51 protein-coding genes, 1 tRNA gene and 1 pseudogene (1 of these 53 running past the window's edge) are annotated in these 56,084 nt (G+C 64.0%); 20 read left to right on the top strand and 33 right to left on the bottom strand.

All coding sequences use genetic code 11. From position 1 onward, the window contains the following. From edd to ACSQ3E_RS28230, 4 genes are all read right to left on the bottom strand, one after another. Positions 1-358, bottom strand: the beginning of a protein-coding gene (gene edd, locus ACSQ3E_RS28245; protein ID WP_436125209.1) for a phosphogluconate dehydratase. It extends 1,466 nt beyond the left edge of the window; the window shows 358 of its 1,824 coding nt (coding positions 1-358); the start codon lies at positions 356-358; its stop codon lies off the left edge, out of view. Positions 359-506: 148 nt separating this feature from the next. Next, positions 507-1,202, bottom strand: coding sequence for a 6-phosphogluconolactonase (gene pgl, locus ACSQ3E_RS28240; protein ID WP_436125208.1), 696 nt, complete (start codon positions 1,200-1,202; stop codon positions 507-509). Between the two features lie 5 nt (positions 1,203-1,207). After that, complete coding sequence (gene zwf, locus ACSQ3E_RS28235; RefSeq protein WP_310327833.1) at positions 1,208-2,677, bottom strand: glucose-6-phosphate dehydrogenase; 1,470 nt, start codon at positions 2,675-2,677, stop codon at positions 1,208-1,210. Positions 2,678-2,921: 244 nt separating this feature from the next. Beyond that, on the bottom strand, positions 2,922-4,268 hold the full coding sequence (locus ACSQ3E_RS28230; protein ID WP_436125207.1) for a hypothetical protein: 1,347 nt from the start codon (positions 4,266-4,268) through the stop codon (positions 2,922-2,924). Positions 4,269-4,426: 158 nt separating this feature from the next. Here ACSQ3E_RS28230 and ACSQ3E_RS28225 point away from each other — a divergent pair, with 158 nt between their 5' ends. Both ACSQ3E_RS28225 and ACSQ3E_RS28220 read left to right on the top strand, forming a co-directional pair. Beyond that, positions 4,427-5,179, top strand: a complete 753-nt coding sequence (locus tag ACSQ3E_RS28225; protein WP_436125206.1) for an SDR family oxidoreductase — start codon at positions 4,427-4,429, stop codon at positions 5,177-5,179. A 109-nt stretch (positions 5,180-5,288) separates the two neighbouring features. Next, positions 5,289-6,413, top strand: coding sequence for a beta-ketoacyl-ACP synthase III (locus ACSQ3E_RS28220; RefSeq protein ID WP_436125205.1), 1,125 nt, complete (start codon positions 5,289-5,291; stop codon positions 6,411-6,413). Here ACSQ3E_RS28220 and ACSQ3E_RS28215 read toward each other — a convergent pair. The 3 genes from ACSQ3E_RS28215 to ACSQ3E_RS28205 are packed head-to-tail and all read right to left on the bottom strand — an operon-like array spanning position 6,410 to position 8,085. Continuing rightward, positions 6,410-7,111 carry an RNA polymerase sigma factor gene (locus ACSQ3E_RS28215; protein WP_436125204.1) on the bottom strand — a complete coding sequence of 234 codons (702 nt, stop codon included), beginning with the start codon at positions 7,109-7,111 and terminating at the stop codon, positions 6,410-6,412. The two genes, ACSQ3E_RS28220 and ACSQ3E_RS28215, sit on opposite strands and share 4 nt — an antisense overlap. Positions 7,112-7,138: 27 nt before the next feature. Next, entirely contained in the window at positions 7,139-7,666 is a 528-nt protein-coding gene (locus tag ACSQ3E_RS28210) for a plastocyanin/azurin family copper-binding protein (RefSeq protein ID WP_436125203.1), read from the bottom strand. Further along, positions 7,663-8,085, bottom strand: a complete 423-nt coding sequence (locus ACSQ3E_RS28205; RefSeq protein ID WP_436125202.1) for a DUF5602 domain-containing protein — start codon at positions 8,083-8,085, stop codon at positions 7,663-7,665. Before ACSQ3E_RS28205 ends, ACSQ3E_RS28210 begins: the two co-directional genes overlap by 4 nt. Positions 8,086-8,274: 189 nt before the next feature. On the opposite strand from ACSQ3E_RS28205, the gene ACSQ3E_RS28200 reads away from it, so the two are divergent. The 3 genes from ACSQ3E_RS28200 (at position 8,275) to ACSQ3E_RS28190 (ending at position 10,891) form a co-directional block, all read left to right on the top strand. Further along, a complete protein-coding gene (locus ACSQ3E_RS28200) occupies positions 8,275-8,658 on the top strand; it encodes a hypothetical protein (RefSeq protein ID WP_310327814.1) in 384 nt (127 codons plus the stop codon). An 86-nt stretch (positions 8,659-8,744) separates the two neighbouring features. Next, positions 8,745-9,419, top strand: coding sequence for a response regulator transcription factor (locus tag ACSQ3E_RS28195; protein ID WP_310327811.1), 675 nt, complete (start codon positions 8,745-8,747; stop codon positions 9,417-9,419). Next, a complete protein-coding gene (locus tag ACSQ3E_RS28190) occupies positions 9,416-10,891 on the top strand; it encodes a sensor histidine kinase (RefSeq protein WP_436125201.1) in 1,476 nt (491 codons plus the stop codon). The genes ACSQ3E_RS28195 and ACSQ3E_RS28190 overlap by 4 nt, the downstream gene beginning before the upstream one ends. 35 nt (positions 10,892-10,926) lie before the next feature. Here ACSQ3E_RS28190 and ACSQ3E_RS28185 read toward each other — a convergent pair whose 3' ends face one another. The 6 genes and pseudogenes from ACSQ3E_RS28185 to ACSQ3E_RS28160 all read right to left on the bottom strand — a co-directional run bounded on the left by ACSQ3E_RS28185 (position 10,927) and on the right by ACSQ3E_RS28160 (position 16,842). Beyond that, positions 10,927-11,469 carry a hypothetical protein gene (locus tag ACSQ3E_RS28185; RefSeq protein WP_436125200.1) on the bottom strand — a complete coding sequence of 181 codons (543 nt, stop codon included), beginning with the start codon at positions 11,467-11,469 and terminating at the stop codon, positions 10,927-10,929. A 200-nt stretch (positions 11,470-11,669) separates the two neighbouring features. Beyond that, entirely contained in the window at positions 11,670-11,870 is a 201-nt protein-coding gene (locus tag ACSQ3E_RS28180; protein ID WP_436125236.1) for a hypothetical protein, read from the bottom strand. 269 nt (positions 11,871-12,139) lie between these two features. Beyond that, positions 12,140-12,652 (bottom strand): annotated as a pseudogene (locus ACSQ3E_RS28175) (hypothetical protein); the annotation flags it as partial. 244 nt (positions 12,653-12,896) lie between these two features. Then, positions 12,897-13,985 (bottom strand): helix-turn-helix transcriptional regulator, encoded by a 1,089-nt coding sequence (locus tag ACSQ3E_RS28170; RefSeq protein WP_436125199.1) that lies wholly within the window; start codon positions 13,983-13,985, stop codon positions 12,897-12,899. Between the two features lie 4 nt (positions 13,986-13,989). After that, positions 13,990-15,276 (bottom strand): NAD(P)/FAD-dependent oxidoreductase, encoded by a 1,287-nt coding sequence (locus ACSQ3E_RS28165; protein WP_436125198.1) that lies wholly within the window; start codon positions 15,274-15,276, stop codon positions 13,990-13,992. 129 nt (positions 15,277-15,405) lie between these two features. Then, entirely contained in the window at positions 15,406-16,842 is a 1,437-nt protein-coding gene (locus tag ACSQ3E_RS28160) for a glutamine synthetase family protein (protein ID WP_436125197.1), read from the bottom strand. A gap of 137 nt (positions 16,843-16,979) precedes the next feature. Here ACSQ3E_RS28160 and ACSQ3E_RS28155 point away from each other — a divergent pair, with 137 nt between their 5' ends. Further along, positions 16,980-17,690, top strand: a complete 711-nt coding sequence (locus ACSQ3E_RS28155) for an HAD family hydrolase (RefSeq protein WP_436125196.1) — start codon at positions 16,980-16,982, stop codon at positions 17,688-17,690. A gap of 3 nt (positions 17,691-17,693) precedes the next feature. Here the strand turns inward: ACSQ3E_RS28155 and ACSQ3E_RS28150 are convergent, their stop codons facing one another. From ACSQ3E_RS28150 to aceA, 3 genes are all read right to left on the bottom strand, one after another. After that, positions 17,694-18,140, bottom strand: coding sequence for a response regulator (locus tag ACSQ3E_RS28150; protein WP_436125195.1), 447 nt, complete (start codon positions 18,138-18,140; stop codon positions 17,694-17,696). 233 nt (positions 18,141-18,373) lie between these two features. Then, positions 18,374-18,616: an SMc00767 family acetate metabolism repressor gene (locus tag ACSQ3E_RS28145; protein WP_067965227.1), complete on the bottom strand. Its 243-nt coding sequence runs from the start codon at positions 18,614-18,616 to the stop codon at positions 18,374-18,376. A gap of 92 nt (positions 18,617-18,708) precedes the next feature. Continuing rightward, positions 18,709-19,998: an isocitrate lyase gene (gene aceA, locus ACSQ3E_RS28140; RefSeq protein ID WP_067965225.1), complete on the bottom strand. Its 1,290-nt coding sequence runs from the start codon at positions 19,996-19,998 to the stop codon at positions 18,709-18,711. A gap of 244 nt (positions 19,999-20,242) precedes the next feature. Between aceA and ACSQ3E_RS28135 the strand changes: the two genes are divergently transcribed. Next, positions 20,243-21,685, top strand: coding sequence for a helix-turn-helix domain-containing protein (locus ACSQ3E_RS28135; protein ID WP_436125194.1), 1,443 nt, complete (start codon positions 20,243-20,245; stop codon positions 21,683-21,685). A gap of 8 nt (positions 21,686-21,693) precedes the next feature. Here ACSQ3E_RS28135 and ACSQ3E_RS28130 read toward each other — a convergent pair whose 3' ends face one another. Beyond that, positions 21,694-23,751 (bottom strand): putative bifunctional diguanylate cyclase/phosphodiesterase, encoded by a 2,058-nt coding sequence (locus ACSQ3E_RS28130; RefSeq protein ID WP_436125193.1) that lies wholly within the window; start codon positions 23,749-23,751, stop codon positions 21,694-21,696. A gap of 217 nt (positions 23,752-23,968) precedes the next feature. Between ACSQ3E_RS28130 and ACSQ3E_RS28125 the strand changes: the two genes are divergently transcribed. After that, entirely contained in the window at positions 23,969-25,405 is a 1,437-nt protein-coding gene (locus ACSQ3E_RS28125) for a hypothetical protein (protein WP_436125192.1), read from the top strand. 18 nt (positions 25,406-25,423) lie between these two features. Here the strand turns inward: ACSQ3E_RS28125 and ACSQ3E_RS28120 are convergent, their stop codons facing one another. Continuing rightward, positions 25,424-26,665, bottom strand: coding sequence for an MFS transporter (locus ACSQ3E_RS28120; RefSeq protein ID WP_436125191.1), 1,242 nt, complete (start codon positions 26,663-26,665; stop codon positions 25,424-25,426). Then, positions 26,662-27,210, bottom strand: coding sequence for an NADPH-dependent FMN reductase (locus tag ACSQ3E_RS28115; RefSeq protein WP_436125190.1), 549 nt, complete (start codon positions 27,208-27,210; stop codon positions 26,662-26,664). Before ACSQ3E_RS28115 ends, ACSQ3E_RS28120 begins: the two co-directional genes overlap by 4 nt. A gap of 264 nt (positions 27,211-27,474) precedes the next feature. Here ACSQ3E_RS28115 and ACSQ3E_RS28110 point away from each other — a divergent pair, with 264 nt between their 5' ends. The 6 genes from ACSQ3E_RS28110 (at position 27,475) to ACSQ3E_RS28085 (ending at position 33,197) form a co-directional block, all read left to right on the top strand. Further along, positions 27,475-28,431 carry a DMT family transporter gene (locus tag ACSQ3E_RS28110; RefSeq protein WP_436125189.1) on the top strand — a complete coding sequence of 319 codons (957 nt, stop codon included), beginning with the start codon at positions 27,475-27,477 and terminating at the stop codon, positions 28,429-28,431. Between the two features lie 241 nt (positions 28,432-28,672). Beyond that, positions 28,673-29,773: a polyamine ABC transporter substrate-binding protein gene (locus ACSQ3E_RS28105; RefSeq protein WP_436125188.1), complete on the top strand. Its 1,101-nt coding sequence runs from the start codon at positions 28,673-28,675 to the stop codon at positions 29,771-29,773. A gap of 67 nt (positions 29,774-29,840) precedes the next feature. Continuing rightward, entirely contained in the window at positions 29,841-30,980 is a 1,140-nt protein-coding gene (locus ACSQ3E_RS28100) for an ABC transporter ATP-binding protein (RefSeq protein WP_310327767.1), read from the top strand. Positions 30,981-30,988: 8 nt separating this feature from the next. Next, on the top strand, positions 30,989-31,900 hold the full coding sequence (locus ACSQ3E_RS28095; RefSeq protein ID WP_436125187.1) for an ABC transporter permease subunit: 912 nt from the start codon (positions 30,989-30,991) through the stop codon (positions 31,898-31,900). A 1-nt stretch (position 31,901) separates the two neighbouring features. Then, positions 31,902-32,720, top strand: a complete 819-nt coding sequence (locus ACSQ3E_RS28090) for an ABC transporter permease (protein WP_436125186.1) — start codon at positions 31,902-31,904, stop codon at positions 32,718-32,720. 165 nt (positions 32,721-32,885) lie between these two features. Continuing rightward, a complete protein-coding gene (locus tag ACSQ3E_RS28085; RefSeq protein WP_067965203.1) occupies positions 32,886-33,197 on the top strand; it encodes a hypothetical protein in 312 nt (103 codons plus the stop codon). A gap of 97 nt (positions 33,198-33,294) precedes the next feature. Here ACSQ3E_RS28085 and ACSQ3E_RS28080 read toward each other — a convergent pair whose 3' ends face one another. The 4 genes from ACSQ3E_RS28080 to ACSQ3E_RS28065 all read right to left on the bottom strand — a co-directional run bounded on the left by ACSQ3E_RS28080 (position 33,295) and on the right by ACSQ3E_RS28065 (position 34,829). After that, positions 33,295-33,597: a hypothetical protein gene (locus ACSQ3E_RS28080; protein WP_436125185.1), complete on the bottom strand. Its 303-nt coding sequence runs from the start codon at positions 33,595-33,597 to the stop codon at positions 33,295-33,297. A gap of 27 nt (positions 33,598-33,624) precedes the next feature. Then, positions 33,625-33,918 (bottom strand): I78 family peptidase inhibitor, encoded by a 294-nt coding sequence (locus ACSQ3E_RS28075; RefSeq protein WP_436125184.1) that lies wholly within the window; start codon positions 33,916-33,918, stop codon positions 33,625-33,627. Between the two features lie 116 nt (positions 33,919-34,034). Next, positions 34,035-34,111 (bottom strand) — tRNA-His (locus ACSQ3E_RS28070). Positions 34,112-34,370: 259 nt separating this feature from the next. Then, positions 34,371-34,829, bottom strand: a complete 459-nt coding sequence (locus ACSQ3E_RS28065; RefSeq protein ID WP_436125183.1) for a phasin — start codon at positions 34,827-34,829, stop codon at positions 34,371-34,373. Positions 34,830-35,070: 241 nt separating this feature from the next. Between ACSQ3E_RS28065 and ACSQ3E_RS28060 the strand changes: the two genes are divergently transcribed. The 3 genes from ACSQ3E_RS28060 (at position 35,071) to ACSQ3E_RS28050 (ending at position 42,111) form a co-directional block, all read left to right on the top strand. Next, positions 35,071-38,922, top strand: coding sequence for a PAS domain S-box protein (locus ACSQ3E_RS28060; RefSeq protein ID WP_436125182.1), 3,852 nt, complete (start codon positions 35,071-35,073; stop codon positions 38,920-38,922). Positions 38,923-39,170: 248 nt separating this feature from the next. After that, positions 39,171-40,217 carry a Fe(3+) ABC transporter substrate-binding protein gene (locus ACSQ3E_RS28055; RefSeq protein ID WP_436125181.1) on the top strand — a complete coding sequence of 349 codons (1,047 nt, stop codon included), beginning with the start codon at positions 39,171-39,173 and terminating at the stop codon, positions 40,215-40,217. Positions 40,218-40,491: 274 nt separating this feature from the next. Continuing rightward, complete coding sequence (locus tag ACSQ3E_RS28050; protein WP_436125231.1) at positions 40,492-42,111, top strand: ABC transporter permease; 1,620 nt, start codon at positions 40,492-40,494, stop codon at positions 42,109-42,111. 256 nt (positions 42,112-42,367) lie between these two features. Here the strand turns inward: ACSQ3E_RS28050 and ACSQ3E_RS28045 are convergent, their stop codons facing one another. Continuing rightward, positions 42,368-44,326, bottom strand: coding sequence for an acetoacetate--CoA ligase (locus tag ACSQ3E_RS28045; protein WP_436125180.1), 1,959 nt, complete (start codon positions 44,324-44,326; stop codon positions 42,368-42,370). Between the two features lie 182 nt (positions 44,327-44,508). On the opposite strand from ACSQ3E_RS28045, the gene ACSQ3E_RS28040 reads away from it, so the two are divergent. After that, positions 44,509-46,389, top strand: a complete 1,881-nt coding sequence (locus ACSQ3E_RS28040; RefSeq protein ID WP_436125179.1) for an AsmA family protein — start codon at positions 44,509-44,511, stop codon at positions 46,387-46,389. 12 nt (positions 46,390-46,401) lie between these two features. Here ACSQ3E_RS28040 and xseA read toward each other — a convergent pair whose 3' ends face one another. Together xseA and ACSQ3E_RS28030 are read right to left on the bottom strand one after the other, a co-directional pair. Beyond that, positions 46,402-47,982: an exodeoxyribonuclease VII large subunit gene (gene xseA, locus ACSQ3E_RS28035; protein WP_436125178.1), complete on the bottom strand. Its 1,581-nt coding sequence runs from the start codon at positions 47,980-47,982 to the stop codon at positions 46,402-46,404. Positions 47,983-48,038: 56 nt separating this feature from the next. Continuing rightward, a complete protein-coding gene (locus tag ACSQ3E_RS28030; protein WP_436125177.1) occupies positions 48,039-48,995 on the bottom strand; it encodes a LysR substrate-binding domain-containing protein in 957 nt (318 codons plus the stop codon). A 178-nt stretch (positions 48,996-49,173) separates the two neighbouring features. Between ACSQ3E_RS28030 and ACSQ3E_RS28025 the strand changes: the two genes are divergently transcribed. Then, the gene (locus tag ACSQ3E_RS28025; protein WP_436125176.1) at positions 49,174-49,464 is read left to right on the top strand and encodes a DUF1127 domain-containing protein; all 291 of its coding nucleotides are present in this window, start codon (positions 49,174-49,176) and stop codon (positions 49,462-49,464) included. 145 nt (positions 49,465-49,609) lie between these two features. Here ACSQ3E_RS28025 and ACSQ3E_RS28020 read toward each other — a convergent pair whose 3' ends face one another. The 6 genes from ACSQ3E_RS28020 to ACSQ3E_RS27995 form a co-directional block, all read right to left on the bottom strand. Next, positions 49,610-49,969 carry a DoxX family protein gene (locus ACSQ3E_RS28020; RefSeq protein ID WP_436125175.1) on the bottom strand — a complete coding sequence of 120 codons (360 nt, stop codon included), beginning with the start codon at positions 49,967-49,969 and terminating at the stop codon, positions 49,610-49,612. Position 49,970: 1 nt separating this feature from the next. Beyond that, positions 49,971-50,324: a VOC family protein gene (locus tag ACSQ3E_RS28015; protein WP_436125174.1), complete on the bottom strand. Its 354-nt coding sequence runs from the start codon at positions 50,322-50,324 to the stop codon at positions 49,971-49,973. A gap of 86 nt (positions 50,325-50,410) precedes the next feature. Continuing rightward, a complete protein-coding gene (locus ACSQ3E_RS28010; protein ID WP_436125173.1) occupies positions 50,411-51,232 on the bottom strand; it encodes a DUF6597 domain-containing transcriptional factor in 822 nt (273 codons plus the stop codon). Between the two features lie 23 nt (positions 51,233-51,255). After that, complete coding sequence (locus tag ACSQ3E_RS28005) at positions 51,256-52,167, bottom strand: DUF937 domain-containing protein (RefSeq protein ID WP_436125172.1); 912 nt, start codon at positions 52,165-52,167, stop codon at positions 51,256-51,258. A 75-nt stretch (positions 52,168-52,242) separates the two neighbouring features. Continuing rightward, entirely contained in the window at positions 52,243-53,616 is a 1,374-nt protein-coding gene (locus ACSQ3E_RS28000; protein WP_436125171.1) for a glutamate--cysteine ligase, read from the bottom strand. Positions 53,617-53,806: 190 nt separating this feature from the next. Further along, positions 53,807-54,382, bottom strand: coding sequence for a TetR/AcrR family transcriptional regulator (locus tag ACSQ3E_RS27995; protein WP_436125170.1), 576 nt, complete (start codon positions 54,380-54,382; stop codon positions 53,807-53,809). Positions 54,383-54,460: 78 nt separating this feature from the next. Between ACSQ3E_RS27995 and ACSQ3E_RS27990 the strand changes: the two genes are divergently transcribed. Beyond that, positions 54,461-55,369: an alpha/beta hydrolase family protein gene (locus ACSQ3E_RS27990; RefSeq protein ID WP_436125169.1), complete on the top strand. Its 909-nt coding sequence runs from the start codon at positions 54,461-54,463 to the stop codon at positions 55,367-55,369. Positions 55,370-55,372: 3 nt separating this feature from the next. Here the strand turns inward: ACSQ3E_RS27990 and ACSQ3E_RS27985 are convergent. Next, a partial coding sequence (locus ACSQ3E_RS27985; RefSeq protein ID WP_436125168.1) for a 16S rRNA (uracil(1498)-N(3))-methyltransferase occupies positions 55,373-56,084 on the bottom strand: 712 nt, incomplete at its 5' end.

Genomic DNA, 56,084 nt, shown 5'->3' with positions numbered 1-56,084 from the left:
CTTGCGTGACGCCGTCGCACATTGCTGGCACGCCACCTGCCACCTGGGCGATGCCGCCGGCTTCGCGCGCCGCGTCCTTGATAAGCTGCGGATAGGTCTCGAACGGCTGATGCGCCGACAGCATGTCGTTGTAGGAGGTGATGATGCCGAGATTGGCGACCTTGTCGCCGCCCAGTGCGACCTTCTCCGAAGGGCTACAGACGGCAAAGCCATGGGCGAGGTTGCCGCAGGACAGCACGCCCCGGTTCGCGGTCTTGCCGGCGGCAGCATTGACGCGATCGAGATAGATTTCGCGGCTGACCTTCGAGCGTTCGCGGATGCGCTCGGTGATGGCTTGGATGTCGTTCCTGGCTGTCATGGCCTCAGTCCTTTCAACGCGGTGCCCGAACCGGGAGGAACTTCGGGCTGGCATGGACCGGCAGACGGCGCAGCCGATTGCACCGGACCATGCTCGATTTCGGCATTCGCGGCGTCGCGGCCTCTCGGCGCGGCGCGGCCGGGCCCGATCAGGGGGCCCAGTAGATCTCGGCGGCGCGCGGCGCCCGGTCGATCACGGTGCGGATCGGCAAAGCCTTGTCGGCTGCCAGTGCTGCCTCGATGACGTTGCGCTTCTCAGCGCCTTCGATATGGACAACGACCAGACCCGCGCCCACCAATGCAGGCAGCGTCAAAGTTAGCCTTGGCTCGCCGGCGCTGTCGGCGTGAACCGGCATCACCAGCCGGGACGAATCCGGGTCGAGCAGCGCGTCCAGTCCAGCTGCGTCCGGAAAGAACGAGGCCGTGTGGCCGTCGCCGCCCATGCCGAGAATGGACACGTCAAGCGGCCAGGGAAGGGCGCGCAGCTCGGAGTCGGCAAGATCAGCGCCATTCTCGACCGTCGCTGCCTCATGGAACAGCGGTGCGAAGCTGGCGGCCGACGCTTCGTTCTGCAGCAGGTTGGCCTTGGCGAGCGCCGCATTGGAGCGCGGCGAGCTTTCCGGCACGAAACGCTCGTCGACAAGCGTCACCGTGACCTTGCTCCAGTCGAGCTCTTGCTTAGACAACGCAGCGAAGAAGCGGCCGGGCGTGGTGCCGCCCGAGACGGCGAGGAAAGCCACGCCACGGCGGGCGATGGCCGCCTTCAGCGTGTCCACCACCCTGGCGGCAAGGGCTGCCGCCAGTTCGTCCCGTGTCTCGAATGCGTTCCAGCTGGGTGCTGCCATGGCGCTCAATTGCTCTCGTGCCAGGTGCGGCCGTCGCGCTCTATCAGCGCGATCGAGGCCGACGGACCCCAGGTGCCAGCGGTGTAGCCCTGGGCTTCCTGGCGGCTGCCTTCCCAGGCGTGCTGGATCGGGTCGATCCACTTCCATGCCGCCTCGACCTCGTCGCGGCGCATGAACAGCGTCTGATTGCCGCGCACCACGTCCATGATCAGCCGCTCATAGGCATCGGGCGCGCGTCCGTCGAAGGACTGGGCGAAGCTCATGTCGAGCGGGATCTGGCGCAGGCGCATGCCGCCCGGGCCCGGGTCCTTGATCATGATGAACTGCTTGACGCCCTCATCAGGCTGCAGACGGATGACCAGCTGGTTGTTGAAGATCGGCCCGGCGCTCTCGCCGAAGATCGAGTGCGGGATCGGCTTGAACTCGATAACGATCTCGGAAACGCGCGACGCCAGCCGCTTGCCGGTGCGCAGGTAGAACGGCACGCCGGCCCAGCGCCAGTTGGCGATTTCGGCCTTGATGGCGACGAAGGTCTCGGTGTTGCTCTCAGCACCCAGCTCCTCGATGTAGCCCTTGACCGGGCCACCGGCCGATGCGCCGGCGCGATACTGGCCGCGCACGGTCTGCTTCGGCGCCTCGTTGCCGTTGACGCGCTTCAGCGCATTGAGAACCTTGAGCTTTTCGTCACGCACCGCATTGGCCTCCATCGAGGCCGGCGCCTCCATGGCAACAAGGCAGAGCAGCTGCAGCATGTGGTTCTGCACCATGTCGCGCAGCGCGCCCGCCTTGTCGTAATAGGTGACGCGGTCTTCCAGGCCGACTGTCTCGGCCACCGTGATCTGCACGTGGTCGATATGGGCCGAGTTCCACAGCGGCTCGTAGAGCGCGTTGGCGAAGCGCAGCGCCATCAGGTTCTGCACCGTCTCCTTGCCGAGATAGTGGTCGATGCGGAAAATCTGGTGCTCGCCGAAGTCGTCGCCGATGATGTCGTTCAGCGCCTTGGCCGACTCGAGGTCGCGGCCGATCGGCTTTTCCACGACAATGCGAGAATCCGGGGTGACCAGCTTGTTTGCCTTGAGGTGGTCGGAGATGTCGCCGAACAGGCTGGGCGCCACCGCGAGATAGAAGACGCGGATGCGCTTGCTGTCGGCGAGCGACTTCTTGAGTTCGGCAAAACCATCGCCCGACTTGGCGTCGATGGTGACGTAGCTCAGCCGGTCGAGGAAGGTCGCGAGCTCCTTTTCCTCGATGTACTCGGGCTTCACATGATCCGAAATAGCCTTCTTGGCGAAGGCCCGGAATTCCTTGTCATCCATCTTGGTGCGCGACGCGCCGATGATGCGGGTCGGCTCGGAAAACTGGTGGTCGCGCTGGCGGTGATAGAGCGCCGGCAGCAACTTGCGTTCCGACAGATCGCCGGTGCCCCCGAAAATGATGAAGTCGAAGGGATCGACGGGGATGATCTGGCTGGTCATGTTCTATCCGTTTTCATGACGGTCGCGATGTCGACGACCGATATATGCTAATCGATTTAAAAGCACTAGCCCTAAAGCCAGCGCCACGGTGTCACACGCGAAGATTTGATAGTGGTCCAGACGAAGCCGTGGCGCCAGCCGGATATCGGTTGTTTCGTGGCGGCAAGGCGCGTGCCAGTACACGGTGGTGCTGACAGGCATCTCGGCCAAAGGCCTTGGCTTCAAGTCAGAAGCGTTTCCAAGCCTATCTGATTGGCTCCAGCAGCGCGTCGATCGTGTCTTCGCGATCGGCAAGTGCCGGCCCGGCCGAGAGGCTTTCCGGTCCGCCAGCCACGACAGCAGGAGGTGCGGGACAAACCGGCGGGACGGGAACCGTGCCGTCGTTGAATGGCGCTTCGCGCGCGGTGACCGTCGCGCACATGCGCTCGATGCCGGCCTGAAGTTGCAGCGAGTAATCGAGCGGTCGCGCAAGCACCGCCGTCTGCGTGCCGAAGTAACGCGACTCGCCGTCGAACACACCGCCGGCGAAGATGTCGCGGAAATATTCCAAAAGCCGACGCTGGTAATCGACCGGGGTCGCCGGCTGCCGCGGCAGATTACCGAAATCGTCGCTGCGCGGATATTGCGCCGAACCGTGGCAAGACACGCACGAGCTGATCTGGTTGTCGGCCGGGCCGTTGACGCGCCCGCCCCAGCCGAGCTCCTTGCGCGCGGGCCAGCCGTAGATCTTGCCCTCGAGCGTGTCGTTGAGCACGTTCTGGCGCAGTTGTCCCGGCGGCGGCACGAAGCGGTCGTTGCCCCAACTCAGCCCGACCGGCACCAGCTTTTTCCATGGATCGGTGCCCGGTTCGTCGCCCTGGTAGACGAAGGTGCCGAACACCCATCCGGTTTGCAGCGAGCGCGGATCGCGCACGGCCATGTCGATCTGGTAGAGACGCAGCTTGCCGATGCGGTTGGGCGCGCGGCCGATGTCGCCGTCCCATTCCGGCGCGCCGGCGAGATAAGGGATGTCGGTTGCGGTGGCGGTGGTGAACAGCAGCTTGAACGACGTGGTGCCGACAGGAAAATAGATGTCGTCGATCTTGGGGCTGCACGGATCGCTCCACACCTTGGCGAAGGTAGTGGCACCGAGCGCGTTGTAGAAGCCGACCGCCCAGGTGTCGAAGGACTTGGTCACGCCTTCGGCAAGCTGTTCCGGATCAGTGGCGCGTTCCTTGGTCAGGCCGTGCAGGAACTCACGCCCCGAATTGCCCGGATGCATCCACAGCGCATGATACCAGTTGCGGGTGTTGTTGTTTGCGACCTTGAAGTCGACGGCGATGTTGCCCTCGAACGAATACTCGAGCACCGCCTGGATATAGGCGCGCCAATCCTGGGTGAAGTCGATCGACAGGAAGGCCGGAAGCGGCTCGCTGGTGCTTGCAGGAAAGTCGAAGCGGCCCTTGAAGCCTTGTGGCTCGGTGAAGCCAGGCGGTATGCCGCGTTTCTGGTTGTAGCTCGGCACGACGCATGCGGCAGTTGCTGCTTGCTGGAAGCCGATGAACAGACCTGTGCTTATTGAAAACAATGCAAATAAGAAACGAAGTTTCATGTTTGCGTCCCCCACCCAGAGGCAGGCATTTACTTTAGAATTATTTGAACAGTGCCGCAAGCCGAGCGTCGGCCGGCAGTCGCTTGTCTGTTGCTGACTGATGCGTTTTCCGTTTCGATAAGGGGCTGGTGACAAGGTTCGATTCGAAGGGACGTAACGTGGCGGACAGGCTGAAGGACAAGGTCGCGATCATCACGGGCGGTGCCGCCGGTTTTGGCGAGGGCATGGCCAGGCGTTTTGCCGAGGAGGGCGCCAAGGTCGTCGTCGCCGATCTGAACTCCAGGGAGGCCGAGCGGGTCGCGGCCGAGATCGGCAACGGCGCGATCGCGGTTACCACCGACGTGTCGCAACGCTCCGAATTCGATGAACTGGTCTACGCTACCAAGAGCGCCTTCGGCCGCATCGACATCATGGTCAACAACGCCGGCTACACCCACCGCAACGGCGACCTCGTGGATGTCGAGGAAGACGTCTTCGACCTGATCACCGCCGTCAACATGAAAGCGATCTACCATGCAGCGCGCGCGGTGGTGCCGATAATGGAGCGCCAGGGGGGCGGTTCGATCCTGACTACAGCCTCGACTGCCGGCCTCAGGCCGCGTCCGGGGCTGACCTGGTACAACGCCTCCAAGGGCTGGGCGATCACCGCCACCAAGTCGATGGCCGTCGAGCTGGCGCCCAAGAACATCCGCGTCAATTGCCTCTGCCCGGTCGCCGGCGAGACCGGCATGCTGGAGAAATTCATGGGCAAGGACACGCCCGAGATCCGCGAGAAGTTCAAGGCGTCGATCCCGCTCGGCCGCTTCTCGACGCCGCTCGACATCGCCAATGCGGCGCTGTTCCTGGTCTCGGACGAGGCTTCGCTGATCACCGGCGTTGCCATGGAAGTGGATGGTGGGCGCTGCATTTGAGCATTTCTGCCGCCAGGTAACCGCGCTTTCGACCTGAAATTGTGGTCGCAAAGCTTGACCGCTGCTGCCTGAACCCTATTCCAATGGCTCAAAACCAATGGGAAACGCCATGCACAGGGTTGCGATCAGCGGTACCGGCATCTTCACGCCGGAGGAAGTCATCACCAACGCCGAGTTGGTGGCCTCCTACAACGAATATGCCCACCGCCAGAACAAGCTGCACGCCGACGCCATCGAGGCCGGCGAGCGCGAGCCGATGGCCATGTCGTCGGAAGAGTTCATCGTCAAGGCGTCCGGCATCGAGCGCCGCCACGTCGTCTCCAAGTTCGGCATCCTCGATCCCGGCATCATGCACCCGGTGCTGCCCGAGCGCGCCGAGGACGAGCTGTCGCTGATGGCCGAGATTTCGGTCAAGGCAGCCGACAAGGCGATGAAGACGGCGGGCCTGACCGCAGCCGACATCGACGCGGTCATCTGTGCCGCCTCCAATCACGAGCGCGCCTATCCGGCTGTCGCCATCGAGGTGCAGCAGGCGCTCGGCATCAAGGGCTTTGCCTTCGACATGAACGTCGCCTGTTCCTCGGCGACCTTCGGCATCCAACTGGCAGCCGACATGATCCGCACCGGTTCGGCCCGCGCGATCCTGATGGTCAATCCCGAGATCACCTCCGGCCACCAGGAATGGCGCGACCGCGACTGCCACTTCATTTTCGGCGACGTCTGCACTGCGGTCGTTTTGCAGCGCGCTGACGAGGTGAAGGCGGACAATGCCTATGAGGTGCTGGCGACGCGGTGCCTGACCGAGTTCTCCAACAACATCCGCAACAACAATGGCTTCCTGCGCCGCACCCGCGAAGGCCATATGGCCGACCGCCGCGACATGCAGTTCCACCAGGAAGGCCGCAAGGTCTTCAAGCAGGTGGTGCCGATGGTGGCGGAACTGATGCTGAGCCATCTCGCCGAACAGGGCATCGAGCCGCAGAGCCTGTCGCGGCTGTGGCTGCACCAGGCCAACAAGGGCATGAACGACCTGATCGGCTCGAAGGTGCTGGGCCGCGAGCCGAGCCGCGAGGAGCAGCCCAACGTGCTGCAGGACTACGCCAACACCTCGTCGGCCGGTTCGATCATCGCGTTTTCGAAATTCTCCGACGACCTGCCTGCGGGCAGCCTCGGCGTGATCTGCTCCTTCGGTGCTGGCTATTCCGCCGGCAGTGTCATCGTCAGGAAGATCTAGGTATCTGCGCGCAGCCGCTCGACCACCCGGTCGGCCATGCGCTCGCAGCGCCAGCCGTTGAACGGGAACAGTTCGGCAAAGCCGCTCGATAGGCGTTTTTCGATGGCCGCCCGCATCAGCTTGCGGGCGCGGAACAGCCGCGTCTTGACCGTCTCGGGCTTGATCGCGAGCTGGACCGCAGTCTCGTCGATGCTCATTTCCTCGACGTCGCGCAGAATGAAGACGATGCGAAAGGCCGCCGGCAATTCGTCGATTGCCTGTTCGAGCAAGGCGCGTACCTGCCAGCGGCCAAGCTCGGCATCCGCGCCAGGTGGTGTCAGCGATGTCGGGAACATGATCACCTGGCCTCCATTGGCAGCAGCCGCGATATCCAGTTCTTCCAGCTCGGCGACGGGCCGGCGCTTGCGGATGCGCGTGATCGCCTCGTTGAGCGCGATCTTCGTGAGCCATGTCGAAAACAGCGCATCGCCCTTGAAGCTGTCGAGCCGGGTGAAGGCCCTGACATAGGCTTCCTGAACCACGTCTTCGGCCTCGGCGTCGTCGCGGGTGACGGCACGGGCGACGCGGAAAAGCCGCTGGTTGTTGCGTTTGATGAGCGCGCGGATAGCGTTCTCGCCGCCCTGGCGCGCGAGTGCCACCAGCTCCTCGTCGCGGTGCCCGTCGAGATCGACCTGTTGCCGCAAGATTGCCAGTTGCATGCTGTCGCCTCCATTTCGGTCCACTGCTCACGCCTTGCGGACGATGCCCTTGGCGATGATCTCGTCCACCGGCGGAAACCCGTTCAGCGCGATATCAGGCAGCTGCGTCAGCGTCTGGTCTGCCACTGCCGTTTCGACCGGCGCAGGCGGCAAGCCGACCACGATCCGCCCGACCATGCCGGCGTGTTCGTGCGGCACGCAGTAATAGTCATACACCCCGGGCACCGTTAGCGTCACCGAGAAGGTTTCGCCCGGCATCAGATAGTCGGAATCCCAAGGCTTGGCGCTCGCGGGAATGCGCAGCGGCCGCTCGAACATATCGGGGTGATATGCCGTCACCGTATGCGAATTGCCCGCGTCGCGGTTGGTCCAGCGGATGGTCTGGCCAGGCTCGATGTGAATGCCGATCGGGTCGAACCAGACATGCGCTCCGTCGTCCTTGCCATGCATCTCGACGTCGATGATCGCGCCGGCCGAGAGTGCCGGTCTCGCCAGGAGCGCGGCGAGGAAAAGTCCCCCGCCGGCTTCGATCATGCGCCTGCGCGTGACGATCATTTCGCCACCCGTGCCTCGTCGGCCTTGGCTACATGCCACAGCACGACATGGGCATGCGGCTCTTCCACCCCGGGGTGGCCGGCATTGTAGTAGACGCTGACGTGGTCGACATTGCCGCCCGGTGCCGCGAGATCGTCGAAGCGCTTGTCGGGGTTGAGGTCCTTGATCGGCAGCATATAGATCGTGCTGACCAGCTTGCCGTCATGGTCATAGGCAAGGAACGGCCCGGCCGGCAGCGTCGCCGGATCGACGAACAGCTGGCCCATGCCGGGCAGGAAGTCGGGCAGCTTGACCAGGCTGCTCACCGCCTTGAAGGCGCCGGCTGGCGGCGACTTGGCGACATCGGCGGGGATGTTGTGGGCAAGGGCGGGCAGGGCGCTCGCGAGCACGAGGGCAAGTGCGGCGGAAACCAGTTTCATCGGAACATCTCCTGCTGGGCCAACGCACGCTGCGGTGGCTTCAGTCATTGGATGCCGGATCTCGCAAAAGGTTCCCGGAAATCGTCGTGATGCTGCAGCGTGTCGAGGCCTTGCCTTGAGCCCTGCAATGTAGATGCAATCTTTGCGGCGTAGCTGCCCGGGAACATCATCCACAACCTGGGATCAGACATGTCTCTCAGCACTGCCCGCCGCGCTGTCGGCACACTTGCTGTCGCCGCCGCCATCTTCTTGGCCGGCTGCCAGTCGGACGTCATGAAGGGCTATATCGGCCAGCCGCTCGAGTCAGTGATCATCGACTACGGCCCGCCCACGTCGGTGATCGAACTCGGCCGCGGCCAGCGCGCCTATCAGTGGAGCAAGATTACGACAAACGCCGTAGCCGGCTCGACCAGCGGCGAGTACCGCGACACCAGGCGCGGCACGCGCTATGAGGAAATGACGACCCCGGGCTATGTCGAGGAGCAGGAGTGCTTCTACACATTCTACGCCACCAGGTCCGAGGGGCGCTGGTACATCACCAACTTCCGCAAGCCGAAGCTGGAATGCGAGTAACCGCGTGATGCCGTGCCGGTGGAGGCCCTAATGCCGCCACCGGTTTCGGCCACGACGGCCTGAGGACTGACTGAGGGAATACGTGCATGCGCATTTTGCTGCTCGAGGACGAGCCGGAGATGGCCTCGGTGCTGAAGTCGGCGCTGGCACGTCGCAATGTCATCGTCGATCACGTCGCCACGCTCGCAGATGCTGAAGCCGCGGCCGAGTTCGGCCCGTACGATGCCATCGTGCTCGACCGCCGCGTGCCGGATGGCGAAGGCCTCGACCTCATTCCCAAGCTGCGCGCCCTGCGTGTCGATGCGCCGGTCCTGATGCTGACCGCGCTCAGCGGCCTCAATGATCGTGTCGCCGGCCTCGATGCCGGCGCCGACGACTATCTGGTCAAGCCGTTTGCCATCGAGGAACTGATGGCGCGGCTGCGCGCGCTGCATCGCCGCCCTGTCGCGCTCAGATCCGAGCAGACGATAGTCGGCAGGCTCACCTATGATTTTCACCATCGCGAGGCGAGCGTCGGCGACAAGCCGCTGGAGCTGTTGCGGCGCGAACAGCTGGCGCTGGAAGCACTGCTGCGCCGGCCCGGCCGCACCGTCCTGCGCGCCACGCTCGAAGAGTCGGTCTACGCCATGGACGACGAGATCGGCTCCAACGCGCTCGATTCCCACGTATCGCGCCTGCGCCGCAAGCTCGACGACGTCTCGGCCGGGGTCGAGATCAGGGCGATCCGCAACCTCGGCTACCTCCTGCGCGCCGTGGCATGAAGAAGCTGCGCCCCACCTCGCTGCAATGGCAGCTCGTGCGCAAGCTGATCCTGCTGCAGGCCGCGACGCTGTTCGCCTTCGTCGGCCTCATCTGGTTTGTGCTGTTCCTGCTTGAGCCCCGGCTGCTCAGCGACAATGAAACCGCCGTGGAGGCAGTTGCCGGTGCGGTGAGCAGGGATGTCAGCGGAAACCTCATCCTGCGCGACACCGACGACATGCGCGCGGCACGCCAGAACTATCCCAACCTGTGGCTGGTCGTGCGAGACCAGGCAGGCAAGACGCTCCAACAGGGGAACGTACCGGACGCTTACAACGACGGGCATGTCGGGTTGCCCTGGGCACTCGACTACGCGTTCCTGCGCTTTCCGATGCACGATCTGCGCCCTGACGCAATCCTCGCCAATCGCCCGACCGACGCCGGCCGGGTCCAGATACTCACCTCGACCATTCTCTCGCGCATGGAAACGAACGGCGTCGATGTGACATTCCAGCTGAGCCTCGACGGTACGCGCGACGCCAGTGGTCAAATCGACTGGATGAAGATCGGACCGACGGTGGCACTGATCATCGTGGCGTTTCTGGCGCCCTTCTTCATCGTCATGGGCGGCACGACCCTCGTCGTCACGCCGACGGTGGTCCGCCGGGCGCTCGCCGGCCTTGTCGCGACCGCCAGGCAGGCCGGCCGCATCGACATCGACAATCGCGGCGTGCAACTGCCGACCGCCAACGTGCCGACCGAGATCGAGCCGATGGTGCAGGCCTTCAACAACGCACTGTCGCGCCTCGGCCAAGGGTACGACCAGCGCAACCGGTTCCTGACCGACGCGGCGCACGAACTGCGCACGCCGATCGCCATCCTGCGCACCCGCGCCGAACTGTTGCGCGAGGACCCCGAAAGCGGGCGCCTGCTGAAGGACATCGAGCGCCTGTCGCATCTGGCGCAGCAACTGCTCGACCGCCAGGTACTCGACCAGTCGGCAGGCGCCCGCGAGGTCGTCGACCTCGTCGAGTTCGCCCGCCATCTCGCCGCCGATTTCGCGCCGCTGGCGCTTGCCGCCGGCTACGACTTTTCCTTCGAGCCGGCGGCGTCGAGCGTGCTGGTCAACATCCAGCCGTCGCAAATCCAGCAGGCCGTCACCAATCTCTTGCGCAACGCCATCGATCATGGCGGCGGCGAGGGCATCGTTTCGGTGGTGGTGGACGCCAAAGGCGGGCTGGAAATCCATGATGAAGGCCCGGGCATTCCCGACGACGAACATGAGCGCGTCTTCCAGCCGTTCTATCGCCTGCGCCCGCGCAACAGCGGCGCTGGCCTCGGGCTCAACCTTGCCCGCGAGATCGCCCGGCTGCATGGCGGGGGCGTCGAAATCCTGGTTGGCCCATGGCGCGGTGCCCGCATCAGGCTGCAGCTGCCGCTGTGGCAGTCGACGACACCTGGCGCGAAGCCGGATGCTGCAAGGCAGGTCGGCTAAAGCTGCCCCGGAGCCGCCGGTGACAGCGGCGAGGCTCACGGCTTGGGCTTCGCCTTGACCTCGGCGGTAGGCGCGTCGGGCGTGACGGCGGGTGCCGTTGCTGACGGCTTGTCTTGCCCCTCCGGTGCCTGCAGGCCGCCCTTGCTGAGATTGACCGAAATGCCAAACAGCCGCCATTGCCGCTCGACCGGTGCAAACAGCAATTCGAAATCGACCTGCAGCGGCAGAGACGGGAAGTAGCCGGCCATGTGCAGCATGCCGTTGGGTTCGATCTGCGGCATTAGTGTCAGTTGCGGTTCGAGAACGGCGACCGCGCCGAGGTCGAATTCCTGCTGGCGATGGGTGGCGAAGATTTCACTCAGCCTGGCAGCGTTGTTGGCCTGGAAGCCGGGCGCGCCGAGGTCGCGGAGCACTGTGTAGTTGCCGGTCTTGTTGGCCTGGTCGAGCGCGAGGATTGCGCCGCGCGTCAGGATCAGCACGCCGTTCCTGTCGATGTCGGCGGGTTTCGCCGCTTGCGGCTTGTCGGCTTTCGACTTGGCGGTTTGCGCAAGAGCTGTGGTCGAAACGAGCCCCGGCACTCCGTCCGCCAGCAGCGTCAGGAGGATGACAACAATACTTGAAACTCTGGCTTTGGATATCAGCTGATCGCGCATGTCAGGTCATGTCTGCCGGGAAAGGCGGGTGCCCCGCCGCAATCGCCTTGGGGCACCCTGAGATGGGCGCCCATCGCAAGGGCACGCCTGGCCTTGCTTTGGGCACCGGGCCTAAACTGAATGCTCTAGAACTCCCCCATCATGCCGAACCGCGCCGCATGGCTGTCACCGCCGCCATAGGAATAGCCGAGGCTGATGGCGACCGGATTGTCGAAGTCGAGCCGGTGGCTGAGCGAGCCGCCGAAGGCCGTTTCGCCCTTGAAGTGGCCGACATTCGCCGCCCAGCTGGTGCGTCCCGCCGCGGACGGCATCGCCGCACTCGACATGGCGATCGCCGCCGCGATGCCTTGGCGTGCCTCGGTGCGCGTTTCGCCGACCCACTGCGCAGGCCCTCGACACTGGCCGTCGTTGCCAGTGTCGAGACGTCGAAGGCCGACACGGCAAGGTTGCCGCTGGCATCCGAGGTGACAAACTGGATCGGGCCGGTCTGGGCGGCGAGGCTGGCGGAGGATGCGAGGCCGGTGAGTGTGTAGGTGTTGTCGCTATGACCAAGCTTCATCTGGTTGGCACGCGTGGTGACAACACCTTGCCCGATTGCCGTCGAGCCGTCGAAGTTGGCCTGTGAGCCTTGACCGACTGCAGTGGCTTCGCTGGCGTTGGCCGTGGCGGCGGTGCCGATGGCTGTTGAGTTGCTGCCGAATAAATCTAAGGCACGGCCAGCTTCCGCTTGTGCTCCTATGGCCGTGTTACCAGTGCCAAACGCTCGCCCGGCTTTGGCGAGTGAGCCTACGGCTACGGAGTTCATGCTGTTGGCGAGAGAATCTTTCCCCGCGGCCACCGAATCGCGACCAGATGCATTGCTTCTAACGCCGATTGCGACGCCGCCGGCCAAGGCACTTGCCCGGTATCCCAATGCACTGGCATCGTCGCCAAGGGCAACGCTGTCAGACCCAATTGCTGTGGTCTGGAGTCCTCCAGCTTCCGCACGTTTGCCCACCGCTGTTGCTGACATACCATGTGCTTGGCTCAAAGATCCGAAGGCCGTGGCTGCATCCCCTGATGCAGAGGCACCAGGACCACATCCGAAGGTGCTCGTACCCACCGCCATCGCCGTCCCACTGCTCATGGTGCACGTTGCCTGCGCGGCGGCTTCTCCCGCCAGCGCAAGCAACGTGGCAACGATGGCTCCCCCCGCCAATCCCTTGTCGGTCCGCATGCCGCATCCTCTCCCCGCGGACGCCGGTTTCCTTGAGCGGCGTCCGTCATGCCCAGAGGATTCCGGTCGTGGCGATGCAAAGTCCATCCGGCAGATGCCGGATGCCGGCGCATTTTTTCTGGGTGGATCAGCGGGGTTAGTGGTCGCGCTTCAGCGAGGCTGCGCTCTGCAGCAGGGCGATGAGCTGGCTCTGCTTGTGCGTGCCGGTCTTGCGGAAGATCGCTTCGAGCTGCGAGCGCGCCGTGCTGAACTGGTTGCCGTGGCTGATGGCTGCTTCGCGCAGCGAATGACCGGCGGCAAGTGCCGCCGCAAGCCGCGATTCGGCCGGTGTCAGGTCGAACAGGCCGTGCAGGATCTGCGGCGCCGGCACCATTGTACTTGCGCTTGGCATTGTCGCAGTAGTCAGCACCTCAGCCTGGGAAAAGATGTCCAGCGCGGCTCGGCGCAGCGGCAGCACATGGACGATGCAGGCGGGATGCCGCTCGCTGGCTGCGACAGGCAGCGACATCACGGCCGGCGCGTCGGTCATGGACAGTTTGAGCGCGTCCGCGAAAAGGGGCTGGGCGGCGGCATCCGCCAGCGCCAGCCCGCCATGCGCCAGCGGCACGAAGAGATCCGGCATGGCTTCAAGCAGGGTGTTCACGGCCAATGCCCGGCCGCCATGGCTCAACACCGCCGCCGGCAGACCCATCGCCTGGAGTGTCGCCGCCGTACCGTGAGCGCGCTCCAGCCGTAGCCTGGCTGCGATCAATCCGGATCGCGCGAGATGTGGGCGCAGGGCCTGCCACCGCGACATCGTCTCCTTGCTGTGGCGCCCGTCCTCGATATGCCGTTCGAAGGTGAAGACAACGAGTTCGCCGGTCGGCAGCGGAATGATGGTGCCTGCCTGCCAGCCTACTCCTCGCGCCCGCATGAGCTGAGTCGGTTCGTCGGTCAGCTGCATCCACTGCGGAAAATAGTCGTCGGCATGGACGAAGCCGGAGATCGGATTGGCGTGGAAATGGCGCAGGCGTTCGCTTTGCCGCCACATGTCGGTCGTGGCGAATTCCTCGAACACTTCGCGGGTCAGGTCGGTTGCAAGCACGCCGACCGGCCGCTCGCCATCGAACACCAGCATTCCACTGGATGCTGATCCGGAGCCTGCGGCCATGCCTTGCAGGGTCGCGATCCATTGTTCGGGGACGAAGGCCGCTTCGTAGATGCGATCGACCAGTTCGTCCGCCATGGCGCTATATCCTGTCCCTCAGCGCAAACCAGTTGAGGGCGAGGAACAGAAGCGGCGTACGGAAACGCCGGCCGCCGGGGAAGGGCGGTATCTTCAGCTCCTCGATCAGCTTGAGGCGGTCGCGGTTGCCGGCCACCGTCTCGGCGTAAAGCTTGCCGAAGAAGTTCGACAGCATGACGCCGTGGCCGGAATAGCCGCCCATCGAGATGACGTTCGGCATCACCTCGCGCACGAACGGCTTGCGCGGCACGGTGATGCCGACATAGCCGCCCCAGCCATGGGTGATCTCGACATCCTTCAGCGCAGGGTAGATCTCGGTGATCTGCTTGCGGATGTGGATGTGGATGTCCTTGGGGTCGTTGACGCCGTAGATCTCGCGCCCGCCGAACAAAAGCCGCCCGTCTCGCGACTTGCGGAAGTAGCGCACGACGAAGCGGGAATCGTCGACCGACTCGCCGCCGGGGATGACCTTTGAATCCGCGCCCAGCGGCACCGTGGCGCCGATGAACGAACCGATCGGCATGATATGCGAGGCACTCACCGGCTCCAGCTTGCCGCCATAGGCATTGACGGCGATCAGGCATTTCTGGGCGGTGATGGTGCCGCGCGGCGTCGTCACCCGCACCTTGCCGCCGTGGGACGTGATGCCGGTCGATTGCGTGTTCTCGAAGATATGGGCGCTGGCAGCAGCCGCCACGCGCGCGGTGCCGATCACCAGCTTGAGCGGATGGATATGGCCGGTGCCGGTGTCGCGCGTGCCGCCATAATAGTGCGTCGAGCCAAGCCGCTCGGCGGTTTCGCTCGCGTCCATGAAGCTGACATGCGGATAGTTGAAGCGGCTGGCCATGATCTCGGCATGGGCCTTGTAGTCGTCGACATAGCGCGGCTTGTGCGCCACCGACATCTGGCCCGGCATATAGTCGATGTCGATGCTGTTGGCGGCGGTGAAGTCGAGCAGGTGCGCCTTGGCTTCCTCGGCCAGGTCGAACAACGCCTTGGCGCGGGTGAAGCCAAGCTCGCCTTCGAGCTCCTCGGCCCAGGCGCGCTGGCCGGTGCCGAGCTGGCCGCCATTGCGCCCCGAAGCGCCGTCGCCGAAGCGATGCGCCTCGATCAAAACGACATTGGTGCCGGCCTTGGCCAGATGCGTCGCTGCCGACAGTCCGGTGAAGCCGCCGCCGATGATGACGACATCGGCCTGCCTGTCGCCGTCGAGCGTTGGGTACTCAGGTCGCGGACCGGCGGTGTCCTCATACCAGGAAAGGCCAGGCGAGATCGGGGATTGATGGGGCATGATGCGGAGAGGGCTCCGGTAATTTTCGAGCGGATGCAGGCGAATGGCGAGTAGCGAATGGTGAGTAGTGAGTAGTGAAAAGCACGAGGCCCTTCTCTATTCGCTACTCACTATTCCCTATTCGTCCATTCAAACGTTCAGCAGCAGATACTCCCGTTCCCACGGGCTGATCACTTCCATGAAGGTCTCGAACTCGGCGCGCTTGATCGCCGCATAGGTGGTCGCAAACGACTGCCCCAGCAGCGACGTCAGCTCTTCGTCGCCCTCAAACAGGTCGACCGCTTCGAGCAGGCCGCGCGGCAGGTCGATCTCGTCCTCGTTGGCAGTGGTCAGAACAGGCGCTTCCGCCGGCAGCTTGTTCTTGAGGCCGATCAGGCCGCAGGCAAGCGATGCCGCCAGCGCCAGGTAGGGGTTGGCATCCGACGAGGGGATGCGGTTTTCGACGCGGCGGCCGCCCGGATCGGAACGCGGCACGCGGAAGGCGGTGGTGCGGTTGTCGTAGCCCCACTTGTTGTTGACGGGCGCCGAGGCCGCCTGCGTCAGCCGGCGATACGAGTTCACATAAGGCGCAAACATCACCAGCGCGTTCGGCACATGCTTTTGCATGCCGCCAATGAAGTGGAAGAAGGCGTCGGTCTCCGAGCCGTTTTCGGCCGCAAAAATGTTGCTGCCGGTCTTCTTGTCGACGATCGACTGGTGGATGTGCATCGCCGAGCCCGGCTGGCCCTGGATCGGTTTGGCCATGAAGGTGGCATAGATGTCGTGCTTAAGCGCTGCCTCGCGGATGGTGCGCTTGAACAGGAACACCTGGTCAGCGAGCTCGATCGGGTCGCCGTGGCGCAGGTTGATCTCGAGCTGGCCGGCACCCTCTTCGTGGATCAGCGTATCGATCTCCAGGCCTTGCGCCTCGGAGAAATGGTAGATGTCGTCGATGAGTTCGTCGAACTCGTTGACGCCGGCGATCGAATAGCCAGCACCACCGCCGATGGGGCGGCCCGAACGTCCGACGGGCGGGGTCAGTGGATAATCCGGATCGGGGTTCTTGCGGACGAGGTAGAATTCGATCTCCGGCGCGACAACGGGCCTGAGGCCGAGCTTGTCATAGGCCGCCACCACGCGCTTCAGCACGTTGCGCGGCGTGAACTCGACGTTGCGCCCGTCCTGGTGGACGAGGTCGCAGATCACCTGAGCGGTCGGATCGTCCTCCCAGGGCACCACCGACAGCGTCGACAGATCAGGCACCAGCTTCAGGTCGCCGTCGTCCTCGGGATATTCGAAGCCATTGCCGTCTTCGGGGTAGCCGCCGGAGATCGTCATCATGAATGGTGCGGACGGCAGTGCCAGCGCGGTGTTGGAGGTGAACTTGCTCGACGGCATCATCTTGCCGCGGGCAACGCCGGCCTGGTCAGGCGTGATGCACTCTATGTCCTCGATACCGCGCCATTCGAGCCATTCGGAGGCTTCCTTCCAATTCTTCACACCACGCTTGTTTTTCACAAATGCGGGCGTGCGGGCGCGAGCCCCCCGAGTGGTCGGACGGACTTCCTTCTTTGCAGGCGGCATCATTCACCAGGTTGTCGTTGCAGATTGCCGAGTATAGCCGGGCGCCATGAAATAAGAAAAGGGGGGCAAACAGGCGATTCTGCTTGGGTTCGAGCGCAAATCAGCTGGTTTCAGTCCGATTTTCGGCCTAGAGAGCCGCCATGACATCTGCTTTGCCCTCCCTCACCGCCATCGGATTCGATGCCGACGACACGCTTTGGCAGAACGAACAGTTCTTCCGCCTGACCGAAAAGCATTTCGCCGAATTGCTTGCCGATCATGGCGAGGAACAGCAGCTGATGTCGCGCCTGCTCGAGGCGGAAAAGCGCAACCTCGGCACCTATGGCTTCGGCATCAAAGGCTTCACCCTGTCGATGATCGAGACCGCGATCGAGGTGACGGAAGGCCGGGTTCCGGCGTCGGTGATCGAGAAGATCCTGGCTGCCGGCCGCGAGATGCTGAGCCATCCGATCGAGACGCTGCCGCATGTCCACGACACGCTCGAGGCGTTGGCCGGCCGCTATCGCCTGGTGCTGATCACCAAGGGCGACCTGTTCGACCAGGAGCGCAAGCTGGCGCAATCGGGCCTCGGCGATTTCTTCAATGCCGTCGAGATCGTCAGCGACAAGTCGCGCCCGACCTATGAGCGCATCTTCGCCCGCCATGGCGATGGGCCGGCGCGCAGCATGATGATCGGCAACTCGCTCAAGTCAGACGTGGTGCCGGCGATCGAAGCCGGAAGCTGGGGCGTCTACATTCCCCACGATCTGACCTGGGCCTACGAGCATGTCGACGAACCGACGGCGGCCGAGCGTTTCCGCAAGCTCCAGCATCTCGGCGAGCTGTCGGAGCTGCTGAAAAGTCTCGGCTGACGTTCAGCAGCGGCCCAGCAGCTTCTCGACGACCGGTTGCAGCCGCTCCGGCGTGATCGGCTTGGCGACAACGATGTCGACGGCGCTCGACAGTGACAGGCTTTCGGGCGTGCCGGCGCGATTGGACAAAAGGATCACCGACGGCAGGTTGCTGCCTGACGCAAGCCTCAGCGACAGGATCGACTGCATCAGTCCGTCGCAATCCTTGTTGTCACTGCCGCCGTCGAGGATGATCGTGCCTGGCGCCATGGTGCGCAGCATCGCCGCAGCCGTATCAGGCGCTTCCGAGATCGTTTTCAGCCCGGAGCGTTCGACGATCTTGGCAACGACGACGCGGTTGATCGGAGAACGGCCAACGACAAGCACTTTGGTAAGGTCTGCTGCGCCGCCATCAAGGGTGCGCGCACTCTCATCCGGGCTGCCGCCCGAATCTGGGTCATTCCATTTCATTGGCTTAGCCGACAGCTGAGGGCGTCTGTTCACTACGGGTTGCGTTCGGTGCCTTACGTTCGCGTCAACTGCGGGAAGTGTCAAGTAATACGCTGGAAACGGCATTCGACTTTAGTCGTAGGCAATAGAAATTCGACAGATGGGCCGTAGTCCATCGAGCAATAGCTCAAAAGACAAATCCCGCCCGCAGCAGGGGCTGCGGACGGGATCCGTGGGGGCAGAGGGAATGCTTGTCAGCCGTGCGGCTGCTGGGTGACGATGACGGGTATCAGCAGGTCACCCCAGTTTCCGTCGCCGCCATGGTGACGGGCCGAGCGGACCAGTTCCACCGACACGCCGGCCTCGACTGCCTTCATGACCGACTGGTTCAGGCGGTGCAGGTCGTTGGCGACGATGCGGATCACGGCCTGCTGGTCGGCGCTCATGGTGGTCGCCTGTTCTTCGGCACGTTCCTTGACACGGGTACGCGGTGCCATTGTGGTTCTCCTCGGTGGTTGCCTTGCCCTTTCGGGCGTTGCCTCGGGCGGTGCCCGGAGGCCTTGTGCCTCCGGGGTAGCTGGAGCCAGGCCTATTCGGCGGCCGGGCGGAACTGTTCGTGTTCGGTCGATTCGTGCATCGCGGTCGTCGACGACTTGCCGCCGGTGATCGCCATCGACACGGCGTCGAAGTAGCCGGTGCCGACTTCGCGCTGGTGCTTGGTCGCGGTGTAGCCGTTCACTTCGGCCGCGAATTCCGCTTCCTGCAGCTCCGAGTAGGCCGCCATCTGGCGATCCTTGTAGCCGCGGGCCAGTTCGAACATGCCGAAGTTGAGCTGGTGGAAGCCAGCCAGCGTGATGAACTGGAACTTGTAGCCCATCGCACCCAGCTCGCGCTGGAACTTGGCAATCGTCGCGTCGTCGAGGTTCTTCTTCCAGTTGAACGACGGCGAGCAGTTGTAGGCCAGCTTCTTGCCCGGATGCGCCTTGTGCACGGCTTCCGCGAACTTCCTGGCCTGCTCGAGGTCCGGCTTGCCGGTTTCCATCCAGATCAGGTCGCAGAACGGAGCGTAGGCGATGGCGCGGGCGATGCAGGGCTCGATGCCGTTGCGCACCTGGTAGAAGCCTTCCACGGTCCGGCCGGCGTCATAGTCGACGAAGGGCTGGTCGCGCTCGTCGATGTCGGACGTCAGCAGCTTGGCGGCTTCGGCGTCGGTACGGGCGACGATCAGCGTAGAGGTGCCCATCACGTCGGCAGCGAGACGAGCCGCGTTCAGGTTGCGGATGTGTGCTGCGGTCGGGATCAGCACCTTGCCGCCGAGATGGCCACACTTCTTTTCCGAAGCCAGCTGGTCTTCGAAGTGGACGCCGGCAGCACCTGCCTCGATGAAGGCCTTCATGATCTCGAAGGCGTTGAGCGGGCCGCCGAAGCCGGCTTCCGCGTCAGCCACGATCGGGGCGAACCAGGTGTCGACGGACAGGCCCTTGCCTTCCGAGGTCTCGATCTGGTCGGCGCGCTGCAGCGTGCGGTTAATGCGCTTGACCAGCTCAGGCGCAGCGTTGGCTGGGTAGAGCGACTGGTCGGGATACATCGCCGAAGCGGTGTTGGCGTCGGCGGCAACCTGCCAGCCCGAGAGGTAGATTGCCTTGAGGCCAGCGCGGACCTGCTGCATCGCCTGGTTACCGGACATGGCACCGAGCGCGTTGACGAAGTTCTCCTCGTGGATGAGCTTCCACAGGCGGTTGGCGCCCATCTCGGCCAGGGTCTGCTTGATCTGGACGGAGCCGCGCAGCCGCTTCACGTCCTCCGGCGAGTAGGGGCGCTCGATGCCGTCGAAACGGCCTTCCGGGGCTGAAGGGACGAGGTTGTAAAAATCAGTCATTGTCGACTCCGTCTGGTCACTTTGGTCTTGGGGGCGGCCACCGCGTCTAGGGTTTGTGCGGCGATTTCTATGTGACTTGTTTGACATTGCAGCGCCGAAGCAGCCAGAAAATTCAACGAAATGTGGCGGATAATAGGGAAAACCTGTGTTGCGTTTGACAGGATGGCGCTGTAAATTTGTAAAGAATGTAAAAGAGTGGGTAGGGTAATTCCCCTCCTTTCGTTGTAAATTCGGTGTAAAAGCCATGGCTGAGCAGAAAATCTTCGCCGGACCGCGCATCCGGCGCATCCGCAACCAGAAGGGCCTTACCCAGACGGCGATGGCCGAGGGGTTGGGCATCTCGCCGTCCTATCTCAACCTCATCGAGCGCAACCAGCGGCCGCTGACGGTGCAGCTCATCCTCAAGCTGGCCTCGGTCTACAAGGTCGATCCCGACGAGTTGCAGGGCGAGGCGAGGGGCTCGATCGCGGCCCTGCGCGAGGTCTTTGCCGACCCGCTTCTGTCAGGCGAGTTGCCCGGCGACCAGGAGCTGGTCGAGATCGCCGAGGCCGCACCCAATGCTGCGGCGGCGGTGATCAAGCTGTTCCGCGCCTATCGCGAGCAGGCCGAACGCCTGTCTGACCTGACTGAGTTGCTGGCGCGCGAGGGGCACACCACGGCGCTGTCGGGCGCTCGGTTGCCGATCGACGAAGTCCACGAGGTGTTCGAGCGCCGGCCCAACCATTTCACCTCGCTGGAGGAGGAGGCCGAGGCCTTCACCTCTCTGCTCGATCCTGGCGACGACCTGTTCGGCGCGCTGAAGGGCTGGCTCAGGCGCGAGCATGGCATCGTCGTCAAGGTGTTGCCGGTCGCCACCATGCCCAACTGGCGCCGCCGCTACGACCGGCATTCGCAGCGCCTGTTTCTGTCCGAACGCCTGTCGCCCTTCGACCAGCTGCGCGAGGTGGCCATGGAGGCGAGCCTGATCCGCATGCAGGTGGCGGTCGCCGCTGAAATCCAGGCGCTGAAACTCTCCTCCGACGAAGCCAAGCGCCTCGCCCGCTTCGAGCTCGGCCGCTATGCCGCGCATGCGCTGATGATGCCTTACCAGGCGTTCCACTCGGCTGCCCAGCGCGCCCGCTACGATGTCGACGTGTTGCGCTCGCGCTTCGGCGTGTCGTTCGAGCAGGCGGCCAACCGGCTGACCATGCTGCAGCGTTCAGGCAGTGCGGCGGTGCCGTTCTTCATGCTTGAGGTCGACAACGCCGGCAACCGCTTCCGCAAGGCCGGCGCGCAAGGTTTTCCGCAGAGCCGTTTCGGTGGTGGTTGCCCGAAGCTGCCGGTGCATGCTGCCTTCACCCAACCGGGCCAGATCTTCGTCGAGGCGGTGGAAATGCCCGATGGCGCCGAGTTCCTGTGCGTCGCACGCACGCTCGAAGGGCCGCAGGGCGCTTTCAGCGAGAGGCCGAGGCGTACGGCGATCCTGCTCGGCTGCGACATCGCCTTCCGTGACGAGATCGTCTATGGCGCCGCCCTTCCGGCACTTTCTATCGGCGCCAAGCCAGGCACCGTGACGGCGACGCCGGTTGGCCCGGCCTGCCGCTTGTGCGAGCGTTCCGGCTGCCTGTCGCGCGCCGAACCGCCTATCACCAGGCCGCTCGGCCTCGACGAGATGGTAACGGGGCTCTCGGCCTTCGATTTCCAGTAAGCGCCAGATCAGGCGCTCAGCTTGCCAAGTGCTGCGCTGTCGTCCTGCCAGGTGCCCGACTGTGCCAGCGCATGCGCCGTGGTGGAATCCACCGGCCGGCCGTAGAGAAAACCTTGCGCCTCGTCGCAGCGCCGGTCCTTCAGGAACGCGGCCTGGAAATCCGTCTCGACGCCCTCGGCCAGGACCGGGATCGACAGCTTGTGGCCGAGTTCGATGACCGTTTCGATGACGCTGGTCGCCTGCGCCTGGCGGCCAAGCGCGTTGAGGAAGCTGCGATCGACCTTGATCTTGTCGAAGGGGAAGGAAAACAGCGTCGACAGCGACGAGTAGCCGGTACCGAAATCGTCCATGGCAACGCGCACGCCCAGCGCCTTGATCTTACGCAGCACGAGCAACGCCTGGCCCGGATTGTCGATCAGCATGGTTTCGGTGATCTCGATCTCGAGCCGCGTCGGCTCCAGGCCCGTCTCGGTAAGGATTTCGGTCAGCCGCTCGGCGAAGTTGGGGCGCATCAGCTGCACCGGCGAAACGTTGACCGCAACGCCTGTGGGCGCCGGCCACTGCGTCGCTTCGTGGCACGCCTGCATCAACACCCAGTCGCCGATCTCGACGATGATGCCGGTCTGCTCGGCAACCGGAATGAAGTCGGCCGGCGATACCTCGCCGAGCTGTGGGCTGGTCCAGCGCAGCAGCGCCTCGAAGCCGAGCAACTGGCGCTTCTTCATCGAGATCTGCGGCTGGTAGACCAGGCGGAGTGCGCCCTCGGCGATGGCGCTGCGCAGGCCGATGGCGATCTGGCCGCGGCGGCGGCCGTCCTCGTCGGCATCGGCGTCGTACCAGCACCATGTGCCGTCCTGCAGCTTCTTGGACCGGTACATTGCGAGGTCGGCGCGCGTCGTCAGCTCGTCGACGCTGTCGCCGTCCTTGGGATAGACCGAAATGCCGATGCTGGCGCTGGTCGAGAAGCGGCCCTTGCCCAGTTCGTTGGGACGCGAGAAGGCGTCGCTGATGCGGGCCGCAAACTCCTCGACCTCGTTTTCGCGGGTGAACGGCTTCACCGCAATGAACTCGTCGCCGCCGATGCGGGCAAAGAACTCGCCGTCGATCAGTGACGCGCGCATGCGCGCGGTGGTCTGGATCAGCACCGCGTCGCCGGCGGCATGGCCGTAGACGTCGTTGATTTCCTTGAAGCGGTTGAGGTCGATCGCAATGAGCGCCAGCGAGGTGCCTGCCGCCTGCTTCAGCCGCATCGGCAGTTCATCGCGAACGGCGGCGCGGTTGGGCAGGCCGGTCAGCGGATCGTGCATCGCAAGGTGCCTGAAATGCGCGACGGCGTCCTGCTGGCCCTGCTCTTCGGCAAGGTGAGTAACCGCGCCAAGCATCACCACGAGCACGGTCACCAAGACAACCAGGATCGCCAGCACGCTGTCGGACATCAGCTGGCTGGGAACCACCACGCGCGGGTCGGGCGTGATCTGCACCGCGCCCATGGCGGTGAAGTGCATGATGCCGATACCCAGGATCAGCGCGGCCATGCCGGCATACTGGCTGTCGCGACTGGTGCCGCGCGCCACGCGGTTGGTTGCCAACATGCCGAGTGCCGCGCCGGCCATGATTGAAAAAGCGACGAAGGACGGATCGTAGCTGATGGTGCCGGCGACGACGAAACCGCGCATGCCGGTGAAATGCATCAGTGCGATGCCGGCGCCGATGACGGCGCCGCCGGCCTCGATCATCCAGTCGCGTTCGCGGCTGGCGGCGATGAGGAAGCCGGCCATCGAGGTGGCGATGGCAAAGGCCAGGGACAGCACTGTGAAATTGGGCTCGAAGCCGTGCTCGACATTGGGGATGAAGCCAAGCATCGCCAGGAAATGCGTCGTCCAGATGGTCATGCCGCCGGCGAGGCCAGCCATGACCACAAAGGCCGCGTGCTTGGCGCGCCGGACATTGCGGGCACGGGCGAACAGGCGCATCGACACCACGCAGCCCAGCGCGCAGATGGCCAGGGCGGCGGCGACAAAACGGTAGTCGTGTGCGGTGACGAGGCAGTTGAGTACGGTCAGCATGAACGGTTCCTTGCGCGTCGGCCGAAACTCCGTTTTCGGAGGGCGCGATGCGCAGTTCCAGAGTTTGCCCGGCTTTATCCGGGACAAACCTTGCCGATCCGTTTCTCCCCATTGGGCCACGGCGCGTGGTTGACTTGGCAGGTAATTGAAGGTCGCGTGCGCCGCACCCATGTGCTCACCGAAACTGGGCGATGACCCAGTATTTGGAGAGGATCACATGAGTAGTTCCGATGTCCGCCCCAAGTCGAGGCGGTGGCTGAAGCGTGTGGCGCTTGCTGTTCTGGCGCTGCTGATTATCGTTGTGCTGCCACTCGGCTTCATCTTGTATCCGGTGTTCAAATCTTACCCGGCCGCGGCTTCTTCCACCGGCAGTTCGGCGGCCGACCAGAACGCGCAGGATTTGGCTCATCTTCGCAACATGCAGCTGGTCGAACGCAGCTTTACGGCTGAAACCAGTGCCGCCTTTGTCCAGGCAGTCGACGAACTAACTGCTCAAGCCTCGGAGCTTGACCGGCCTGCACTGGCGATGGGAGCGGCCAAGGCGGTTGCTATTGCCCGGAACGGCCACACCAACGTTCTCGGCCTTGCCGGCGGGCAGGGCTTCAATGCCGTCCCGCTGCGTCTCGGCTGGTTTGCCGACGGCCTTTTCGTTGTCCGCGCCACAGCTGAGCATCGCGATCTTCTCGGCGCGCAAGTGCTTGCGGCGAACGGCAAGACCCCGGACGAACTGGTCGCGGCGTTGCGGCCATATGTCGGCGGCACCGAAAAATACGCGCGCGAGCTTTCGCCGAATTTCATGATCTCGCCCGAGCTGCTCCACGCAGCCAAGCTGGCCGCCAAGGTGGACGAGAGCGCCTTTCGCTTCCGCAAGGCCGACGGCACCGAAATCGAGCGCACGCTTGCCGTCGTGCCGGACAAGGGCGAGCCGTCGACGAGAACCGTGTGGCCGAAGCGCGACCTCAGTCCGGTTGCCCCTGAAAAGGGTGGCGCCGGCTGGGTCCATGTGCTGGATGGCGTCACGCCGCCTTACCTGTCGCGTCCCGACCAGAACGCGTGGCACAGCTACCTCGAAGGCGACAACATCCTCTACGTGCAGGTCAACAGGTTCCGCGATGCGGACGGGGCGCCGATGACCGACTATCTGGCGAAACTGCTTGCCGAGGCCGGCACACGCAAGGTCAGCCATGCCGTCGTCGATCTCAGGTTCAGCCCGGGCGGCAACTACATGCTCGGCACCGATTTTTCGCGTCTGCTGCCGGAGGCCGTGCCCAATGGCCGCATCTTCATCCTGACCAGCGGCAACACCTTCTCGGCGGCGATCAGCATCGCGTCGCGGCTGAAATATTACGCTGGTGAGCGTGCCGTGCTGGTCGGCGAGGAAATGGGTGACGCCGGCCAGATGTGGGGCGAGGGCGGCACGACGGTCATGCCCAACTCCAAGATCGCGTTCCGCTACACCACCGCCTATCACGATTGGGAAAACGGCTGCCGGCTGTCGCAGCTGACCACCTGCTTCCTGCCGAACTATGTCTACGGCACTGCCCCGGGTTCCCTGTTGCCCACCGTTCCCGTCAGACAGACCTTCGCCAGCTACGTTTCGGGCGAAGATGCCGTCCTGTCGGAAGCACTGAAGCAGGCCAAGCAGGCCAAGTAGAGACAGGGCGGGTCTCCTCTAGCCCCGGAGGTCCGCCTTGTTTGTCCTGCCGGCGCTTGCGCGGAGGACAGCCACCACTCCACCAAGCGCGGCGACGCTGCCGACAGCGAGTCCGGCGTAGAGATAAGTGTTGGCAAAACCGAATGCCGCGATCATCGGCTGGCTGGCGAAGGGCGAGATGAAGTGTCCGGCGAAGATGCTGGCGGTCATGCCGCCGGCAACGCGTCCGCGCATCTCGGGCGCCGCGGCCGCCATCGCCGCTGCTGCGATGTTGGGCATCATCATGCCGAGACCCAGGCCAACCACGGCGGCGGCCAGCAGGACCATGACCAGCGCGTTCGCCAGTCCCACCAGGATGTAGCCTGTCGCCATCAGGCCAAAGGCGAGGCTGAACACGCCGATAACCCCAAACCTGGCGCGCAACCGCGCATAGCCCAGCGCGGCAATCGCGCCGATCAGGCTGCTGAGCCCGATAGCGAGGCCGGCCAGTGTCGGCGAACCGATGCCCATGGCGTTCAGGTGGAACGGCAGTTGGACGGGCAGCAGGTAGAAGGCGACGCTGTTGAGCACGGCCGCGATGTAGACGGCGAAGACGGCGAGCCATGCCGTGCCGGCTGAGGCTTGTATGGCAACGGTCGCCGACGGCATGCGGTTGCGCATCGGCTCGTCGATGAATGCGACTATAGCCGGTATCAGCACCAGCGACAGGCCGTAGACGGCGAAGGGCGCACGCCAGTGCAATTCGGCCAACATGCCGCCGCCGGTCAGGAAGATCAGTCCTCCGAAGCCGACGAATGCCGATTGATAACCCATAAAGCGGTCACGCGCCGGGCCGCTGAAATAGTCGCCGACAAGCGCTGTCGCCGTCGTCATCACGCCGGCAACGGCAACGCCAAGCAGCGCGCGTCCGACGAGAAGGGCGGGCAGGCTCTCCGCCAGCAGCCCCGACATGCCGCCCAGCCCATAGAGCAGAGCTGCAACGATCAACAGCGGCCGGCGGCCGACGCGGTCGGCCAACCCGCCGGCGAACGGGGCGCAGATGACGATGGACAGCGCCGGCAGCGTCAGCACCAGCCGCGTCAGAATCTCGACGTTGGGGCTGCCGGCGAAATGGCTTTCGATCGCCGGCAGTGAAGGCGAAATGGTCGCGCCCGACATGATCGTCAACGTGCTGATCAAAAGCAGCGTGATGTTGCGGCCGGCATGCCCGTCGGGCACGGCCGCCGCTTCCGTAACCCGAACCTGTTGCAGCGCGTTCATGCGGCCACCTCCAGATAGGGCGTGTTGGCGCGTGCCTCGCGCAGGTTGATCGCCCACCATTGCAAGCGAGCGAGCAGCGCAGACATCGCCTTGCGCGAGTCACGCGGGTCCATCAGCGTGCCGTCGCGGTCGAACTTGCTCCAGGCGCTGGCGAAACTCACCGTGTCTCGGATCGCCACGACATGCAGCTCGGCAAAGACCAGGCGCAACTGTTCGATCGCCCGCAGCCCGCCTGATATGCCGCCGTAGGAGACGAAGGCCAGCGGCTTTGCCTGCCACTGGATGCTGTGGGCGTCGATCAGCGCCTTGAGATCGGCGGTGTAGCCGTGGTTGTACTCGGGCGTCACCACCAGGAAGGCATCGGCATCGCCGAGGCGGCGGGCGACATCGGCGCGATTTCTGCCAAGGTCGCGCGGGTCGACATAGTCGATAGCGAACTGCTGGTGGCCCGCAACTTCGGCAGCGACCCAGTTGACGACGGTATCGCAGAAACGGCCCTCGCGGGCGCTGCCATAGATGATGGCGAGCTTGATCTTCTGGGGCATTTTGAGGGGTGGCTCCATTTCGTTTTTCGTGTCGGAGCCGCTTCTGTAAAACCTCAACTAATATTGAGGTCAAGCAGAAAATCGCGCGCTGTAAAATTGTCGATGGCGACCTCCGATCGGTGGTCGTGCTCTGTAGGGCGGTTTGCCACAAACCATCGCCATGGGCTGGACCTCGCCCGACCTGACCTGATGCGGTAGCGAATTGGACCGCTTCAAGTCGTTTTGAGCATATCCAGCCGCCAAAAGGTCATCGATACTGAGGCTATGACAGACCCGGCAATCCCGCTTTCCAACGTCGTCAGTCCGCAGGTTTCGCGGCGGGACGAGCGTTTGGGCATCGTCCTGGTGTTCTTGTCGGCGCTGATGTGGAGCCTCGGTGGCGCCATCGGGCGCTTTATCGAGATCGAAGACATCTGGACCGTGGTGTTCTGGCGCTCGTTCTGGGCTGCCGCTTTCCTTCTGGCCTTCATGGGCTGGCGTGACGGCCTGCGCGGAACGTTGCAATTGTTCCGTGGCATGGGGCTTCCCGGGCTGCTGGTGGCGATCTGCTTCGCCACCGCCTCGACGTCGTTCGTCATTGCCCTTGCCTACACCACCGTCGCCAACGTGCTGCTGATGCAGGCCGGCGTGCCATTGCTTGCGGCGCTGTTTGCCTGGGTGCTGTTTCGCGAGCGGGTGGCGCTGGCGACATGGGCGGCGATCCTGGCGGTGATCGTCGGCGTGGCGATCATGGTTTCGGAGTCGCTCACCGGCAAGGTTTCGCCGATCGGCGACGGCCTTGCCTTGCTGATTGCGGTGGTGTTTTCGATCGCCACCGTCATCACCCGCCGCTTCTCGCATGTGCGCATGACGCCGGCCACCTGCCTCGGCACCATGATCGCGGCGGCCTTTGCCGCCTCACAGGCTTCGGCCTTTGCCGTTTCGCCACGCGAAATGGGATTTCTCTTTGCATTCGGCGTCGTCAATCTCGGGCTGGGCCTCGCCTTCTTTGCCACCGGGGCAAGATTGATCCCTGCCGCCGTCGCCGCCCTGATCGGCACCTTCGAGCCGATGCTGGGGCCGATCTGGGTCTGGCTCGTCCATTCCGAAGTGCCGTCGCTCCGTACCATCATCGGTGGTGCGGTCATTTTCGTCGCCTTGCTCGTGCATCTCGGGCTCGAGTTCAGGCGACAGGCGCAACCGCAAAGACCGGGCGTCACCGGCATGCCGATGCCCGATTGATCAATTGGTCGTTTACCATTGACAATACTACCGTCGGGCGGGCAGGCTGAGCGTTGAGGGTAACAACAACACAGGCGTATCTTGCCAGGTTCCACTGCCGGGGCTTCGGTGTCCGCAGATGTAAATCGCCGTAACGTTTGCGCCGTGCCGCGAGCCGGCGGGAGCGCGCTACCTTCATCACTCGATTTTTGTACAGGACCAGGATGCGCCGGGACGGGTGCGTCCGCAAAAGGAGACTGCCATGAACCGTAGAGCGCTTTGGCTGACCGCCGCGTCAGCCGTTATCGCCGTGTTTACGATCCCCGCCAGCGCCCAGGAGCGGGTCGTCAACGTTTACAACTGGTCCGATTACATCGATTCCACGATCATCGAAGACTTCACCAAGGAAACCGGCATCAAGGTCGTCTATGACGTCTACGATTCGAACGAGATCCTCGAAACCAAGCTGCTCGCCGGCGGCAGCGGCTATGACGTCGTCGTGCCGACGGCCAGCCCCTTCCTGGCGCGCCAGATCCAGGCCGGCGTTTATCAGAAGCTGGACAAGTCCAAGCTGCCCAATCTGACGAACGTCTGGGATGTGGTTAGCTCGCGCACCGCCGCCTACGATCCGGGTAACGAATACTCGGTCAATTACATGTGGGGCACGGTCGGCATCGGCTATAACCAGAAGAAGATCAAGGAAGCGCTCGGCATCGACAAGATTGACAGCTGGGACGTCGTCTTCAAGCCGGAGCAGCTGGCCAAGCTCGCCGACTGCGGCGTCTACGTGCTGGATTCGCCAACCGACATCTTCCCGACCACGATGAACTATCTCGGGCTCAAGCCGCAGTCGACCGAACTGGGCGACCTGTCCAAGGCGGAAGAGGCCCTGCTTGCGGTGCGTCCGTCGATCCGCAAGTTCCATTCCTCGGAATACATCAACGCGCTTGCCAATGGCGACATCTGCCTGGCCGTCGGCTGGTCTGGCGACGTGTTCCAGGCACGCGACCGTGCTTCCGAAGCGGATCAGGGCGTCGTCGTCGACTACGTCATCCCCAAGGAAGGTGCCGAGATGTGGTTCGACCAGATGGCGATCCCGGCCGATGCCCAGCACGTTGCCGAGGCGCATGAGTTCATCAATTACATGCTGAGGCCGGAAGTCGCGGCCAAGGCTTCGAACTACATCTTCTATGCCAATGGCAACAAGGCATCGCAGCAGTTCATCGACAAGGAGATCACCAGCGATCCGGCGATCTATCCTGATGAAGCGACGCTCGCCAAGCTCTTCACCGTGCCGCCCTACGATCCCAAGACCCAGCGCGCGGTGACCCGCAGCTGGACCAAGATCGTCACTGGACAATAATTTCGGGCATACGAGCCCGGCGCCATCGGCGCCGGGCTTCGCAATCAGGGGCAGGTGGGAGAGGCAAATGAAATCGCTCGGCAATATCCGCAGGGAGTTTGCTCCCTGGAACAAGCCAGACGCCAAGCCCTACATTCAGTTCAAGAACGTCACCAAGCGCTTCGGTGACTTCACCGCCGTCAACAACCTGTCGCTGTCGATCTACGAGCGCGAGTTCTTCGCGCTGCTCGGCGCTTCGGGCTGCGGAAAGTCGACGCTGCTGCGCATGCTCGCCGGCTTCGAGGAGCCGACCTCCGGCCAGATCCTGCTCGACGGCCAGGACCTGCGCGGCATCCCGCCCTACCGGCGGCCTGTCAACATGATGTTCCAGTCCTACGCGCTGTTCCCGCACATGACGGTCGAGCAGAACATCGCCTTCGGCCTCAAGCAGGATGGCATGCCCAAGGCTGAAATCGACACCCGCGTCGCCGAGATGCTCAAGCTGGTCAAGCTCAGCCAGTTCGCCAAGCGCAAGCCGCACCAGCTTTCGGGCGGCCAGCGCCAGCGCGTTGCACTTGCCCGCGCGGTGGCCAAGCGACCCAAGGTGCTTTTGCTGGACGAACCGCTCGGCGCGCTCGACAAGAAGCTGCGCGAGGAAACCCAGTTCGAGCTGATGGACCTGCAGCAGACGCTGGGCCTGACCTTCGTCGTCGTCACCCACGACCAGGAAGAGGCCATGACCATGGCCGATCGCATCGCCATTCTCGACAAGGGCGAGGTGATGCAGGTGGCGACGCCGGCCGAGGTCTATGAAGCGCCGGGCTCGCGCTTCGTCGCCGACTTCGTTGGCAACATCAACATGTTCGAAGGCAAGGTCGCCGACCGTGACGGCGCGGGCGCGACAATCGCCAGCGCCAATGGCGTTACCATCCGCACGGCCAACGCCGGCGAGGCTGCCGCCGGCAGCGAGGTCGCCTTCGCCATCCGGCCGGAGAAGATCAAAGTCTCGTCGAAGAAGCCGGAAACTGGCGACAATGTCATGGAAGGCGAGATCTACGACATCGCCTATCTCGGCGACATGACCATCTTCCACGTCCAGCTCGGCAACGGCCAGGTGGTCAAGGCAAGCTCGCTCAACGCGACGCGCGCCACCGAGGACCCGCTGAGCTGGGACGACAAGGCCTGGATCTCCTTCCGCAACGACGCCGGCGTCGTTCTGACGCGATAGGTGGGGAGATGAAACACCCGCTCTCCGCCATCACCGACCGCCTCGTCATCCTGATCCCCTATTTCTGGCTGCTGTTCTTCTTCCTCATTCCGTTCTTCATCGTCTTCAAGATCTCGCTGTCGACGACGGCGATTGCCATGCCGCCCTACACGCCGACGCTTGGCCTTGCCGACGGATTTTCCGGGCTGTTGTCGCAGATCGGCGAGTTCAGCTTCGACAACTACCTCTGGCTGACGCAGGACGCGCTCTACTTCAACGCTTATGTATCGAGCGTGATCATCGCCGGGATTTCGACCCTTCTGGCGCTGATCGTCGGCTACCCGATCGCCTACGGCATGGCGCGCGCGCCGGCAACGATCCGGCCGACGCTGCTGATGCTGGTGATCCTGCCATTCTGGACCAGCTTCCTGATCCGCGTCTACGCCTGGATCGGCATCCTCAAGCCGGAGGGCCTACTCAACCAGTTGCTGCTTGCCACCGGCGTCATCGACCAGCCGCTGGTGATCCTCAACACGCACACCGCGATCTTCATCGGCATCGTTTATTCCTACCTGCCATTCATGATCCTGCCGCTCTATTCGGCGCTGGAGAAGATGGACTATTCGCTGATCGAGGCGGCGCAGGACCTCGGCTGCCCGCCAGCCTCCGCATTCTGGAAGATCACCTTCCCGCTGTCGCTGCCCGGCGTGATCGCCGGCTGCCTGCTGGTGTTCATCCCGGCTGTCGGCGAGTTCGTCATCCCCGACCTGCTCGGCGGCTCGCAAACGCTGATGATCGGCAAGACGCTGTGGAACGAGTTCTTCGCCAACCGCGACTGGCCGGTCTCCTCAGCGGTGGCGGTGATCCTGCTTCTGCTGCTGGTCGTGCCGATCATGTTCTTCCAGCAGGCGCAGGCACGCGCCCAGGAACAGGGGCGCTGAGATGAACTCGAGCTGGAGCCGCTTCAACATCACGGCCATCGTGCTGGGCTTTGCCTTCCTCTATCTGCCCATCGTGCTTCTGGTCGTATTCTCCTTCAACGAGTCGAAGCTCGTCACAGTCTGGGGCGGCTTCTCGACCAAGTGGTACGTCTCGCTGTTCCACAACCAGGGCCTGATGGACGCGGCGTGGGTGACCATCCGCGTCGGCCTGATCTCGGCGACGATGGCGACCGTGCTCGGCACGCTCGCCGCACTGGCGCTGACCCGCTACACCCGTTTCCGCGGCAGGGTGCTGTTTTCGGGCATGGTGTTTGCGCCGCTGGTCATGCCCGAGGTCATCACCGGCCTCTCGTTGCTTTTGCTGTTCGTCGCCGTAGGCCTTGATCGCGGCTTCTTCACGCTGACACTTGCCCACATCACCTTCTCGATGTGCTTCGTCGCCGTCGTCGTGCAGTCGCGGCTGGTCACCTTCGACCGCTCGCTCGAGGAAGCGGCGATGGATCTCGGCGCACCACCGGTCAAAACCTTCTTCCAGATCACCTTGCCGGTCATCCTGCCGGCGATCATTTCCGGCTGGATGCTGGCCTTCACGCTGTCCATCGATGACCTGGTGATTTCGAGCTTCACCTCGGGGCCGGGCGCGACAACCCTGCCGATGAAGATCTACAGCCAGGTGCGCCTCGGCGTGACGCCCGAGATCAACGCTGCCTGCACCATCCTGATCGGCATCGTTGCCTGCGGTGTCATCGCTGCCTCGCTGGTCAACAAGCGGCGCGAGGTCCAGCGCCTGCGTGACGAACAGGCAGCGCAGCGCGGGTGAACCGGCGTCCTGGTCTGTCGCCAGCAACGGCGGCGACCAGTCTTGCCGGGCATAAGGAAAGAACCCTGGAGCGGCCGAAAAGGCCAGAGTTTCCAAGGATATGCCTCTGGATAAGCAAAAGTCGCCATGATAGCGTCGTGGCGATTGTTTCAAGGAGTAGGGTTGATGACGCGTTTTCTAGCCACAGCTGCAGCTTTGTCTTTCGTCGCATTGGCCGCTACGGCCTGTAACACCCCGCAGGAACGTGCCGTCGGCGGCGGTGCCGTTGGCGCCGTGGGTGGTGCACTCGTTGGCCAGGCCATCGGCGGCAACACCGGTGCCACGGTCGCGGGCGCTGTCATCGGCGGCCTTGCCGGCGCGATGATCGGCGCGGGCACGGCACCCGGCGAATGCCGCTACCACCAGTACGACAACCGCGGCCGGCCGATGTACGACCGTTACGGCAAGCCGGTGACCTACCTGGCCCCCTGCCAGTAAGCACCTCCGCCATCGCGGTGCATTTTCGTCCCTTTGGGACAGCAAAACGGCGCGCTTCAGATGAAGCGCGCCGTTTTCGTTTTCGAATTAGCGCCGCTTAACCGTGGTCCAATTCGCGCAGGTAGTTCGCAATGGCCTTGGCAGTTGCTTCTGCCGCCGACGCGGAAACCTCCGATTGCCCCATGTGGTCGCTGGCAAGCGACAGCAGGTAGTCCGTAACCTTCTCCACCGGCCAGCCATTCCGGCGCCCGGACGCGGCCTCGATCAGGTAGCTGTCATATTCGTCGGCGAAGGGTTCGTTGCGCCAGTCTGCACCTGGCGCGAGCAGGCCGATGGGGTCCCAGGTCGACCAGGCGATCTCACGCAACCTCGAAAGATCCAGGGACTTCGCATCGGGCATGACTGGCCGCCTGCGTTCGGGTCGATGTCAGCCGCAGAACGCGCGGACGATCTTGCCGTTCGTGGGGTCGGTTTCGACGGTGACGCGCTCCTGGCGAAAATCCATCGTCGCCGGATCACCCGGCTTGTGCTGGCGAACGATGGTCGCACCGGTGAGGCGCTTCACCTCGTCGTCGGCGAGCCGGTCCTTGCCGGCAAGTGATTCTGCAGCAGTGCGATCGCAGATTCCTGATGTCGGCTGTCCTGTCGCAGGCTCTTTCTGGCATCCGGCGAGAACGATCATCGCCGTGGCAATGCCGGCTGCAACGCGCAGGTCGATCATGGGCAAGGTCCTTTGATTCGCGATTTCAGCAGACGATCAGGCCGGAATGCGGCTGCACTATGCGCAAGGCGACGCTGCCTGTCATCGATGCTTGAAACTGTCTTTGGGGGAGAAAATGGTACGGTTGGGTGGGCTCGAACCACCGACCTCCGGATCCACAATCCGGCGCTCTAACCAACTGAGCTACAACCGCGTACCTGTTGGTGCGGCGTCAATACGGACTCTTCGGACGCATTTCAAGAGCTTTGCGCATATTCCACTGCGGCGATTTGCACTGCCTGTGGGAAGTCCTTGATTTCAGGCGTTCCGGGGCCGCCTAAAATAAGAAAAAGGCCGGCGGGAGGAGGTGCCGGCCTTTTCCTTTATGTGACCAGCGGGAGGAGGTGCTGGCCGCTTCGCCCGGCAGGCAGAGGGAGGAGGAACCACCCGCCGGGTATCTGGTTCAGGCGCGATCAAGCGGCCTTGAGGTCTTTCAGCGCCTTTTCGAAAGCGGTCTTGACCGGCTTCGAAACGTCTTCGGCGGCCTTCGAGGCAACGGCCTGGAATTCCTTGGCCTGCTCGACGGTCTGCTCGACGCGGCTGCGCAGATAAGAGGTCTGCAGCTCGACGATTTCCGACAGCGTCTTGGCGCCAGCGAGAGCTTCGAGGTGCGAGAAACCGGCCTCGGCATTGGTGCGGAGCGCGGCAATCGCCTTGAGCGACAGCTCGTTGGTCACGCTGCGGGCGGTCTCGTAGCTGGTCTCGATGGTCTTCTGGGCTTCTTCAGCGCCGGTCTTGAGCTTGGTGTAGGCTTCCTTGGACTGCTCGACGCCCTTTTCGGCGAAGGCGCGGAACTGGTCGGAGGCCTTGGAAACGTCGAAGCTCGGCAGTTCAACGGTATCTGCGAATTCTGCGGTCTTGGTCTTGGACATTGTCTCACCCTGTGGACTGGACGGGGTGGTTCACCCGTCTCGTTTATTCGCAACTCTCATATAGGGCATCTTATTGTGCATTGCAATATCCATGTTGCAGTGCACCATTTCAGGCCGGCGCGGGTTAACCACGTGACGAGAATAATCTCGCTCTATGACAGCTGTTTGCTAGACCTGAGCGATGACGGCTTTTATTAACAAAGCGTTAATTGTGAGAATGCGCGCCTTGCGGGACATGTGAATGCCGTCAGCAGCTTATTCCTTTATCGACGTCGCGGTCGTTGATCGTGTCAGGCAGCGTTTCGCTGCCGGTGACGCTATCGTCGTGCTGTCGGTCGATCTCGAGGACGTGCTCTGGGCCAATGGCCCGGGCGCTGCCGTGCTCGGCTATGACGACATCGATGCGGTGATTGGCGCGCCGTCGCGGCTGGGGCCGATCGCCCGTCGCCAGATATCAGCGACCTCAGGCTTTCCCGAAATCGGCCGCGACCGCTCCATCATGGTGCGCGTCGCATCGGGCCTGACGAGCACCGCCGTCGCGTTCGTCGCCAGTTCGGTCCGGCTGCCGGATGGCGCGACCGCCATCATGCTCGCCGTTCCCGCCAGCGCGCGCGGGGCCAGAGACATCGCCGCCAACGCCATCAGCGGCTTCACCGAGCAGGGGCATTTCCTGGCTTTCCTCGACGCCCATGGCGAGGTCGAGGCCGCAACCGACGGCTTTGCCAGGCTTGGCATCGCGCCTTCGACATTGGCCGGGCTGGTTTCGGCAGTCGGCCGCGAGCGCGACCGCATCATCAAGCGGGCCATCCCCGCGACCGGCGGCTATCTACCCGCCGGCCTAGCCCGGCTGACCGACGAGCCGGCACGACACCTACTGGTGGTGGTCGACGAACGCCTGGAGGTTATGGAAGACGCCGCCGAGGAGTTGGACGTGCGTGCCGCCAGCGCTGATGCATTGCAAGTCGAGCCGAAAGGCAGCCTCATTCCTGCACCTGCACCTGCACCTGCACCTGCACCTGCACCAGCGCACGACCACGCCGACCATGACCATTGGTATTTCAGCCCTGAGGAACGTGAAAGCCGGGCCGGCGCCACCGTCCGGGCGGCGATGGCCAACAGACCCGTTGCACCGCCGGTCGATGCTGACGTTATCGAAGCGGCAGCCGTGGAGCCTGCCGTAGGCGACGTGCCTATTGAGGGGGCGACCTCCGCACCTGAGCCGGTTGTCCAGCCAGCGACGCCGTCAGAGCAGGTCGCCCAGCCGGTGTCGCCGGAGCCGGTCGCCGAATCGGCGGACGTTCCGCAGACTTCGGAAAACCCGGCTGCGGTGATCGAAACGCCTGTGGCCGCACAGCCCGCGCCATCGCAGCCGGCACCACCCAGGCCAGCACCAGAACGTTCGACGGCCCCTGTCCGATTTGTCTGGCGCACTGACGCCGAAGGCCGCTTCAGCGCCATCTCGCCGGAGTTCGCGGCCGTTGTCGGCGATCATGCTGCCGATGTCGTCGGCCGCCGTTTTCAGGATGTCTCGACCACCTTCGAGCTCGACCCATCAGGCGAGATCGCAGGTCTCTTGCAGCGCCGCGACACCTGGTCCGGCCGTTCCGTGCTCTGGCCTGTCGCCGGCACCGACAGGCGTATCCCTGTCGACCTCGCCGCATTGCCGGTCTATGGCCGCGACCGCAGTTTCGAAGGTTTTCGCGGCTTTGGCGTCGCACGCCCCGGTGAGGCGGTCATCGACCACGAGCGCATCGGGCTGGCGCTGGTTCCCAACGGCAAGCATCCGGAAGATGCCGCGTCGCAAGCTGTCGTAGAGGAAGCGCCGGCTGCAGCCGAACCTGCCGCCGTCGAATCGACAGCTGCTGAAGCCGCAACCGTCGAACCGGCCGTTGCGGGGCTCACTGCAGCCGAGCCCGCCGCGACGGCGCCCGAAGCTGCGGCCGAAGTTTCGGAATCTCGTCCCGTCGAGCCGCCTGTGCGGGCTTCCGGCCCGAACAATGCCGACGATCCCTTTGCCGGCGAAGTGCCTGCCCTCGAGATCGATCGCAGGCATGATCGGCGCTATTCCGACAAGGTGATCCGCCTGGCCGAGCATCGGCCGACAACGGCGGAGGAGCCTGCCAACGGCAAGGGCCTGTCCAGCACCGAGCGCAGCGCTTTCCGCGAGATCGGCGAAAAGCTCAAGCGGGCGCATGAGATCGTCGCGGCAAGGCAGCAAGCCGCCGCCGGCGAGACCCTTGACTCGGAGAAGCCGGCAGCGGCGAAGGTCGCAGCGGAAACGCCTGTTCCGGAAAAGAATGGCGAGGCCGCCTCGGCCGAGATCGCCGCCTATACTGAAGCGGCGGCTGCGGAAACTGCCGAGAATGAGCTGGTGACCGCCGAAGCCCCTGAGCACGAGCTTTTGGCGGAAAAGCCGGAGCCGAATGGAGCGGTGGATGCCGCGGCGCCGGAGACGGTTGATGCGGCTCTGCCCGCGCCCGTAGAGCAGCCTCCGCTTGAGAGCGCGGAAATCGTATCGCTGTCGTCAGTGCGGCCGGTCGAGCCCATCGTCGACATCGATCGTGACCAGCCGGAAAAGCCGCCGCTACGCGCCGAGGACGTCATCCCGTCCTTCGCCGCCGGCCGCGACACGCCCGTCGATGCACCCATTCTCGAGCAGCTGCCGGTGCCGGTGCTGATCCATGCCGGTGACGTGCTGCATTACGCCAATGCGGAGTTCCTTGACCTAACCGGTTACGGCTCGGTCGACGAACTGGCGCGGGCCGGCGGCCTCGATGCCTTGTTCGCCGAGAGCTATGGCGACGAGCCCGGTTCCGACCATGATCTCAAATTGAAGACCCGCGACGGCGAGGAGTTCCCCATCGAGGCGGTGCTGCGTTCGGTGCCATGGCAGGACGGCAAGGCGCTGATGCTCGTCGTCCGCCGCATCAGCGCCGACGACGATGTCGAAGGTGCGGTCGAGCAGGTCGCCGAACTCGAAGAGCGTCTCGCCGAGATGCGCACGATCATCGACACCGCCACCGATGGTGTGGTGCTGATCGACCGCGACGGCGCCATCCGTTCGATCAGCCGTCCGGCCGAGGCTCTGTTCGGCTTTGACAGCGACGAGGTCACCGGCAAGCCGTTCTATTCGCTGTTCGCCATCGAGAGCCAGCGCGCCGCGCGCGACTATCTCGTCGGGCTGTCCGAACATGGGGTGGCGAGCGTGCTCAACGATGGCCGCGAGGTCATCGGCCGTGAGGCGCAAGGCCGTTTCATTCCGCTGTTCATGACCATCGGCCGCCTGCCCAACGACAGCGGTTTCTGCGCCGTCGTCCGCGACATCACCCAGTGGAAGCGTGCCGAGGAAGAGCTGACCCAGGCCCGTGCCGTGGCCGAGCGCTCGTCGTCGCAGAAGACCGATTTCCTCGCCCGCATCAGCCACGAGATCCGCACGCCGCTCAACGCCATCATCGGTTTTTCCGAGCTGATGGTCGACGAGAAGTTCGGCCCGGTCGCCAACGACCGCTACCGCGACTATCTCCGCGACATCAACCGCTCCGGCAACCATGTGCTGTCGCTGGTCAACGATCTGCTCGACATCTCTAAGATCGAGGCCGGGCAGCAGGAGATGGACTATGAGGCGGTGTCGCTCAACGACACGCTGGCCGAGACTGTCGCGATGATGCAGCCGCAGGCCAACCGTGAACGTGTCATCATCCGCTCCAGCTTTGCCTCGCGCCTGCCCGAGATCGTCGCCGACCGGCGTAGCATCCGCCAGATCGCGCTCAACGTCTTGTCCAATGCGGTGCGTTACACCCAGGCCGGCGGTCAGGTCATTGTCTCGACCTCCTACGAAACCTCGGGCGACATCGTCATGCGGGTGCGCGACACCGGCATCGGCATGAGCCAGGCCGAGATCGAGCAGGCGCTGAAGCCGTTCAAGCAGATCAACTCGCTGAAGCGCTCGCGCGGCGACGGCACCGGTCTCGGACTGCCGCTGACCAAGGCCATGGTCGAGGCCAATCGCGCCCGTTTTGCCATCGCATCGACGCCCGGCGAGGGCACACTAGTCGAGGTGACTTTCCCCTCGACTAGGGTCCTTGCCGAGTAGTGGCTTGTTAGTGAGGTGCGACATTTTCGCACATTTTCGTGAACAAGCCATGCGATTGTTAGAAATTGTCGAACAAGCCATTGAATCCGGTACGAAATGCTCCAGTTTAGAATTCTTCTAAACTATTGATATGGCTGGCCTTTAAACTTGACCGCAAGAGTCACGATGACCATAGGGGAGGCAGTCTCGAAATCGAGGCTGCCATGAGTTCCTCGAGGGAATTTGCCCCCTTTGGCCAGGAGAGAAAAATGAAGATTGGAAACGCCAGGTCGGCCATTGCAGGCGGCGCGCTTGCCATTGCCGCACTCTTCACCACGTCGGCGCTCGCCGATGGCGTCGTGAACATCTACACCTATCGCCAGCCTGATCTGATCAAGCCGGTTCTTGAGGCCTTCACCGCCGAGACCGGCATCAAGACCGAAGTGCTGTTCCTCGACAAGGGTCTTGAGGAGCGCATTCTGGCCGAGGGCGCCAATTCGCCCGCCGACGTCATCATGACCGTCGACATCGCCCGCCTGACCTCCGCCAAGGAGAAGGGCGTCACCCAGCCGCTGGTCGACGAGGAAGTCAACAAGCTGCTGCCGGCCGAGTATCGCGATCCTGATGGTAACTGGTTCGGCGTCACCAAGCGCGCCCGCGTGATCTATGCCTCGAAGGATCGCGTCAAGGACACGGCGATCACCTATGCCGAGCTCGCCGATCCCAAGTGGAAGGGCAAGATCTGCATGCGTTCGGGCCAGCACGACTACAACCTCGCCCTGTTCTCGTCCGCCATCGCTCATTGGGGTCCGGAAAAGACCGAAGAGTGGATGAAGGGGCTCAAGGCCAACCTCGCCAAGAAGCCTGACGGCGGCGACCGTCCGCAGGCTGGCGCGATTGCTGCCGGCGAGTGCGACATCGCCATCGGCAACACCTACTATGTCGGCCTGATGCGTAACAACGAGAAGGACCCGAAGGAAAAGGAATGGGGCAACGCCATCAACGTGCTGTTCCCGACCTTCGAAAACGGCCTGACCCACGTCAACATTTCGGGTGCCGCACTCGCCAAGAACGCGCCGAACCGTGACAACGCCGTCAAGCTGATCCGCTTCCTCGCCAGCCATAAGGCCCAGCAGGTCTACGCCGAGAAGAACTACGAGTATCCGGTCGAGCCGGGTCTCGAGCCGTCCGAGACGGTCAAGGCGTTCGGCACGCTCAACGCCGACACCCTGCCGCTGGTCGACATCGCCAAGGGCCGCAAGGCTGCTTCGGAAATGGTTGACCGCGTCGGTCTCGACGACGGCCCGAGCAGCTGATAGGCAGCGACATGAACTGAGGAAAAGCCGGGCCGGGCGATCGGTCCGGCTTTTCTGCATTGGCGCCTCGGCCCGAAAATCGGCATCGATTGAGGGGCGATGCGCAGATTCGACGGACTTGGAGCGTCGGTCGTGCATCCAGCGGACACGGCGCTCCAGAGGGGATTGATCTTTGCCGACGACAGGCGGAGCAGATGCGGAAGTATCAGGCGTGGCGTCAGCCGCGAACGCCCGGCCTTTGCCCGTCAAGCGCCTGCGCCATCCGCTGATCGGCATGCTGGCGCTCGCCGTCGGCGTCGTCGTCATCCTGCCGGTGTTGTCGCTGGCCTTCGTAGCGCTCTCCGGTAGCGGCGAGGACTGGCCGCATCTGATCGCCAACGTGCTGCCCGGCGCCACGCGCACGACGCTGGCGCTGCTGGCCATGGTCGCGGCACTGACCTCGATTGCCGGCGTCGCCTGCGCCTGGGCGGTCGTCGCTTATGACTTCCCCTTCCGCCGCATCCTGTCCTGGGCGCTGGTGCTGCCGCTGGCGGTGCCGCCCTATCTCGCGGCTTATGCCTTTGGCGAATTCTTCCACTATCAGGGACCGGTGCAGAGCCTGGTCCGCGACATCTTCGGCTTCCAGACGATCCGTGACTACTGGTTTCCCGACATCCGCTCGACCTGGGGCACGGCCTTCGTGCTCGCCTCGGTGCTCTACCCCTACGTCTATCTCACCACCCGCATCGTCTTCCTGATGCAGGGCCGCAACATCGCCGACGTCGCCCGCACGCTCGGCGCGTCGCCGGCGCGCGTGTTCTGGCGCGTGCTTCTGCCCGTGGCGCGCCCGGCCATCGTTGCCGGTGTCGCCCTAGTGCTGATGGAGACGATTAACGACATCGGTGCTGCCGAATATTTCGGCGTCCGCACGCTGACGGTCGCCGTCTACACTACCTGGCTCAACCGCGGCAGCCTCGAGGGCGGCGCCCAGATCGCCATCCTGATGCTGGTACTTGTCCTGCTTCTGCTCGTCGCCGAGCAATGGGCACGCCGGCGTCAGCGCTTCCATTCCGGGCGCGGCACACATCTCAAGGTCCATCCGCCACGCACAGCACTCAAAGGCTGGCGGCGCTTTGCCCTGCCTGCCGCCGTGTCGCTGCCGATCCTCAGCGGCTTCGGCGTGCCGATCACCATCTTCGGCCAATATGCCTCGCGCCGGCTCGAGCAGTTCGTTTCGCCCGACGTGGCCAGCGCATTCCTCAACAGCCTGATGACCGCGTCGCTGACGGCCACCTTCACCGTTGTCATCGCGCTGTTCCTGCTTAATGCCCAGCGCCTGTCGAAAGGTCGCGCCATGGCCGCCACCGTGCGGCTTGCCTCGGTCGGTTACGCGCTTCCCGGCGGTATCCTCGGGCTCGGCCTGCTGTTCGTTTTGGCGCGCTTCGACAATTCGCTCGATGCCTTCGCGCGCACATGGCTCGGCTTTTCGACCGGGCTCCTGCTCACCGGCTCGGCCGCGGCGGTGATCATCGCCTGCACCATCCGCTTCGTCGCCCTTGCCGAGGGTGCCGTTCGCTCCGGCATGGAGAAGTTGCCGGGCAGCCTCGACGAAGCCGCGCGCAGCCTCGGCAAGACTCCGGCGCAAAGCGCCACCAGCGTGCTGCTGCCATTGCTCAAGCCGGCGATCCTGACAGCCGCGGTTCTGGTCTTCGTCGATACAGTCAAGGAACTGTCGGCGACCATCCTGCTCAGGCCCTTCGGCTTCAGCACACTTGCGACGCATGTCTATGAAAACGCCTCGCGCGGCGTGCCGGAGGAGGGGGCGGTGGCGGCAATCGCCATCATCATCACCGCCATGGTGCCGGTGGTGCTGCTTTCGGGCGCACTGGTGCGCGACGCCGAAGCGTCGCTCTAAGTTCTTCTTTAGGTCAAGCTAAAGAAAAAGGCGCCGCTGGGGCGCCTTGAAGGTAGATGCTGTTTCAACGGGGACTTGAGCTGAACTGGCAATCCTCAAAGATGAGGAGCGGGATTTCTCCCTCAAGTTGACATCGACTATCGCGGTCGAACCTTAACAGCTCCTTACCTCAGTGATGAAAAATTTACGAAAGTGTACCACTCCTGAAGTCTAGGTAAATTTGGTGGTTACCTCTTGTTAAGCATGCCGCTTCGGCTCAGCTCCTGAGTTGCTCGATGTCGCTGTAGAGATCGAGCGCTTCGGGGTTGGCGAGCGCCTCCTTGTTCTTGACGGCGCGGCCATGGACGATGTCGCGCACCGCGAGTTCGGTGATCTTGCCCGACTTGGTGCGCGGGATGTCGGTCACGGCGACGATCTTCGCCGGCACGTGGCGCGGGCTGGCGCCGGTGCGGATCTTTGTCCGGATGCGCTTTTCCAGGTTTTCGTCGAGAGTGACGCCGGACGCGAGGCGGACGAACAGCACCACGCGCACATCATCGTCCCAGTCCTGCCCGATGCAGATCGCTTCGGCGATCTCCGGCATCTGCTCGACCTGGTTGTAGATCTCGGCGGTGCCTATGCGCACCCCGCCAGGGTTCAGCGTCGCGTCCGAGCGGCCATGGATGATCATGCCACCATGGACGGTCCATTCGGCGAAATCGCCATGGCACCAGACATTGTCGAAGCGCTCGAAATAGGCGGCATGATACTTCTTGCCGTCGGGATCGTTCCAGAAGCCGATCGGCATCGCCGGAAACGCCCTGGCGCAAACCAGCTCGCCCTTCTCCTGGCGCACCGGCTTGCCGTCATCGTTCCAGACATCGACGGCAAGTCCGAGGCCGGCGCCCTGGATCTCGCCGGTCCAGACCGGTTCGGTCGGCACGCCGAGCACGAAGCACGACACGATGTCGGTGCCGCCCGAGATCGAGGCGAGGTGGATGTCCTTCTTGATCCCGTCATAGACGAAATCAAAGCCTTCCGGCGACAGCGGCGAGCCGGTCGACGATATGGTGCGCACACTGCCGAGGTCATGGCTGTCGATGGGCCTGAGACCTGCCTTACGCACGGAATCGATGAATTTCGCCGAGGTGCCGAAATAGGTCATCTTCTCGGCATCGGCGAAGTCGAACAGCACGTTGCCGTCGGGATGGAATGGCGAGCCGTCATAGAGCAACAGCGTCGCCTCAGCGGCCAGGCCCGAGACCAGCCAGTTCCACATCATCCAGCCGCAGGTGGTGAAGTAGAAGAAGCGGTCGCCTGGCTTGAGCCCGGCATGAAGGCGCAGTTCCTTGACGTGCTGGATCAGCGTGCCGCCGGCCGAATGTACGATGCATTTGGGAATGCCGGTCGTGCCCGACGAAAACAGGATGTAGAGCGGATGCGAAAAGGGCAGGGGCTCGAACGTCACGGCCTTTGCCGCGAACGGTGCCAGCGCGTCGTCGAGCGCCTCGGCCCTGCCTATGGTGGCGGCGACATCACCGGCGGTGCCGAGATAGTCGACGACCAGCACCTTGGCGACGCTGCCGAGCTTGTCGGCAACGGCCGCGATCTTCGATCCCACCTCGATATGCTTGCCGGCATACCAGTAGCCATCGGGTGCGATGAACAGTTTTGGCTCGATCTGGCCGAAGCGGTCGAGCACGCCCTGTTCGCCGAAATCGGGCGAGCATGACGACCACACGGCGCCAAGCGAGGCGGTTGCGAGCATTGCGGCCACCGTCTCTGGCATGTTCGGCATCATCGCAGCGATCCGGTCGCCCTTGGTCACGCCGAGCGAGACGAACAGCTGCTGCAGCCGCGACACAAGTGCCGCGAGTTCGTCCCAGCTGAGCCGGCGCTCGACCTTGTCCTCGCCGCGGAAGACGATGGCCTCGCCATTGCCAGAGCCGCGCAACAGGTTCTGCGCGAAGTTCAGCTTGGCATCGGGGAAAAACTGCGCCCCAGGCATCTTGTCGCCGTCGACGAGCACGCGACTGCCCTTGTCGCCGATGACGCCGCAAAAGTCCCAGACCAGGTCCCAGAACGCCTCGCGATCATCGATCGACCAGGCATGCAGCTCGGCATAATTCGCGAATGACTGGCCGGCGCGCTCGCCCGCCGCAGCCATGAACGCCGTTAGGGGCGCTTGCGCCACCTGCGTTGACGAGGGCGTCCAAAGTGGCTTTTCGACAGTCATTAGCATCTCTCCCAGAACGCGCATGGTTATGCATGTCGCACTGCAGCAGATCAAGGAAATGTCGATTAGCGCCATTGCGCTGTGCGCAAACGTCATCGCATGGCCACAAAGACTTGAAATGCCGCGTTACTCGGTTACACCCGTTAGCCACAACGGCGCAGCACGGGCGGCACAAGGGCAACATGCCATCACCACTGTTCAGGCGCAGCATCTGGGCGATCACAGGACTCATCGTCCTGATCGCCGCTACGATTGCCGCAGTGCCGTTTATCGCTTCCACCCAGATCGTCAAGGACCGCATCGCCTTCGAGATGAGCGCGTGGAGCGGCTTCCGCGTTTCGATCGAGGGCACGCCCGACATCGAGATCTGGCCGGTGTTCCGGGCTACCCTGACCGACGTGACCCTGACCGACTGGGATGACGAGCAGGGCTCGCCGGTCATCGAGGCCGAACGCGTTGAGATCGAGCTGTCGGCGCTTTCAGCACTCAGCGGCAATGTCGATTTCTCCGACGCGCATTTCATCCGCCCGACTTTGCGCCTGAAGCGCCTTGCCGATGGCGGCGTGGAGATGCCGCATTCGACCGGCGGGCGCCTCAGCCGCGCTATCGAGCGCGCGCGTGCCACCGTCACGTCGAACCCTGTCGAACCTGACCTCAGCGCGCTGCCTGATGACGAGTTCGGCGCCGTCGAGTTCATCGACGGTCGTGTCGTCGCCGTTTCCGACGAGGGCGAGGACGAGATCCTGACAGACCTCACCGGCAAGGCCAGCCTGCCGGCGCTGAACAAGGCCGGCAAGCTGGCCGCAACCGGCGTGTGGCATGGCGAGCAGGTGGCGCTCGAATTGTCGTCGCCGCGCCCGCTGATGCTGTTTGCCGGTGGTGAGGCGCCGATCGTCGCTTCGTTGAAATCGGCACCGGTCGAAGCCTCGTTCGACGGTACCATCGACATGGGTCCCGACGCGCATGTCGACGGCCAGGCCAAGATCGTGTCGCCATCCTTCCGGCGCATGCTGGAATGGTCCAGGCCGGGCATCCTGCCGGGCAGCCCGGTCGGCTCGATCTCGCTCGCTTCCAAGATCACAGGCGATCTTTCCCGCCTCAAGATCGAGAACGCACAGGTCACGCTCGACGGCAATCCCGGCATGGGCATCCTCGACATGTCGTTCGACGGGCCGGTGCCGTCAGTTTCGGGAACGCTGGCTTTCGACACGCTCGACCTGATGACCTTTGCCTCGTCCTTCGCGCCGATGGCACCGGCAAACGGTGCAGCCAGCAAGGTCGAGATCGACACCAGCTTCTCCGACCGCATCAATCTCGACCTCAGGCTGTCGGCGACAAAGGCCACGGCCGGTTCCATAGCACTCGCCGAGGTCGCGGCCACGGCGCAGGTCAAGGGCGGGTTGGCGGCGTTCGATATTTCCGACGCTGAAGCCTTTGGCGGCAATGTCCAGGCCAGCATTCGTTTCGACCGCAAGCCGGGCGGCACGCAGGCCGAGATGCGGCTGCTCGCGTCTGATATCGATGGCGGCGCTTTTGGAACGGCGGCCGGCATGAGCCACATCGTGCCGATCGGCCGTGGCACGGTGTCGGTGATCCTCCAGGGCCCGGGCCTGAACTGGAACACGCTGCTGGAAAATGCCAACGGCTCGGTCGCCGCCACCTTCGGCGTCGGTGCCATTGTCGGGCTCGACCTGCCGGCCTTCCTCAAGCGTACGGCCGACCGAGGCTTCTTCTCGCTCGACGAGGTCTCGGGCGGCACGCTGCCGGTCGACGGCGTCGAGCTCAAGGCGACGATCTCCAACGGCGTTGCCAAGATCGACAAGGCCGAGGCGCGCACGCCGACGAGCCGCATCTGGCTGACCGGCATCGTGCCTTATGTCGGGCGTGGGCTCGCGCTCTCGGGCGCGGTCGAAGCCAAGGAAATCACCGCCTCCACCTCGACGACGACAACCCCGGTCGCACCGGCAGTGCCGCCTACGGCGTTCTTCGTCGGCGGCTCGTGGAGCGCACCGTTCATTTCGCCGCTGGTGGCACCGGTGATCTCGTCGCCGACGGGCGACTGACCCTCTATCGCTTTAGAACAGGCTGCCCTGATTGCCAGGTTCCCTAGCCTTCGCAGCGGGCCTCGCCGCCGGCTTCGGCTTGGCCTCGCCGACGATCGCATCGCCGCTGGTGGCTATCGCATTTGTGGTACCGTCGGCAAATTCGATCGACAGCGCAGCATCCGTGGCCACCTCGGCGGCACGTTTCAGCACCGTTCCGTCAGCATCGCGGATCAGCGCGAAACCGCGCGCCAGCACCGCTTTGTGCGACAGCGTCGCCATCAGCCGGTCGGCCTGCGACAGGCTCGTCCGCGCTCGTTCCAGCCTGCGTCCGACCGCCAGCGTAGCGCGGCGTTCGAGCGCCGTGAGCTGCTGGCCAAAGGTCTCCTGTCGCCGAACCAGCGGTTCCGGCGACAACCGTCCCTTGGTGCGGTCGAAGCGTATGCGCTTTTCGCGCACCATCGCCCGAAGCGCTGCGTCGGCGCGCAGCATGTCGCGGTCGAGATGACGGCGCGTCTCGCCGATGCGCCGGGCCAGCGTCGCCGGCGACAGCCGCACGGCGGACAGCCGGGCGCGCTTGCGCTCGGTGGTGACGGTTAGCGCGCGGCCAAGCCGGCTGGTTGCCTCGTCGAAGCGGCGGCGCGGCAACGCCAGCAACTGGTCGGGGGTGGGCAGGGCGCGTGCGGCCGCGCGAACTGCCTGTCTGCGCCGGTCGATCATGCGGGAAACAGCGCCGCGCAGCCGTGCGCCAAGATTGGCGAGCACGGCCTCGAGTTCGGCTTTGACCGGCACTGCAAGCTCGGCGGCACCCGTCGGTGTCGGCGCACGCCTGTCGGCGGCAAGGTCGATCAGCGTCCAGTCGGTTTCGTGGCCGACGGCCGAGATGACCGGGATGTGCGATGCCGCAACGGCGCGGATCAGCGCTTCGTCGTTGAAGCCCCAGAGGTCTTCGAGGCTGCCGCCGCCACGCGCCACGATCAGAAGGTCGGGGCGGCGAATAGTGCCGAGCTCGGGCAGCTCATTGAAACCGTTGACCGCAGCGGCCACTTCCGCGCCCGACGTCTCGCCCTGCACCCGCACCGGCCAGACCAGCACATGCAGCGGGAAGCGATCCTTGATGCGGTGGATGATGTCGCGGATGACGGCACCGGTCGGCGACGTCACCACGCCGATCACCAGCGGCATGAACGGCAGAAGCTGCTTGCGGCGGTCGTCGAACAGGCCTTCGGCGGCCAGTCGCCGCTTGCGCTCTTCCAGCAGCGCCATCAGCGCGCCGGCGCCGGCGGGCTCGAGATTGTCGATGACGATCTGGTATTTCGACGAACCGGGATAGGTGGTCAGCTTGCCGGTGGCGATCACCTCCATCCCTTCTTCGGGACGGAATTTCAGCCGGCTCATCGTGCCTTTCCACACCACCGCCTCGATGCGCGAACGATCGTCCTTCAGCGAGAAGTAGGCATGGCCCGACGAATGCGGTCCGCGATAGCCCGAGATTTCGCCGCGCACGCGCACATTGCCGAAGGCGTCCTCGACGGTGCGCTTCAGCGCGCCGGAAATCTCGCTGACGGTGTATTCGGCAGCGTTGGTGCGTGATTCGGTGGCAAGTTCGTTCATGGCGCGATTGAGGGCCGCGTGGCCCTGCTCGTCAAGCTTTGCGGCTCAGTTGCCGACTACCATCCCGGCATGATGTGGCTCGGCTTGAGCCGCCGGCCGCGCGCGGCGGCAAGGGCTGCGAAATCGAACGTCCCGCTCTCCTCTGTCAGCGGCACCGAGATGTTGTCGAGGCTCTCCGAGATATGCCGGGCCAGCGCGTCGACAATCTCCGGCCGGCTGGAATGGCCGCGCAAGATGCCGATCTGGCAATCGGGCAAGGCACCGAAGCCGTCGGCTTCGCCAAGCACGCGCATGCCCGGCCGAAGCGCGCATTCGGGCAGTACTGATACGGCGAGGCCAGCCAGCACGGCGGCGGTGATGACATTGGCCGACCAGCTGGTGAACAGCACGCGGTGCTCGCGGCCGCTGGCCTGGAGCCGTTCCGTCGCCATCTGCCGCCACTGGCAAGTCGGGCGGCCGAAAGCCATCGGCAGGATCGGTTCCTCATGCACCATGTGGCTGGCCGACGACACCCACAGAAGCGGCTCGTTGCGCACGATCTCGCTCGGCCGCGTGTCCTCACACTGGGTCACCAGCGCGATGTCGAGATTGCCGCGACGGATCTGGTCGGCAAGATTGACGGTCGGCTCGCATAGCACCGATAGCTCGACGCGCGGATTGGAGCGCGAGAAGCGCGCCATGATCTCGGGCAGGAAGCGGTCGGCATAGTCGTCCGGCACGCCGATGCGGACCGTGCCCTCCAGCGCCTTGTCGTCGAAGGCGGCCAGCGTCTCGCGGTTCAGGTGCAGCAGCCGCCTTGCATAGGTGAGCAGGCGTTCGCCTTCTTCAGTCAGCTTGTTCATGCGCCCTTCCTTTTCGAAGAGCGCCTTGCCGATGCGGTCCTCGAGACGGCGCATCTGCATCGACACCGCCGACTGCGTGCGGTGCACCTCGTCGGCGGCGCGCGTGAAGCTGCCGGTGTCGACGATGGAGATGAAGGTATGGAGCTGGTCAAGATCGAGCGGAGCGGCCATCGACGTTTCCATCATGAACATTGATGGTAAAGATTAGAAACATTCGTTGGATTAATCAATACGCTGATGGCAATCTCGCATTGTCCACATGAGGCATGTGAATCGGAACCGATGCGGCGGCTGAAGGAGCGTCGATCGGAACGGGACCCGTTTGTCCCCGATCTGAGAGGAGATCGTCATGACCACGCTCGACCATTGCACTGAGACGACGCATTCCGCGGCTCGGCCGGTGAATGCGATGCGTATCGTCAATTATACCGCCGATCTCTTCCGTGCCTGGAAAAATCGCCGCGCCTTCTATCGCCTTGGCGAGTTGAGCGACACCGAGCTCGCCGATGTCGGCCTGACCCGCAGCGATCTGTGCGTGGCTGTCGACCTGCCGTTCGCCACCGACCCGACCGTGCGTCTTCGCTCGATCAGGCAGGCGCGCAGCGAAAACATCGAAGTCATGGCGCGCCGCGTCGCATAGCCGAAATCTGCTTTTGCAGGCTCCCCACTCCCAGCCGGTCCCCGCCGGCCTCGCCTGCATGCTGCCCGGTCCTCCCAAGGACCGGGCTTTTTCGTATCTGGGAGGCGTTCCTCTGGCATTCAGATCAGATTTGCGACGTTCTTCCTTAAGCAGCAGCCGCGAGGATGAGCCCGCCGACGACGGCGAAGTTGATGATGAATGACGAGCGCAGCCCTTGTCTCTCCGCACCCGTATAGCGCCAGAAATTGAGCGCCATCAGTGACGCGGCGATGGTGAACAGGATCAGCGCCACCGCCGCGTAAGGACGCATCACGCCGATCGCCAGGCACAGGCCGGCGACGATCTCGACGATCGAGCCCAGGGCAAGCAGAAGTGCCGCCGCCGGAAACCCTTTGTCGGTCAGGTAGCCGGTAACAGTGCGAAAATTCCAGAAATGTTCGACACCAGCCCAGACGAACACGCCGCCGAGCAAGATGAAGCCGAGGTTCTCGGCCATCGTTGCCATCTCAATTCGCCGACCACACCGCCAGTTCGTAGCCGTCGGGATCTGCGAAGTGGAAACGCCTGCCGCCGGGAAATTCGAACACAGGCTTGACGATCCTGGCGCCAGCAGCCTCAAGGCGGCTCTGTGTTGCGGCGAGATCATTGGCATAGAGGATCACCAGCGGTCCACCTGATCTCACCGGGCCGCCTGTGGTAAGTCCCCCGGTCAGTCGGCCGTCGGTGAATTCGCAATAGGTCGGGCCGTAGTCGGTGAAGCTCCAGCCGAAGGCCTTGCCATAGAATTCACGCGACCGCGCGATGTCGCTGACGTTGAATTCGATGTTGTCGATCCGTCGATCGTTTCCGCTCGTACCCATGGCAAATCTCCTGCGTTTCTTGGGGATAGCCGCCGATACCGAATGGGGTGCCGGAAATCTTGAACGAAACGGCCAGTCAGCCCCAGTCAGCTATGGAACTGGCGCACGAAGCTTCCGGCGGTCATGCCGCACAAAGTCTGGATCTCGCGGCCGAGATGCGCCTGGTCTGCATAACCGGCCTCGTAGGCAAGGCCTGCCATGCGCTGCTTGCCCTGCGAGCGCGCGAGGGAAAGGAAGTTCTGGAAACGCAGGATACGGTCCAGCGTCTTTGGTCCATAGCCGAAATAGTCGTGGCTGCGCCGCCTCAGCGTGCGCTCGCTGATCTCAAGGCGATCCACCAGCGACGAAATCCTGCCGCCGACGTCATCCGACCCCGATGCCATTGCCGCAAAGATTGCACCTGCGTCGCGCGCCGGGCGCTCCAGCTCGGGAAGCTGCTTGAGCAGCTGTTGCTGCAGCACGGCGGCCTGCCGTTCGATGGTCGGCGCATCGCCGATCCGCTCGCACAGGTCGCGGGCAACGGCTGGATCCCAGAGGTCGGCGAGGTCAACCGCCTGGCCGACGATCGCGCTCATAGGTGTACGGAGCCAGCGGAGTGCCGCTCCCGGGCGGAAGCGAATGCCCAGCACCGTCGTTCCGCCACGCAACTCGGGATTGGCGGCGACCACATCCGGTCCGACGACCTCTAGCCGTCCGTCCTTCCACAACAGGTCGACGCAGCCGTCCGGCACGACGGCCACAGGCCCGAAATGATCCCTGGGGATGGCGTTGGTCCACACGCATTGGAAATGCGCGTCGAGGCCTGGCATCGGTGCCTGCTCGTCGTAGTGCCCGAGGCAATTGGCGAGCACCGGCACCGTAGACTTGTTCGCGCCGCCACCGGTTGACATCTCAGGCGAGGTTCGCATCGAGCATCAAGCCTTGCAGGTGATCAGCGATACCTGTCCATGCCCTTGCTGAACTGGTCGAAGATCGACTCGACACCCTTCTGGTAGTCGTCGCGCTGCTGGCGCCCGGTCTCGAACATCTTGCCGAACAGGTCGTCATAGGGGTTCTTCGCCCGCCCGCTCGGATTGGCCTGCTCCTGCGGCCGCTGCCTTGGCTGTGGCTCGGGTTCCGCAGACTGGCCGCCACCGAGCATCTCTTCAAAAATCTTGCCGAGCGGGTTGTCGCCATAGGGGCTCTGCTGCGGCGCCTGCTGGCGCGGCGAGGGTTGCGGCTGACCCTGGCCGCCACCGAACATGTCCTTGAGCACCTTGCCGAACGGGTTGTCGAAGGGATCGGGCGCCTGGGTCTGCTGCGGCGCCCGCTGCTGTGGTTGCTGGCCGCCGCCCATCATGCCGCCACCTTGGCGCATCATCTGCTCGATGATCTCGCCGAGCGGGTTGTTGCCGCCGCCCATGCCGCTCGCCGCCTGCATCTGCCCCGTCGACTGCTTGAACAGCCCGCCCATGATCATCGAGGCGATGACGGGCAGCATCTGCTTGAGCACGTCCTGGCCGATACCGGTCGCCTGCGCCGCCTGGCCGGCAACCGCGCGCGACAGATCCTTCGAGCCGAACAGGTGGCCGAGAATGCCGTTGCCCTCGTCGACGCCCTGAGGCGAGAAGGCGCGGGACGCGTCCTCGAAATATTTGGCATGCTGGCCGCTCGCCATCGCCTGCAGGAAGGAACCCACGCCATAGGGATCAGACGCATTGCGCTTCAGCCCCTGGCTGAATGCCGGCATCAGCGCCTCGATCGCCGATTGCGTCTGCTGCTGGCTCAGCCCGAATTGGCGCGACAGCGCCTCCATGCCGTTGCCGTTCTGGGCATTGGCCAGCATCTCGAACAATGGCAGCATTTTTTCCTCCTCAGGAGCTTGAGCCGAGGAGAAACGTAGAGCGTTTCCAGCGTCGATTGAAGGGGCTATCGGAGCCTAGTAGGCATACTCCAGGAACGCCGGTTCGATCGAACCGCCCCAGCGCGTGTTGTAGGCGTTGAGCATTTCCTCGGCACTCGTCGTACCACGCGCGATCACCTCGTCGAGCGTGTTGAGGAAGCCGGCCTCGTCGAAGCCTTCGCGATTCTTGCGGCCGCGATTGACGAGCCCCTGGCGCGACAGTGCCAGTACTTCGCGTCCGATCTCTCGCAGCGTGGTGTTGCGGAACGGGGCCGCGATGCCTTGCTCGGGCACGGCGTCGCGCATCGCCAGCGTTTCGGCATAGGTCCAGTTGCGGGTGAGTTCTTCGGCGGCATCGAGCGTTGCCGGGTCATAGAGCAGGCCGACCCAGAAGGCGGGAAGGGCGCAGATGCGACGCCACGGGCCGCCATCTGCGCCGCGCATCTCGAGGAAACGCTTGAGGCGCACGTCGGGGAACAGCGTCGACAGGTGGTTGGCCCAGTCGCCCATCGTCGGCATGCCGTCGGGGATTTCGTTGCGTGCCGCACCTGCCATGAACTGGCGGAAGGTGATGTGCGTCATGTCGCGGTACTGCTCGTCGCGGATGACGAAATACATCGGAACGTCGAGCGCCCATTCGACATAGTCGGCAAAGCCGAATTCCGGCGAGAAGCAGAATTCGAGCAGGCCCGAGCGCTGGTTGTCGGTGTCGCGCCAGATGTCGCCACGCCAGCTCTGCATGCCGTTGGGGCGGCCGTCGGTGAAGGGCGAGTTGGCGAACAGCGCCGTCGACAGCGGCTGCAGCTTGAGCGACACCTGCATCTTGCGGCGCATGTCGGCTTCGCTTTCGAAGTCGAGATTCACCTGGATGGTGCAGGTCCGGTACATCATGTCGAGGCCCTTGGTGCCGACCTTCGGCATGTAGGCGGTCATGATGTCGTAACGCGACTTGGGCATGCGCGGCGTCTCGGCCAGCGTCCATTTCGGGCTGCCGCCGAGGCCGAGGAAGCGGATGCCGAGCGGTTCTGCGATCTCGCGCAGCTGTGCCAGATGCGCATTGCCCTCGCGACAGGTCTGGTGGATCGTTTCGAGCGGCGCGCCGGACAGCTCGAACTGCCCACCCGGCTCGAGCGAGATGGCGCCCTGGCCGGTCGGCTCGACGAGGCCGATGATGCGCCCGGCGTCGATGATCGGGTCCCAGCCGAGCGTCTTCTGCATGCCTTCGAGCAGCGCGCGGATGCCGCGGTCGCCGCCATAAGGAACAGGCGCGTTACCGTCGACATAGAACGGGAATTTCTCGTGCTCGGTGCCGATCCGCCATTTGTCGCGCGGCTTGTTGCCGGCTGCGAGATAGCCGACGAGTTCGTCCATCCCCTCGATAGGCCGGAAATCGGTGGTGTCGCGCGCCATGTATGCTTCTCCTGAAGGCGGAAGGACCGCGGGCGCTTGATGGACGATCGAGCGCTCGCCGATCAAGCGAAAAATCCTGAGCCTTCGTCAACAGGAATTGATCGTTTCGGGTGCCGATAGTGAAATCTTGATGCTTGGATTTGTCCTGTTGCGGACTGCACGTCCCAAATCCGCGGTTTTTGCGACTGGTTTACGCTAGCGCCGCCTTCACCAGCGTCGCCGCAGCCTCGCCGGCGGTTTCCATATAGGAGGCGTCCCGGTTGAGCAGGACGATGGCGAAGCAGCCGTCGAGCAACAGGATGATCTGCCGCGCCAGAAGCTCGGGCGACCTGACGCCCTCGGCGGCGAAGGCGCTGGCCAACCAGGCCTCGACGCGCTTCTTGTGCGCGATGCCGGTCTTGATCGCGGGGTGCCCGGGCATATCCGCCAGTTCGGCTGCTGTGCGCAGATAGCCGCAGCCCTTCCATCTGGGGTGCCGCGCGGATTTGGCGAGATTCTCGAAGATCGCCCGAATTTTCTGGTCGATCCCGCCCTCCGCTTCTTCGAACCAGCGCTGGAACAGCGCCAGATTGGGCTGGTCGCGGCCGTCGAGATAGGCAGCGATCAGCTCGTCCTTGCTCTGGAAGTGATAATAGAGCGTGCGCTTGGTAAGCCCCGCCTTTTCGGCCACGGCATCGACACTGACGGCACGGATGCCCTCGCCATAAAACAGCTTCGATGCCGCATCGACGATGCGCTGGCGCGTCGGTTTCCCGGCTGTCTTCATCCGAAAAGTATACCGACTAGTGAGTGTAGCTGGGAAGGGGATTTCGCTAGCGCTTGAGGGCGAAAAGCGAGGTGAACCATGTCGATTGCCGTTTTTGTGAGCGAGCCCAGATCAATCGAGGTCGTATGCGCCGACGGTGTCGTGCTGCGTGGTCATATCTGGCCGCACGCGCGTGGCGAAAAGGTAGGCACCGTCATCGTCAACCCGGCCACCGGCGTGCTTGCCAGCTACTATCATCGCTATGCGATGTTTCTCGCCGGTCGCGGCTTCGACGTCGTCACCTATGACTATCGCGGCATCGGTGCTTCGCGCACGGTGCGACTGCGCGGTTGCGGCCATCGCTGGCGCGACTGGGGCGAACGCGATTTCGAGGCGGTGCTGCGGCTGGCCAGGCGCCTCGATCCCGGCGCGCCCCTGATGGTGGTGGGACACAGCATCGGCGGCGTCTTGCCCGGCCTGGCTGAATCCGCGCCTGGCATCACCCGCATGCTCACGGTTGGCGCTCAATACGCCTATTGGCGCGACTATGCCGCCGCCCACCGCCCGCGGCTGTTTCTCAAATGGCATGTGGCCATGCCCGTCATCACCGCCCTCTGCGGTTACTTCCCTGGAAAGCGGGTCGGCTGGCTCGAGGATCTGCCCAAGGGGGTCGCTAACGAGTGGAGCTTTCGTAGCGCGCGTATCGAGCTGAGCCACCCCGAGGCGGAGCGCGGCGACGTCCTTCGCCGCTTTGCCGCGGTGACCGCGCCCATCCTCGCCGTCTGCCTCACCGATGACGAGATCGGCACGCCGCAAGCCATCAGCCGTGCGCTTGGCTACTACACCGGTTCGAACACGACGCAGGTGCTGCTGTCGCCCGGCGACTTCGACAAACGTGAGATCGGCCATTTCGGCCTGTTCCACAGCCGCCATGCGCCCGATTTCTGGCTCGACACGCTGTTGTGGCTGCGCGACGGCATCAATCCGTGGCCGGGCAAGGTGCTCTGACGACTACCAGTCGCCGATCGTTGCCTGGATGACGGCAAGGGCTGCCACGGCCGCAGTGTCGGCGCGCAGGATGCGCGACCCCAGAGGAATGGCCGTGACAAAGGGCAGGGCGCGCAACATGCGGCGTTCCTCGTCGGAAAAGCCGCCCTCCGGCCCGACCAGCAGCGCCAGCTTGCGCTCCTTGATCCCCTGCAGCGCAGCCATCGGATTGTTGGTCGAGGCGTCCTCGTCGCAGAAGATCAGCCGCCGCTCCTTGTCCCATCCGGCGAGCAGCTGCTCCAGCTTCACTGCGTCTCGCACGTCTGGAATGGCCAGGATGCCGCATTGCTCGGCGGCTTCCACGGCGTTGGCCCGCAGCCGGTCGATGCTTGGTTTCGCCAACTGCGTGTGCTGGGTGATGACGGGCACCATTGTGCCAGCGCCCATCTCGACGGCCTTCTGCACGAGATAGTCGAGCCGACCGACCTTGAGCGGCGCAAAGCAATAGACGAGGTCGGGATGCGCGGGTTGCGGTCGCTGCAGTTCGAGAACCTCGAGCCGCACCGCCTTCTTGGTCCTGCCTGTGATCCTTGCCGACCATTCGCCATCGCGGCCGTTGAACAGCAGCACCTCAGCGCCTTCGCCGAGGCGAAGCACATGGGCGAGATAGTGGCTCTGCTGCGGGTCGGCGTCGAAGGCCGAGCCAGCAGAGAGGTCATCAGGCACGAATAGCCGT

The sequence above is a fragment of the Aminobacter sp. LjRoot7 genome (genome assembly GCF_964252895.1).
In the GTDB taxonomy this organism is placed as follows: Bacteria; Pseudomonadota; Alphaproteobacteria; order Rhizobiales; family Rhizobiaceae; genus Aminobacter; species Aminobacter aminovorans_B.
Note: the sequence above shows the minus strand (reverse complement) of the source record. Positions and strands in the feature narration are given on the sequence as shown.

Bases quoted from the DNA above. Each gene is read 5' to 3' on its own strand.
- ACSQ3E_RS28150 (WP_436125195.1), bottom strand. From the start codon at position 18,140: ATGAAATGGAATGACCCAGATTCGGGCGGCAGCCCGGATGAGAGTGCG.
- ACSQ3E_RS28100 (WP_310327767.1), top strand. From the start codon at position 29,841: ATGAAATCGCTCGGCAATATCCGCAGGGAGTTTGCTCCCTGGAACAAG.
- ACSQ3E_RS28090 (WP_436125186.1), top strand. From the start codon at position 31,902: ATGAACTCGAGCTGGAGCCGCTTCAACATCACGGCCATCGTGCTGGGC.
- ACSQ3E_RS28115 (WP_436125190.1), bottom strand. From the start codon at position 27,210: ATGCCCCAGAAGATCAAGCTCGCCATCATCTATGGCAGCGCCCGCGAG.
- ACSQ3E_RS28165 (WP_436125198.1), bottom strand. From the start codon at position 15,276: ATGCCCCATCAATCCCCGATCTCGCCTGGCCTTTCCTGGTATGAGGAC.
- ACSQ3E_RS28010 (WP_436125173.1), bottom strand. From the start codon at position 51,232: ATGCGAACCTCGCCTGAGATGTCAACCGGTGGCGGCGCGAACAAGTCT.
- ACSQ3E_RS28055 (WP_436125181.1), top strand. From the start codon at position 39,171: ATGAAGATTGGAAACGCCAGGTCGGCCATTGCAGGCGGCGCGCTTGCC.
- ACSQ3E_RS28205 (WP_436125202.1), bottom strand. From the start codon at position 8,085: ATGAAACTGGTTTCCGCCGCACTTGCCCTCGTGCTCGCGAGCGCCCTG.
- ACSQ3E_RS28045 (WP_436125180.1), bottom strand. From the start codon at position 44,326: ATGACTGTCGAAAAGCCACTTTGGACGCCCTCGTCAACGCAGGTGGCG.
- ACSQ3E_RS28220 (WP_436125205.1), top strand. From the start codon at position 5,289: ATGCACAGGGTTGCGATCAGCGGTACCGGCATCTTCACGCCGGAGGAA.
- ACSQ3E_RS28120 (WP_436125191.1), bottom strand. From the start codon at position 26,665: ATGAACGCGCTGCAACAGGTTCGGGTTACGGAAGCGGCGGCCGTGCCC.
- ACSQ3E_RS28230 (WP_436125207.1), bottom strand. From the start codon at position 4,268: ATGAAACTTCGTTTCTTATTTGCATTGTTTTCAATAAGCACAGGTCTG.
- ACSQ3E_RS28215 (WP_436125204.1), bottom strand. From the start codon at position 7,111: ATGCAACTGGCAATCTTGCGGCAACAGGTCGATCTCGACGGGCACCGC.
- ACSQ3E_RS28155 (WP_436125196.1), top strand. From the start codon at position 16,980: ATGACATCTGCTTTGCCCTCCCTCACCGCCATCGGATTCGATGCCGAC.
- ACSQ3E_RS28160 (WP_436125197.1), bottom strand. From the start codon at position 16,842: ATGATGCCGCCTGCAAAGAAGGAAGTCCGTCCGACCACTCGGGGGGCT.
- ACSQ3E_RS28015 (WP_436125174.1), bottom strand. From the start codon at position 50,324: ATGGGTACGAGCGGAAACGATCGACGGATCGACAACATCGAATTCAAC.
- ACSQ3E_RS28095 (WP_436125187.1), top strand. From the start codon at position 30,989: ATGAAACACCCGCTCTCCGCCATCACCGACCGCCTCGTCATCCTGATC.
- ACSQ3E_RS28060 (WP_436125182.1), top strand. From the start codon at position 35,071: ATGCCGTCAGCAGCTTATTCCTTTATCGACGTCGCGGTCGTTGATCGT.
- ACSQ3E_RS28065 (WP_436125183.1), bottom strand. From the start codon at position 34,829: ATGTCCAAGACCAAGACCGCAGAATTCGCAGATACCGTTGAACTGCCG.
- ACSQ3E_RS27990 (WP_436125169.1), top strand. From the start codon at position 54,461: ATGTCGATTGCCGTTTTTGTGAGCGAGCCCAGATCAATCGAGGTCGTA.
- ACSQ3E_RS28200 (WP_310327814.1), top strand. From the start codon at position 8,275: ATGTCTCTCAGCACTGCCCGCCGCGCTGTCGGCACACTTGCTGTCGCC.
- ACSQ3E_RS28020 (WP_436125175.1), bottom strand. From the start codon at position 49,969: ATGGCAACGATGGCCGAGAACCTCGGCTTCATCTTGCTCGGCGGCGTG.
- ACSQ3E_RS28050 (WP_436125231.1), top strand. From the start codon at position 40,492: ATGCTGGCGCTCGCCGTCGGCGTCGTCGTCATCCTGCCGGTGTTGTCG.
- ACSQ3E_RS28125 (WP_436125192.1), top strand. From the start codon at position 23,969: ATGAGTAGTTCCGATGTCCGCCCCAAGTCGAGGCGGTGGCTGAAGCGT.
- ACSQ3E_RS28145 (WP_067965227.1), bottom strand. From the start codon at position 18,616: ATGGCACCGCGTACCCGTGTCAAGGAACGTGCCGAAGAACAGGCGACC.
- ACSQ3E_RS27995 (WP_436125170.1), bottom strand. From the start codon at position 54,382: ATGAAGACAGCCGGGAAACCGACGCGCCAGCGCATCGTCGATGCGGCA.
- ACSQ3E_RS28105 (WP_436125188.1), top strand. From the start codon at position 28,673: ATGAACCGTAGAGCGCTTTGGCTGACCGCCGCGTCAGCCGTTATCGCC.
- pgl (WP_436125208.1), bottom strand. From the start codon at position 1,202: ATGGCAGCACCCAGCTGGAACGCATTCGAGACACGGGACGAACTGGCG.
- aceA (WP_067965225.1), bottom strand. From the start codon at position 19,998: ATGACTGATTTTTACAACCTCGTCCCTTCAGCCCCGGAAGGCCGTTTC.
- ACSQ3E_RS28005 (WP_436125172.1), bottom strand. From the start codon at position 52,167: ATGCTGCCATTGTTCGAGATGCTGGCCAATGCCCAGAACGGCAACGGC.
- ACSQ3E_RS28025 (WP_436125176.1), top strand. From the start codon at position 49,174: ATGACCACGCTCGACCATTGCACTGAGACGACGCATTCCGCGGCTCGG.
- ACSQ3E_RS28135 (WP_436125194.1), top strand. From the start codon at position 20,243: ATGGCTGAGCAGAAAATCTTCGCCGGACCGCGCATCCGGCGCATCCGC.
- ACSQ3E_RS28110 (WP_436125189.1), top strand. From the start codon at position 27,475: ATGACAGACCCGGCAATCCCGCTTTCCAACGTCGTCAGTCCGCAGGTT.
- ACSQ3E_RS28210 (WP_436125203.1), bottom strand. From the start codon at position 7,666: ATGATCGTCACGCGCAGGCGCATGATCGAAGCCGGCGGGGGACTTTTC.
- ACSQ3E_RS28130 (WP_436125193.1), bottom strand. From the start codon at position 23,751: ATGCTGACCGTACTCAACTGCCTCGTCACCGCACACGACTACCGTTTT.
- zwf (WP_310327833.1), bottom strand. From the start codon at position 2,677: ATGACCAGCCAGATCATCCCCGTCGATCCCTTCGACTTCATCATTTTC.
- ACSQ3E_RS28075 (WP_436125184.1), bottom strand. From the start codon at position 33,918: ATGATCGACCTGCGCGTTGCAGCCGGCATTGCCACGGCGATGATCGTT.
- ACSQ3E_RS28040 (WP_436125179.1), top strand. From the start codon at position 44,509: ATGCCATCACCACTGTTCAGGCGCAGCATCTGGGCGATCACAGGACTC.
- ACSQ3E_RS28000 (WP_436125171.1), bottom strand. From the start codon at position 53,616: ATGGCGCGCGACACCACCGATTTCCGGCCTATCGAGGGGATGGACGAA.
- ACSQ3E_RS28180 (WP_436125236.1), bottom strand. From the start codon at position 11,870: ATGTCGAGTGCGGCGATGCCGTCCGCGGCGGGACGCACCAGCTGGGCG.
- ACSQ3E_RS28195 (WP_310327811.1), top strand. From the start codon at position 8,745: ATGCGCATTTTGCTGCTCGAGGACGAGCCGGAGATGGCCTCGGTGCTG.
- ACSQ3E_RS28085 (WP_067965203.1), top strand. From the start codon at position 32,886: ATGACGCGTTTTCTAGCCACAGCTGCAGCTTTGTCTTTCGTCGCATTG.
- ACSQ3E_RS28190 (WP_436125201.1), top strand. From the start codon at position 9,416: ATGAAGAAGCTGCGCCCCACCTCGCTGCAATGGCAGCTCGTGCGCAAG.
- xseA (WP_436125178.1), bottom strand. From the start codon at position 47,982: ATGAACGAACTTGCCACCGAATCACGCACCAACGCTGCCGAATACACC.
- ACSQ3E_RS28170 (WP_436125199.1), bottom strand. From the start codon at position 13,985: ATGGCGGACGAACTGGTCGATCGCATCTACGAAGCGGCCTTCGTCCCC.
- ACSQ3E_RS28080 (WP_436125185.1), bottom strand. From the start codon at position 33,597: ATGCCCGATGCGAAGTCCCTGGATCTTTCGAGGTTGCGTGAGATCGCC.
- ACSQ3E_RS28030 (WP_436125177.1), bottom strand. From the start codon at position 48,995: ATGGCCGCTCCGCTCGATCTTGACCAGCTCCATACCTTCATCTCCATC.